A 57671-nucleotide genomic window follows, 5' to 3' on the forward strand; every position below is an offset into this window, starting at 1 on the left:
GTTGATGTTGAAACGGTGAATTTGGGTGGTGGCTTCGGTATCCCCTACTTTCCGGGGGAAACAAGGTTAGAACTAGCGCCAATAGGTGATAATCTCGCTGCGCTTTTATCTAAATACCCAAGCCTGGCAAGACTGGAACTGATCATAGAATTAGGCCGCTTTATTGTTGCTGAAGCGGGAATTTACGTGAGTAAAATCACTGATAAAAAGGTCTCACGGGGCCACACCTACCTGATGACCAATGGTGGCCTCCATCATCATCTTTCTAATTCAGGTAATTTTGGTCAAGTAATCCGCAAAAACTATCCAGTCGCAATAGGTAACAAAATGAACCTAGGTAAGGGCACAGAGGCCGTTACCGCCGTTGGCCCTTTGTGTACACCACTGGACACTTTAGCCGATAAAATGATGTTAACGGATCCACAAATAGGTGATTGGTTGGTAGTGTTTCAATCTGGCGCTTATGGACCAACAGCAAGCCCTCAAGACTTCCTTGGACACCCCCATGTAGTCGAAATATTACTTTAAAAGCCAATGAATATACATAAACGGTTTATTAAAAAATTACTCATAGCTACAGTTTCATTGTTATTAATTGGAACTGTAACCGCTGTTTTATTCCTGCAAACCAACTACGGGAAAGAACTTACCCTCAAAGGGCGTCAGTATGTGCATATTAATTTGCATAAAAATTGGGGGGTGAGACTAAAGATTTTACAAAGTGTAGACTTCCTACTAAATCTCATTCCAAAGCCATCGCTTATTCCATACGACAGAGCAGCGTCAGGGGTCGGATTCGACAAAAATAAAACAATAGACCAGCACAGTATTAAAGCAATGTCACTATTAGCTTCTCATTTTTATTCCGTTCAGAGTGCTGAAGAGTTGCGTACAGCAATGCTGAAAGCACAAAAAGGTGATGTTATTCTGTTGGCCCCAGGCCAATATTCTATTCTAAAACGCTTAGAGGTTAGACATCATGGAACTCGCCAACAGCCAATCCGTTTGCTAAGCAGTGTACCAGGTAGCAGTGTATTGAAAATTCAAAATACAGAAGGGATCTACTTAAACAAAAATAATTGGCGTATTGAGAATATTGTGTTTAAAGGGGACTGCGGTGAACAAAGGTATTGTGAACACGCTATTCATATGTATGGCAATGCTGACCACACACAATTAATTAACAATCAATTTATCAATTTTAATGCTGCTTTGAAAGCCAATGGAAATTATCGAAATACACCGGCAACATTTGCCGATAACGTGCTTGTTCAATATAATGATTTTTACAATCAAAGCTATAGAAAAACCCGCTCTCCTGCTACGCCCATAGATGTCGTAGGAGGAAACAGCTGGCGTGTTGACAACAACTTTATTGCAGACTTTGCGCGTAAATCCACTGGAAAAATATCAGTAACCTATGGGGGCTTTATGAAAGGTGGAGGCTCTGGCGGCGTGTTTAGTAACAATGTAGTAAATTGTGCTTGGCATTTACCCTATCAATCTAACTTAGATGTTCGAGTAGGTTTATCATTTGGAAATGGAGGAACACAAAAGCAATTTTGTCAAAATAATGATTGTCATTATGAGCATTCTGGAGGGAAGATAGTAAATAATTTAGTGCTTAACTGTATCAATGATGTGAGTATTTATTTGAATAAAGCTGCTGCAACTGACATTACTGGAAACACACTATTGAATTCTATGGGGATAGACGCAAGATTCAAACAAACATCAGCCAAAATTAATAACAATAAAATACAGGGAAGAATCAAGGCAAGAGATGAAGCCTTTTTAAGTGAGCGTAACAACGTTATAATCACAGAATAATTGATTTCACAGTTATGGGAAATTTTGAATATGAATCAATTAGAAAATAGCCGCCCAAATTGGCGGCCTGCAATTAGAAGTAGAACTCCATACTGAGCTGCACAAAATCGTCACGTCGATATTGATAGATAGGCTCTTCAGGCGAGTTACTAGAGAAAAACCAAGCATCAAGTCGCCATTTCCAGCTGTCACTGATACGACTAGATGCTTCGATAAAACCTGAACGACTATTGCTTTCATCTAAGTCTTGTATAATACCAAACAAAATTTCAGTACCATCAATATCATTGTAAACAACACGCGTTCCTAACATTAAATCGTTTTGGGAAGGAGTAAGCAGGGTATTGTCTCGACCGTCATACTGGTATTCCATCAGCCAGCCCAAATCAAATTGGCTATCAAATACACCCACGGTAGTATATTCAAAGCCCCCGACTAAGGCACTGTAATCTTCAGCCGTTGTATTGCGACTTATCCCTTCAAACTTAATTAACCAAGATCCCATCACTGCGAGCAAATCAATACCAGCTTGCTGCATTTGCGGGTAATAAGGTCTAAGCAATGCCGACTCTTCATCTAACTCAGGGACGAGAATAGGTTCCCGAGATGTACCGTCAAAATAGGAAAGGCCTATTTCCCAAATGCCAATTGAATGCTGCCACCGAGCTGCCCAATCGACATTTTTTTCTTCATCACTTGATTCGAATATGGGGTTATCAGTATCAACATTTAAAGCAAACCTAGGTCGCCCATCTAAACCGGCAAAAGTGCGTTCTCGAAAGTAAGGCAGAACGAAAATGGAGGTGGTTCCCCAGTCTTTAATCAACGAAAAGTTAACCATGGGTTGGCCGAGTTTATCTTCTCCATCAATCGCTTCAATTGAATCTGTTTGATTTATAACGTCAACCAAATGTAACGATTCAGTCTGCCCCCAAAATACTTTACCAATGCCCGTACGCATTTCCCAACTGTCACCCACGTGTAACCAGATTAGCTCACGAATATCTCCATGAGTACGTTCATCGTCATTTTGATCAATCCGATAGAAAGGCTTGAAAGAGATGCTGTCGTCACCATCATTGAATGCCTTATAAATCTCGGCCTCACCGTAAACAGAAAAGTTTGCGCGGTCCTGTTCATCGTAGAGTGCATCTTGCAAAAAATAACGCTGTTCAATCACTGCCGAACCACGAATTTCAATATCACTGGCAGCAGAGCTTGAGCCGGCGTATAACAATGCCAGCAACACAAAAGCTGCAGAATTACCTTGCCCGTTTGAGACTATTCTTGTCAAAATCACTGTCCTCTAAGCCCGTTTTAAACTCGATTTGATGAGTAATGAGCTCTGTACTTTTGCCATTTTGCTCATTAAACATCTCAGAGCGCATAGCGCGCCAATATTTATCCAAATATAACTCATACTCACTTAATTCAAGGGTCTTTAATATGCTGTTTTTCTTATCATAATATTCAATTTTGTATGGGATATAACGCTCTTGATCTATCCATACTATTTGTCTTGTATAACCAGAGAATTCATCCACTGGTATTTGCTCTACGATAAACATTTTACGTCCTTGGTAAGATTCATCGCCAACATAGTTAAAGGTATACTTTTCAACTTCAAAAGCCGTCATATCTTCGTAAGCAAATTCACTCCCCATAAAAGGGCCCGATTTATTACGTGAAGAAATACGTTTCACTCGTTTCAAAGCAGGCAGATATATCCACTGATCATCTGGCTCTCGTGCATGGGAAAAGTTTAGAAATGCAGTTCCTTTGACGTCTTTGGGTTCATCAAAAATAGTTAGTGACTTATCACCTCCGTTTAAATTCTCTAGTCCATGCAAACGCATCGCTCGCTCGGTTTCCTGGCCTTGTGAATTGCGCAGAACCATAGTCAGTTCAGCCACTGAATCTTCCCAGCCACGGTCGCGGAGTTTGCGCTCTTTGGCGATTTCTAAGCCTTTTTCCTGTGGCGTTTGTGCTAAGCCTTCTTTGCCGATTGTGCACAAAAATAATAGCGTTAAATAAATACTTAGAGATCTAATGTGCATTTGATTAATTTTCATTGCTGGCTTCCTCAGACAAATTTTGTTTGTCAAACATCAGTAGAAACGCGGGTAAAAACAGGAAATCGATGATTAAAGCTACGACTATAATAATACCTGTTAACAGCCCCATATCAGAGTTTAGTGCAAAGCTAGATAAAGTGAGCACTGCAAACCCTAAAGTTAACACCACAGTTGTAACCCAAAGTGCTTTTCCAACACTTCCGAAGGCATATCTTACTGCATTTTCGGCGCTTTCATTCTGTTGCCGAGCGTGCTGATATTTACTCAAGAAATGAACTGTGTCATCCACTATTATACCTAAAGCCATACTTAATACGACTGACAAGCCCATATTAATTTCGCCAGAATATACGCCCCAAATACCAAAACCAATTGCCGCAGGTAACAGATTGGGGATCAAACTTATGGCTCCCATTTTCCATGATTTCAGCGCATATATTAAAATCACACTTATCAACACTAAAGCCAATAAAGTTCCTCTGAGTAAGCTATTCATATTAGCTTCACCAATATGAGCAAACATCAAATTTTGGCTTCCGGCAGTTAATCTCAAATCAGGCGCATTTTCCTCAATCCACCCATAAGCTTGCTGTTCAAAAGCAGTAATTTCTTTACTGCCTAAGGTTTGCATGGTGACAAAAATTCGGGTTCCCGATTTATCAATATTTAACTGGTTGTTTAGGTCTAAATTAAAAGGTAAGGACATTTCATACAATAGTAAAAACTGAGCTGCTAATTCTTGATTTTCCGGTAAACGATAGTATTCCGGTTTATCTCCGTGCATATTTTTGTTTAACCGTAAATATACGTCACTAATACTTGAAACATTGTCAACTTCTGGTCTTGCTTTTAACCACTGACTAAATTCATAAATTTGTTTTAGTTTTACAGGGTCGTTAATTCCTGATTCTTGATTGGTAAACAAAGCGAAATCGATAGTAGTTATACCGCTTAGCGTTTGTTGTTGATAATCAGCTGCTTTTTTGAACGTTAAATTATCGTCAAAATACTCGATAGGAGTATCGTTTATTTCGTTTAAAAAAGAGGCAAAAATGGAGATTGTTAGAATAATTAAAGTCGTCGGCAGTATACCTCTATGGTGTTTAATTACCCATTCACCTATATTAACAAAATGATTATTTTTATGTTTTATCTCTTTGATTGTTTTTAACGGCATTACCCTTAACAATGAAGGTAAGAAAGTAACCGACAAAATAAACGCAATCATTACACCTATTGCTGTTAATGTTCCTAAATTAGCCAAAGCAGGAACATTTGAAAAATTCAGTGTCAAAAAACCAATTGCCGTTGTTGCGCTGGTGATGAAGATGGGTTTAACGTTCAATTGCATGCTCGTTTGTATTGCTTCTACTTTTCCCCTGCCCTGACGTAACTCGTACAACAAGGAAGCAATAACATGAACACAATCAGCAACGGCTAATGTCATCACTAAAGTAGGCACATTCACTGTAGCGGTAGTTAATTCGACCCCAATCCAACCTCCGATACCTAATGTTGACAAAATTGAGAACAACACAACAAATAAAGTAACAATGGTACCTATTAAAGATCTTAACAATATCCCCAAAACAACAAGAATAACTAAAAACATTAAAGGTACCAGCGTTGCTGCATCATCCTGCGCAACCGTCTTGAATGCATCATTCATAAAAACAATGCCAGTGTGGTAAAACTCATGATTTGGATATAAAGTTTTGTATTTTTCAGTTAATTGAATAACCGAGTTTGCAATCTCTGTAGTCTCTTTGGTTTTGTCTCCATCAGGTAAGTTGACCGTTATAGAAACAAGAGTAACTTTCCCCTTAGTATCGACTAAACGATTGACTAAATTCGGCTCGGTTAGCACGACGCTTTTAACTTTCTGGATCAATTTATCATCGATAGACTCGGGATTTAAAATGAGTTTTTCGACAATCATGTCATCATATTCAGCCCAAGTATGCTGGAAGTTCGCGATAGAATCGACCCGACTGGAAAAGGGAATTTGCCAAGCATCCTCAGTAATCTCAGCAACTAACCTTAATGAATTTTGATTAAATATAGAGCCTTGCTTGGGTGCGATTAGAATATTAGCAGTTTCATTTTTGCTAAATATGGCCTGCATTTCTTCAAAGGCAATTCGTTGGGGATTATCTTTTTCAAAGAAAACAATATAGTCTCCGTTAAACTTGAGTTTTGATACACCCGAGCCACACACAGCTATGAACAAAAGACTTAAGAAAATTGTTAACCAAGGTCTATTTAAAACGATATTCAACCACAAACTGCGCATTTATCATCCTCTAAAGGGGGGTAAGTTGGTCGCTTTGCAAACATACAATATTGGTTGCTAACAATACATCAATATAACGACAAATTCTTGATTCGGTAGATGTATAAGATAATAGTTTACTCCTTCATCAAACACCTAATTTGGCCACCTCAAACGGCATCAATTGCTCGAAAGGGCATTTATTGGTAGTTCCAGTCACGCCAAAAACTCAACTTAAGATATTGTTTATTATAAACTTTACGTCCCCCCTCCCTTTCAAAGACAGTTATTTCAATGATTTTTATCACAGTTTGTTTTGATCTTTTGTTAAAAACATGTAGTATTAATCTCAACTGGTCAGATGAGCGGATGTGTTAACAATGAGTATAAGAACAAGTTTAAAGAAAGTTTTACCCCCAATTTCAGTTACCGAGCAAGAAGCCTTGGATGCTGGTGATGTTTGGATTGAATCGTCAATTTATCAGGGGAAGCCTGACATGCAGGCCTTGAGAGATATTCCGGCGGCAAAGCTAACTAAAGACGAGCAAGCCTTTTTAGATGGGCCGGTTACCGAATTATTGGCAATGGTTGACGATTTTGAATTACAAAATAGCAAACATATTCCAGATGAAATTCTCACTTTCTTAAAAGTGAATAAATTTTTCGCTTTGATTATTCCTAAGAAGTTTGGAGGATTAGAATTTAGTCCTTATGCAAACTCAACGATTGTAGCCACTATTGCTGCGACAAGCGGTGCCATTGCGGTAACCGTTATGGTTCCTAATTCCTTAGGCCCTGGTGAGCTATTAATGCACTATGGTACTGAAGACCAACAAAATCAGTGGTTACCAAAGTTAAGTGTTGGCGAAGATATCCCTTGCTTTGCATTGACTGGCCCTGAAGCGGGTTCCGATGCCGGTGCAATTCCAGATGCGGCATACGTCACTAAAGGCACATGGGAAGGCGAAGAAGTTATTGGCCTAAGTGTTAGTTGGGATAAGCGTTACATTACCTTAGCTCCGATTGCCACAGTACTTGGCCTTGCTTTCAAAGTATTTGATCCAGACCATTTAATTGGTGATTCCCTAGAACTTGGTATCACCTGCGCGCTGATTCCTAAAAGCCATCCAGGTGTGGAGTTAGGTAATCGTCATGATCCAATGGGTGTGCGTTTTTATAATGGTACCACTCGGGGTGAAAACGTATTTATTCCAATGGACTTTATCATTGGTGGCCAAAAGAATATTGGTCGTGGATGGCAAATGTTAGTGGCCTGTTTAGGTGCCGGCCGCGGTATCTCATTGCCTGCTATGGGCGTTGCGACTGCACAAACTGCATTTAAATCTACTGCGGAATATTCGTTCGTACGTGAACAATTTGGTGTACCTATTGGTCGCTTCGAAGGTATTCAAGAAAAACTAGCTGACATTGCTGGAAAAACCTTTGTGTTAGAAGCGATGCGAGTTTTAACAACTGAAGGCCTTGGCTTAGGGCTTAAACCATCGGTTGTCACAGCTATTGCCAAATACCACATGACAGAATTAGGTCGCGATGTACTCAATTCAGCCATGGATGTGCAAGCAGGTAAAGCGATTCAACGTGGTCCTCAAAACACCTTGGCAAATGGATATTCGGCACTACCAATTGCGATAACGGTTGAAGGCGCGAATATTTTAACGCGTAACCTGATGATTTTTGGACAAGGTGCGATGCGTTGCCACCCTTACCTAAAAGAAATGGTTGATTTAATTCACAGTGAAGATAATTCGGCTGATAGCGAATTCAATAAAGTGTTAGGCAAGACGGTTAAATTCAGCGTGGCGAACTCGTTCCGTTCAATGTTGAATAGCTATATACCTTTTGCACGTTCAGCGAAAAGTGCGATGCCTGAAGTGAAAAAGTACGAAAAACGGCTAAATGCACTGTCGGCAAAACTTGCTCCACTGGCTGACCTTTCATTGTTAGTATTAGGCGGTGATCTGAAAAAAGCAGAGCTTTTATCTGCACGTCTAGGTGACATCATGAGCTACACCTATGCTGCCATGGCTGTTGTACGCTTTTATGAGCAAAAAGTGTCTAATCGAGCTGAAGCGTTACCCTACTTCGAGTACGCAATTCAGTGGTGTTTACAGCAAGGTGAACAAGCGCTGGTTAATTTTGTTAACAACTTCCCGAATACTGCTACCCGCGGTTTGATGAGAGTACTAACAAACACTTATAGCTCTTCGGTAAAAGGAATTTCTGATGATTTGGTTCGTCAGCTATCTGCGGCAACTATGCAGCAATCGAGCATTAAGAGCGAATTAACGCATCTAGTGAAATCTAATGTAGGTGATGGAAATTACATTAACGAACAAGCGTTCGATGCAAAACATGCGGCCATGCCTGTTCTGAAGAAGATTCAAAAGCAATTACGTCAAACTCCTGTAGTGCCGGCTTTAACCTTCGAACATATCGTGAATACCTTTGCTGACAAAGGTCTGTTAAGCACTGCTGAAGTTGCTTTAGTTATGGATTACAACGACAAACGTAAATTGGCCGTAAGAGTAGATGAATATACATTTGATTTAGAACTAGTGGATATACATAAAGCGCCCGATTCCCAGCAAGCTGACGCAGCTTAGGCGAATAACCGTTCAAAAAGCAGATAATAATATCTGCTTTTTTTTGCCTAACTTTTACTTAATTTACCCCTCTGATGCAGGATAATTGCTGCATTGATAGCATCGGCCACAAAAAAACGCTACCATCACGGATATCCGTAAAGAATATTGTTTAATCAATATTTAGACACGATCCCCATCACAAACTCAAGATTATATAAGGTTGGATTATACGTAATGGCAAACGAGCGATTAGATAACGATCTTCCTAACATCGTTCTAGATAAAGAAGATAGAGAAGCTTTTCAACGCACAAGAGCGAAAGAAAAAACCAAATCCAAAAAATCAGGCGACTCCAATAAGGAAGATAAAAGTGGTGTTTCGGGTGCTTGGTTATTTTTAGTATTGCTGATTGCATTGGCAGCTTGTGGCGCAAGTTATTGGCTTTACCAACAAAAAATGCAAAGCGATGCTGAATTAGCTAACGCGATTAGTCGTGTAGCAGAATTAGAAAGACGCCTGTCTGCCACAGGTGAAGAAATGGACCAATCGGCTGGTGCACTTAGAGTAACTGTCTCTGAACTAACGGAAAAAACAGATGAGTTATGGGCTCAAATGGACAAGCTTTGGGCCTCAGCTTGGCGCAGAAATCAAACTGACATCAATCAACTTGCTGAAAATGTAAAACAACAAAATAGTCAAACTCAGAAGAAGTTAGGTGTCATGGAAGGTGACTTTTCAACTGTCTCAACTAACTTAGCGATATTACAAGAGCAACTGTCACAACAAGCAAATGAGTTATCGCAACTTAGTACTTTGTTAGCGGAAGTGAAATCTAGCAGTAACAATAGCGCCAGAGAAGTAGGTGATATTCAAGCGAAGCTCGTCGCTCTAGATCAAGTTAATGGCGCATTGACTCGCCGTGTCGCTGAATTAGAAAAATGGCGCAGAGATGCCCAAATCACCACCACGGTTCCCTAATCAATTTGAAATAACTGTGTAGTTAAAAACAAAAGGCTCAATATTTGTAATATTGAGCCTTTTGCTTATAAGTACTGACATTTAAAACTAACAACCCCAACAATATTCACTGGATGATAAAGAGCTACTATTGTCTTTATCCCAGGCTTTTCTTCCGTCACTGTAGAAATAAATATTGCCATCACCGGCTTGAGAAGTGCCAGACACAGGTGTTGCGGTTATCATATAACTGTTTCCCGACGTCGAAACGCTTTCAATAGTTAGGTTATACTTTTTGTTGGCTGCTGGTTCAGATGATGGAGAATAATCATGAAATATAGCTGGTTTCCCCGTATCCGCAGCAGATTCAGCAGCTCCTTTATAACTATAGGTCGACGCTTTATGGCGCTCCATAGCTGCGGCTAAAGCCATTAAATCAGACTGGGCAGCACCTCTGTTGCTGGTTTTTAAAAAACCTTGATAACTTGGATAAGCAATACTGGTGATAATGCCAATTATGGCAACTACTATCATCAACTCAATTAACGTAAAACCCTGATTTAAATTACGTTGCATCATCATTCCTCTTGTCACTCTCTTTCAACTTCAGTTTTCCAACTGTTTTTCAACACTCGTTCGAAACGTCCATAAATATTTTCAGCTAAACACTCAAATGCGGTACCACATGCTATTGGGTCTCCATCCTCATCAACGTCAATCACTGCTGAAGTACATTCAGTACCTAAACACACCACAGGTGTCGTAATATCTTCTATTAGAATTTTAGTCTCAGGCGCGATACCCGTTTGTTGCAGTTGTGCATATCTGTCTTCATTGGACAAGTCGTCATCATAATTCAAATCAGTTACTGCGTTAGCATTGACTAGATTAACTAGATAAGCACGACTGTTCCCTGTGGGAGGTGCACAGGCGCTATCACTTGCTGACGCGGGTAAGTAGGTGGTGAAAAACAACTTATAATCAATAATTAGTGGCGAGGCTAATACCTTTTCACCACCAGCTCCTAGGGTTAAATACCAACCGTGTTTACTGGCGAACTCTGATGTTGCAATTTCCTTAACGGTATCATCGCTAGAGGTCAATGTATGAGCAGTGGCATCAAATAAATCTGAAATCAGATAGGGTGTTGCTGGTAAGGTATAATTACCATCTTCATCAAGATTAAAAACACCTTCGTCTTTAATCATGTAAAAGTGATCCTGAATTACACTATTTAGCGGTTTAGCTCGAAAGCCTGAACCAACAGCCACAGCGTAAAAGTGATCATTACCGAGGTTGATTTCTGACACATCAGGACCATAAAAGAAGCGTCTATTATCAGCCGCTGCATCGCCACCAAATTTGGCCATTACAGCTCCAGTTACAAGCTCGCTTACACCACTACCATTATGTATATCTAGTCTGAACAGTTGACCGCCCATATCAGCAACATACATATGATCTGCAACACCATCCCCTTCCCTGTCAATCACAGATACTCGAGCAGGAATACTGTACTGCATATCAGTAAGCACTAGATCTGCATCAGCATTACTCGCACTCCAAATCAAACTGCCAGTATCAGCGTCTACCATATAGACCGCGTTACCAACAGAATCAGCACTGCGAATTTCTTTATCGTCTTGCGACTCATCATAGCCACCAGCAAAAATTAAAACATCTTTAGTGGTAGAACCTATTTTCACTTTAGTAACAGTAGGCCTTGACCAACTTTGTCCTAACTTTTCAAAGCCAGTGCTACCACCACTAATTTCAAATTTCAGTGCAGGTTGGGTTTTATTGGTAATATCGAATGCATAATAATTGCGACCACCTCTGCGCATTCCTACATAAAGATAAATACTGTCGTCAACATTGCGTAAGACCATATCGCCATCTAAACCATAAATATGATTATAAGATGAGCCGTCTTTATATAAATCATACTGATTAGTTAACAGCTCTTTGGGCATAACCGCAAAGTTTTCACTGCCCGAACTTGGATCAAATGAATGCAATAAACCGTGGTTAGTAGCGACTAAAATTGCACTATCTGTGGATGAATAATTAACGATAATAGGCTGAGAATGAATCGGGTCTCCCATAGCCAAGCGAATATCAGTGTAGTCGCCGTCCCCATCTTCATCTCTAACATCTACGCCGCGTACCCATTTAAGAATATCCGTACGCAGTTCATCCGCATCAGGTAAGGCTGAAATAGCTAAGTCATCTTTACTAATATTAGAATTACTTTCATGTATTTGATTCGCATCAACGGCTATAGAACCGGTACCTTCAAACGCATATATATTGCGCGTCAGATTCATTCTGCTTGCCGCACCACCTTCTCTAACGTCATTACCATCGGCTAATACAGACCAGTAGCTATGCGCATTTTCAGAAAAGAAACCAGTACCTTCATCTACTGCCTCTATACCATTTTGATCTAAAACTTGATCACCGTCGATGCGATAACGTTTCAAGTTTCCAGGCCATATAGCGCCTTCTGAAGGTTTAAATAAAGCAAAATAAAGCTCATCATTGTGGGTCAAGCGATTTAGCTGGTTAACCGCAACACCAGGAGACACGAAGGTCGTATTAACATCTTTAACCGTTTTTAAAATTGATGAGAAAGCGGTAACTAAATCAGCGGAATTATCGGCTTCATAGAAACCTCCGCCACCATTGATAGCGAGTTGGTTTAAAAAAGCACTGGCACTGCTGCTGGTGGCAAACCCAATGGTGTGTGTGATAATTCGAGTATCGATGACAGAGTCACCCAAATCACCGATATTTTTGACCAAATCTACACCGCATTTCTCACCACCACTTCCGGAGCAATTTTTCCCTAGCAAAGCCTCAATTTTTGACTCGCTGTGATTGTAGTTTGCTTCACCATCAGAGAGTAAAACAATATGGTTATTGGTCTGACATTGCTGATCTTGAATCGGCGTATCGTATACCGCACCTGAAGGTATGTACTCACCAACACAATAGCTAGAACTTAAATTATCTTCAGTACATCCATATGGAAGCACTGAATTATCGCCGATATAAGACAACCGGTGACTGACACGAGTGCTTCTGCGCACAGAAGATGACACTGAACTAGGACCACGTTGTAAGCCATAATCTACCGCTCGACCACCGTAATAATTTGTAGCCTCTAATAATGTATCAACTATGGGGGTATAACCATTTGCGGTTAATTCATCCACTTTACCAATCAAGTGCTCTCTTACCGTTGAGGTACTTCCTGGTGTAGATAACCCTTCATATTCAACCACTAAAACGGGAGCTGCAGAGGGTTTACCATTATATGAGTAGGCACCTCTAACACCGGTGATATCAGACACCACAAAGGACATATCATTCCCCGACTCCCAATCCCCTCGATTAACTAACTCCTGCACAATAGAAGACAAGTCTGGGGTTTCATAAGTGTAGTTCTTGTACCAACTTGGAATGCTTCCCCAGGTCACAGACGCCGAAGTTTTAGGGTCGTTTCGCAAGCGATACCTTGAATAATATTTAAAGTTACCAGGGTCGGCTTGATTAATACCTTTAATAACAAAAGAGGCACCACTGCCTGTGCGGTTTTGATATGCTGTAAAACGAATATAAGCGTTAGTGATTATTGCATTTTGTGGTAGTGCTAAGCTTCTAAATCGCATACCTACATAAGCGTTATAAGACGGATTGAAAGTTAACTCTGTCCCCGTAGATTCATAACCATTAGTGCGTTCTTCAGCATTATCATCGTTAGAAGCAACTTGATAAGTACTCGAGCCTCTCACGCAGCCGGGTGATGAAGAACTGTCATAGGCGACCACCAGTTGCACGCCCGAGCCCGAACCATCTTCAAAGGATTCGATTTTTCGGTTACTTGAACTATCCACACTTGAGCCTTCAATAATGACATTTAAGTCGTTTTGACCACACCACGTAGTTTGATCAATCACTTCTTGTATTACGTTGGTTATATCTGGTGAAGATATGGTTTGGCCGGCCAATGGCCAACTATTGTCGCTACTCCAATCGACCTCATTTGAAGTTAAAGTACGGGTGGAAATATCGAAACTATTACTATTAAAAGCAGTAGCATCAGGGACCCTTTCCGCGCGTATTTTAAAAGTAGTAGCTGAAGTATTTAGCTGTGCTGAGGTAAAACGCAAATAAGCGTTGGTAATAGTCGCGCCTTGAGGAATATTGAGCTCTTGAAAACGAAAACCACTGCTAACCACCTCAGTTCCATATGAAAGCCGGATTTCAGAACTAGTCCGGTTTACACTACCCAGTATTTCATAGGCGTCATCATTGCCCTCAATTATCGTTTTGGTTAGCACCGGTAAAACACTGGAGTCTATTTGGCTCACTGGATAGAGTACGGGGCCACCGTAATCGGAAAAGCGCATTAAACCTGCATTAATATTGGTTACCGAGCCTAAGGTCTCTTTTAACGCATTTTGAACCCGCAACATCCGCGTTTCATCTGTACCATCCTTTGAGTCCATACTGCCTGAGGTATCCATAATGAACAGTACGTTGGGATAATATTCAACAGCAGCATCAGAACTGCCTAAATAAATTTCTAAATCATCAGCAAATGCTGAAAACATAATCATGCTCGACAATATGCAAGCTAAACCAGAATGCAGCGCTTTTTTAATAGACATAAATACAACCTCGCTATTGTGACGCTGGCGCAAAAACGGATGCACTTAACGTATTAGCCACAGCAAACTTGGATCCTTCCATCCTTCCGCAACCTTTAATGATAAAAACATGACAATTAATGTTACTGCCACCAATAACATTGCTCGATCCTAAACACGCACGTTCTGCAATAAAGGCTGTTCTAGACCAACTGGAAATGGCCGGATTATCATCGTATAGACCTTCAGCAACATGAACAGTATTAGTAGTCAGCCCATTGGCGGCGGTGACTGCGCGGTTTGTCCAATCGTCGTCATTGAAACAACTCATGTCATCATTAACCAAATCCACAGCGTCTCCCATTCTGGCTTGAGATAAGGGATCAAGTTTATCAGGATCAGAAAGTAACACTTCATCTTCAGATTCGAACACCACCCCAGCAATTGCAGATTCTGCTGCATCAAAAGCTAAAGATTGTTTCTCCATTGATACCGCCATTTTGTTTTGCATTAAACTACTGGATACTGAAGCCACACCAAGAACGGTTAAGCTCATTAACACCAATAGTGCAAATACCATAACTAAACCATGTTGTTTCATACTTTTATACTTCGCATTAGGTTCTTTGCATTTCGTAACGTAATTGTGGTTTCAAACAATTTAAACAGACGATTCTCGCTAGGAGAAATGGCTGTCTCATTTAATAATTTGAAACTCGGCACTGAATTTAAAAACACTTCAGCGTCACCTTTAATCAATACAGCAATTCGAATAGCCACAACTTGACCATTATCAGCTAAAATTGCAGGCAGTTGGTCGGCAGTAACGTAACTTACTGGCCGCGCAGAGTTGTCGCCAGTTAACAAATTATTGGTGTAACCGTATTGAACTTGAAAGCTTTCGACTTCATCCAGTAGGATCACTGGGGAATGTCCATCGTGTCCTACGGCCACTTTTTGTCCCCGTAACACACGTCCATCAAATCCCCTGCACTTTAGGGTTTTACCATCAACAAAATATTCGTTAACAACGAAAAACTCTTCATCATCGGCATATCCTAATTTATAACCACGACAATCCGTCTTCCCTTGCATTGCTACAGCTACTTTGTCACTCGCTCCTGACGCCCCTTGGGCAGAACCAACATCATCAAAAGCAGCAAAATCCCCAGGCAGAATAACGGGGTGGTTTCTAACAAATGCACTTTCTAAGACAATATCTTGATCGGTATTTAATGCGGGGTCTAAGATGTCGTATAAACCCGACATTAGAAGTTCGTTACGCAAACGGGTAATAATAAAGCGTCCACTTTCTTGGGTAGACGACAAAGAACGGTTCAAACGTTCAGTCAAACTGTTGCTGACTAAAACTTGAATAATGGCGCCGGTAATCAGTAGTCCAAGCGCCAAGGTGATCATAATTTCGACTAAACTAAAACCACCTTGAGAACGATTAAATGCCCTCATAACAGCACATCCAACTTAACGCAATCACGAGCTTCATCATCTTCCGATTCACACTCGTCATTTAAGGTTCGATCAATATTTTTCCAATTTTCCACCGGCCAAGATAAAAGAATGCTCACTCTTGAACCTGTGCTGCACGCCTCGCCATCAAGAGCATTGTTATCTTGACAACTAACTGCCAAGGTTACCGATGGATTCGATGACACCGCCGAACAAGATGCTTCGTAACCATCATAAACAGCAAATTGAGCCGCAGAACATTGTCCACCCGCACAATCAGGTATCGCCGCCGGTTTAGTTAAACAGAAACAGTTATAATCCGAAGCTGTACTAGCACATGAAAGGTTATTAAAATTATACACATCGCTATCAAAGTAGTTTTCATCAACCACCAAACCATCACCAATTAGAGACATTCTAGCACTGGCTCTGAGCCTCTCACTTAGTTGCTGAGCAACCATTACCGATTGTGAACGGTTTAACGCGTCAGAATTAGAAAAAGAACTGATAAACTGCAAAGAAGCCACACCCAGTATGCCAATTGACAATATAAATAGCGTCACTAACACTTCAATCATACCTACGCCATGTTGACGCAAATAAATCTGTTGATTAGTTTTGCTATTGATCACACCCATTCCTCAATTCTCGTTTATCTTGCCGAATTTAAGTTATCTGCAGCACCTAGTATAGCCAGTAACCTTGCTTCCTAAGGAAAGACTTGCTTGATGGTAGTAAATTTAGCCTATTTGACACAAGTTTTGGTTATCGTAAGTACGGCTTAGGTATGAAAATGAGGTAGTAAAGTATAATTTTGAGAGCGTTATAAAGCGGAGGTATTCAACAAAGACAGCCATATTAAGAAAAATTAAGGCTGCCTTCGTTATGCTTTTCAATACCTTAATAAAAAGGAAAAATTAAAATAGTTGCCCAACCGAAAAGCAAATTGGCGCTTAAAACAGAAATTATATTTGACGTACTCTGAGCTCTTTAGGTACAGCAAACTCTATATTTTCTTCACGACCAGGACGTTCGTGTGCTTGTTTAGCGCCCCAACTAAGAAGTTTATCGATAACTTCCTTAACTAAAACTTCAGGCGCGGAAGCACCTGCGGTTACGCCGATATTTTTAGCGCCATCGAGCCATTCTTTTTGAATGCATTCAGCACTGTCGATTAAATGTGCTTGTGCGCCGATTTTTTCAGCAAGTTCACGAAGGCGGTTTGAATTAGAACTATTTTGCGCACCAACAACAAGCAATACATCACAGTCTGCCGATAGCTCTCTGACCGCATCTTGTCGATTTTGAGTGGCATAACAAATATCGTCTTTGCGCGGGCCTTCGATGGCAGGAAACTTTTCCCGAAGGGCATCAATCACATCCGCTGTATCATCAACTGAAAGTGTTGTTTGACTGCAGTAATACAACTTTTGAGGGTTCTTCACTGGCACATTGGCAACGTCATCCACCGACTCCACCAGATAAATTCCACCAGCATCGTTATTGTACTGCCCCATAGTCCCCTCAACTTCAGGGTGTCCTTGGTGACCTATTAGGATACATTCAGTGCCTTTTTTACTAGCGCGCATGACTTCCATGTGTACTTTGGTAACCAGTGGACAAGTTGCGTCAAACACTTTTAAACCGCGTTTATCCGCTTCATTGCGCACCGCTTGAGATACACCATGAGCAGAGAAAATAACGATACTATCATCGGGAACTTCATTTAATTCATCAACAAACTTGGCACCACGTTGTTTCAATCCATCGACCACAAATTTATTATGGACGACCTCATGGCGTACATATATTGGCGGCGCAAAGATTTCTAACGCTCTTTCAACGATAGTGATCGCGCGGTCAACACCGGCACAGAAACCTCTTGGATTGGCTAAATGAATCTGCATAAGTTACACACTTAGCTTACGCTAAGAATCTCCACATCAAAAATTACCGTTTGACCGGCCAATGGGTGATTAAAATCGACAGTTACTGAGTCTCCAGCGACATCGCGAATAATTCCCGGAATTTCACTGCCATCTGGCTGACTAAAAGCAATGATAGCGCCCACTTCAATAGGAGTCTCAGCAGAAAAACGAGATTTATCCATATGGTGAATATTATCAGGATTAGGCATGCCAAAGGCTTCATCCGCTTGTAAGGTAAATGCCTTTTTATCACCTTCTTTCAAACCCAATAAGCAGGATTCAAAATTAGCAGTCAAACTGCCATCACCCATTTGCAGCTTAGCAGGTTTATTATTCACCCGAGTGCTATCTGCAGCTGAGCCATCAGACAATTTAAGATCAAAATGCATTAGCACCTCACTGGATTGATTAATTTCCAGCATTATCTGTTTCTCCATCTTTTTCTTTATTCTTAAACATATCAACAATTAGTAAAAATGCGCCCAAACAAATCGCGCTATCAGCGACATTAAATACCGGCCACTCATACTGTTGATAATAAACATGTAAAAAGTCGACTACGTAACCATACATAATACGATCGTAAACATTGCCAAGTGCACCACCTAGAATTAAACAAAATGCAACGGGCAACATAATTTGATGTTTTTTGGCACCTTTTAACCAACGCAAAATTACCACACTTACGGCTATCGCTATGCCAGTGAACATCCATCTTTGCCAGCCACTTGCATCATTGAGAAAACTAAATGCTGCGCCATAATTACGTGTATGAGTTAGATTGAAAAAAGGAGTAATTTGAATGGATTGATACAACTCCATTGCAGCTAGCACTGCATGCTTACTCCACTGATCTAGCACTAAGGTTAAAACAGTAAGCCATAAAAAACGTAATCCGGTTTGAGAGAATAAATTAAGCATATTGTCTCGACTCACCAGCACCTTCTACATTGTCTACGCAACGATGACACAACTCAGGATGAGTTTGGTCAGTACCTACATCTGCTCGATGGTGCCAACAGCGAACACACTTGGCATCCTCTGATTTTACAATCTCCAACCATAAATCGGCGATTTCAGTGCCAATTGCGTTGTCAGGCTTAGTTGAAGCTTCGACTACTTTCGCTGTGGAGGTAATCAACACAAAACGCAATTCATCTTGCAATTGTAAAAGCTTAGCGGCTAATTCTTTGCCTGCATACAGGGTCACTTGAGCTTCAAGTGAAGCACCTAATTTACCCTCTTTTCGCTGTTGCTCTAAAGCTCTATTTACCTGCTCTTTGACTGCAAGTACCTGTAACCAAAAAGCATTATCGAAGCTACCAGCGCTAGATTGTTTCGGTAAACCATCGTACCAAGTACCAGTAAACACGAATTCGTCACGTTTACCTGGCATTTCCTGCCACAGCTCTTGTGCAGTAAAGCTAGTAATGGGTGCCATCCAGCGTACTAATGCTTCAACAATGTGGTACAACGCGGTTTGACAAGAACGTCTAGCATGTCCATCTGCCTTAGCAGTGTACTGACGGTCTTTAATGATATCTAAGTAGAAACTACCTAATTCAATCGAACAAAACTGCATCATTTTTTGGCTTACAACCAATAAATCATACTTTTCGTAAGCTTGAATAATGTCATTTTGAATTTCTGCAGCACGTCCAACCGCCCATTTATCCAGTTCAACCAACTCATCAAAAGGCACTAAATCTGTTTCCGGATTAAAGCCATTCAAGTTAGCTAGAAGGAATCTCGCGGTATTACGTATACGGCGATAGGAATCCGCTGAACGTTTTAAAATTTCATCCGATACTGCAATTTCACTGCGATAATCGGTAGAGGCAACCCACAAGCGCAAAATGTCCGCGCCTAATTTATTAATCACTTCCTGTGGAGCGACGGTGTTACCGATAGACTTTGACATCTTCTTACCTTCACCATCAACGGTAAAGCCATGAGTTAACACTTGCTTGTATGGAGCATGTCCTTTTTCAGCCACACTGGTCATCAATGATGACATAAACCATCCGCGGTGTTGGTCTGAGCCTTCAAGATATAAATCAGCTGAAGCAGGAATATCATCTCTACTGTCCACCACAAAGTGATGAGTGACACCTGAATCGAACCATACATCTAAGGTATCTGGAACTTTTACAAACTCTGTTGCGTCGTCACCCAAAAACGCCTGAGTGTCGATGTCCCACCAAGCTTGGATCCCACTTTTTTCAACTAACTTCGCTACTTTTTCCAATAGTTCATCGGTATTTGGATGCAGTTCACCGGTATCTTTATGAACAAATAAAGCGATTGGCACGCCCCACGTACGTTGGCGTGAGATACACCAATCAGGACGTCCTTCGACCATACTCTCTATTCGGCTTTGCCCCCATTCTGGTATCCATTGGGTTTTCGCGATTTCGGCCAAAGATTGTTGACGTAACCCATTTTTGTCCATGCTGATAAACCATTGGGGAGTTGCACGGAAAATAATTGGCGTTTTGTGACGCCAGCAATGAGGGTAACTATGCGTATAAGCATGATGGTGAACCAAAGCTTTGCGCTCCACTAACACATCAACAATATGAGAGTTAGCTTTTAGTACGTGCTCGCCTTCAAACAATTCAGTGCCAGGCAAATATACACCGTTTGCACCCACTGGATTAGCGACTTCTAAACCGTACTTTGCACCAACGTTAAAATCGTCGACACCATGACCAGGCGCTGTATGTACACAACCAGTACCGGACTCAGTGGTAACATGGTCACCTAAAATAATAGGTACCGTAAAGTCGTAAAATGGATGCCATATATGTTGATTTTCTAATGCATCACCATGGCAATAACCTAACGCGTGATAATGTTCAATGCCAAAACGGTCCATACAAGAACTAACCAAATCGGACGCTATCACCAATCTTTCAGGCTTATCACCCTCAACTTGCACTAAGGTATACTCAAGTTGCGGACTCACACAAACAGCTCTGTTGGCAGGTAACGTCCATGGTGTTGTCGTCCAGATAACCACTGAAACGGGACCTTCTCCCACGTGATTTTCTGGATGTTTAAAGGCTTCTGCTATGGCGTCTTGATCTTGCGCACTAAAACGCACATCAATCGAAGGTGACTGTTTGTCTTGATATTCAACTTCCGCTTCAGCTAGAGCCGAACCACAGTCAGTACACCAATGAACAGGTTTAAAGCCTTTTTCCATATGACCTGAACGCACTATACCGCCAAGTGCCCGAATGATGTCGGCCTCTGAGGTAAAGTCCATTGTTTTATAGGGTCTGTCCCATTCGCCTAAAACACCAAGGCGAATAAAATCACTTTTTTGTCCGGCTATTTGACGTTCAGCATACTCGCGACATTTTTGTCTGAATTCAGCTGCAGTGACCTTCTTACCTGGTTTGCCTACCTTTTTTTCAACTTGTAGTTCAATAGGCAGACCATGACAGTCCCACCCAGGCACATAAGGCGCATCAAAGTCAGATAGAGTCTTAGATTTAACAATAACGTCTTTAAGAATTTTATTTACCGCATGACCGATGTGAATATCACCATTCGCATATGGAGGGCCGTCATGCAAAATAAAAGGTGTTTTGCCTTTTTTAGCATCGCGAATAGCATGGTAAAGTTTTTTCTGAGTCCATTGCTTCAGCATTTGCGGTTCCCGATTAGCCAAATTTCCGCGCATTGGGAAGTCTGTTTCGGGTAAATTTAACGTATGTTTATAATCGCTCATTGAGGCTAAAATCCAATTCTTAAATCTATTTTAATCAGCACACAAAAGCTCACGAGCTATTTGTGCATCGAACTCTATTTGTTTTTTCAATAGTTCGAATGACTCGAACTTAATTTCGTCTCTTAACTTCTTAATAAATTCCACTTGAATCAACTGCCCATATATTTGTTTATTAAAATCAAACATATGAACTTCAAGCTGAGAACGTTGACCATTTACTGTAGGACGGATCCCCACATTAGCAACGCCATTTAAGTAAGCACCATCTAATCTTACTTTTACGGCAAACACGCCTTGAATTGGTGTTTGACATCGTTTCAACAAAACATTTGCCGTAGGGAAACCTATTGTTCTCCCACGTTTTTCACCATGAACCACTTTACCGGCAATCGCAAAAGGCCTGCCTAACATCGCTTCTGCTTCTGAGATATCCCCATTTGCCAAAGCGGTGCGTATTTCAGTAGAACTAATACGGCAATCTTTACGTAAAAAACTCCGAGTACTAACGACTTTGTATCCGTACTTGTCGGCATTTTGCTCTAGTAATGTAAAATCACCTTGTCGCCCTTTGCCAAAGCGGAAATCATCGCCTACCACTAAAAACTCGATACCCAACTTTTCAACAAGCAGGTGTTTAATGAAATAATTAGCGGTTTGGCTTGCAAACTCTCGGTCAAACTTAATACATAACAGGCGATCAACGCCAACCAATCTAAGTTGTTCGAATTTATCCCGCAATCGACTTAATCGCGCTGGCGCATCTTCAGGCGTAAAAACTTCTTCAGGTTGAGGTTCAAATACCATAACGGTGGAAGGCAACCCAAGATTTTTAGCCTGTAGAACCAAATTTCGCAAAACGGCTTGATGACCTAAATGTACACCATCAAATTTGCCAATTGTTAACACGCATCCTTTGTGGTCCTCGCGGATGTTGTGTAAACCTCGGATCAATTCCACTGCTTTCCTCAATTCAATAACTAAATTATTTCACTTCGATCAAAGGCGGGAATTATAACGAACTGTGCAAGTAAAGAAAGTCAATCGGTGTTATATACTAGCAAAAGTAGGTATTAGTGGACAAAACTCACAAAAACCAAGGAATTTATCGGTTTAATATCTAGGTTTATTCGCTGATTGATTGTTTTACTGAACTTTATGGGTACCGACGAAACTGCTTGTTCGAACCCCAACTAGCAGTAAGGTGACTACAAAGGATAAAAATCCAAACACTATTAGCTTGGCTAATTCGTATGCTTTTGAAAGCGTGTCCATGTTCTGCCAAATCGTCACATCAGCATTAAAAAATTGTATGACTGACACCATCACCACACAACCGGCTAGTATTTTAAGCAAAAACACACAAGTATTAGCCGTAATTTGAAACACCCCTAAACGATGTAACTGCACGTACAAAAGTGTTGCATTCATGGTTGCCGACATAGCCGTTGCGATAGCAAGACCGACATAACCATAAGGAATGGCTAATGCGATGTTAAAAAATATGTTAGCCACCATGCAATAAATACCGTAACGCACAGGGGTTTTGAGATCTTGTCGAGAGTAGAAGCCAGGTGCCAGTACCTTCACTAACATAAAGCTCAATAAACCAGTGGAATAGGCCATTAAACTATAAGACGCCATAGTGGCATCTTGCGCGGTGAAAGCACCGCCATAAAATATGGTTAATAACATAGGTTCAGCCAGCACAAATAAACCAGCCGCTGCCGGCGCCCCAAGCAAACACACAACCTTTATTCCCCAGTCCATACTGTTGCTAAAGGATTGTCTATCTTGACTCACATACTGTTTTGAAAGGGTTGGTAGAATAACAGTAGCAATAGCAATACCGAAAAGCCCTAACGGAAACTCCAATAACCTATCGGAATAGTAAAGCCAACTAACCGAACCTGTCATTAATGTGGTGGCAATCATAGTATCGATAAGTAGATTGATTTGACTCACAGATACACCGAACAGCGCGGGGATCATCAAACGTCTTACTTTACGAACTTTAGGATCGGACCAAGCCCATTTGGGCTTAACTAGCACACCAGCGCGATATAAAAATGGAATTTGAAATAGTAATTGCAACATTCCGCCTGTAAAAACACCCCAGGCCAGCGCGAACTCTGGATTTTCAAAATACGGAGATAAATACAGTGCGCAACTGATAATCGCCACATTTAGCAGCACAGGCGTAAACGCCGCAACCGCAAATTTATTCAGCGTATTTAATATGGCACCAGACAAACCAGTTAGCGAAACAAAAAATAGATACGGAAAGGTAATTTTCAGCATTAAAGCAAAGGGTTCGAATTTATCCCCTTGCGGGCCGTCATTTAAATAATCAACAAACCAACCTGCGCCAAAAAGCGCCGCCACGACTGGCGAACCTATTACCCCTAAAAGAGTGACTATGGTTACAATGACACCTAAGGTACCTGAAACTTTTGCGATAAATAACTTGAGATGCTCTTCATCACCCTCACTTTTCACTTCAGATAAGACCGGAATAAAGGCTTGAGCAAACGCCCCTTCAGCGAATAAACGACGTAAAAAATTGGGAATTTTATTCGCGACTAAAAAAACGTCAGCGGCTGCGCCCGCACCGAGCATGTTGGCGACCACCACATCACGTATTAGGCCAAGTATGCGCGACAAAAACGTCATAAATGAGACAATGACACCGGACTTAAGCAGTTTTTTTGACAAAAATGATTCCTTTACACCGTAGCCGGTAAAAACAGGGGGTTATTATGCGCGATAAAGTAGAACAGAGTCTATACTCTCCCCTGAATCCAAGGTAAATTAGAATACTTGATGTAAATATCGATTATTCCTTTAAAACTGTTTGACAAAGGCCTATCAAATAGGCACAATCTGCGCCCTTGAATTTTGACTAGATTTTTTTCGGGAGTTTCAAATTGGCTAACATTAAGTCTGCTAAGAAACGCGCAATCCAAGCAGAAAAACGCCGCCAGCATAACGCTAGCCGTCGTTCAATGGTACGTACTTACCTTAAGAAAGTAATCGCTGCTATTGCTGCTGGTGATAAAGAAGCTGCTACAGCTGCTTTCACTACAGCTACTCCTTTGCTTGACCGTATGGCAACCAAAGGTTTGATCCACAAAAACAAAGCTGCTCGTCATAAGAGCCGTCTTGCTTCACAGATCAAAGCTCTATAATTACGCGTTTAGTAATACATTAGAAAAAGCGCTTATGGCGCTTTTTTTATGCCTGCAATTTGATATCTCCACGAATCCTGTCAATTTAATGCCAATTTGATTAGCTTTAGGCCTGCCTGCCGTGGCAAACGAATTTTCCTTGGCCTGTCATCATTTATTCAAATAAACGTCACTAATTTGTAAATACCGTCCGTTAACTTGCAAACCCCATAAACAAAACTTAATTACCTTACAGCTTCGGTGAAGAGTAAGGGTTTTATTTGTTCTGCTTTCTACTTCACGTTTATGGTGCGCACATGAAAAAACAATATAGAACGGTTTGGTTGTCTGATATCCATTTAGGTAGCAAAGACTGTAAAGCCGAATATCTACTCGACTTCCTGAGCAACCACCAATTCGAAACCATTTATTTGGTAGGTGACATTATTGATATGTGGGCGATGAGTAAGCAGTTTCGTTGGCCAGATAGCCACAATCAGGTTCTGCATAAAATTTGGCAATTATCCCAAACTGAAACCAAGGTAATTTACTTACCAGGCAATCATGACCAACCATTGCAAAAATATAATGGCATGGAGTTTGGTCATATCAAAGTAGTGCGGGACACCATCCACATCACCCAGGACCATAAAAAACTATTGGTTTTACATGGCGACCAATTTGACCAAGAAGTGTGCTTCGGACCAGTCCATGCGTGGATTGGCGATAAAGCTTACGACTTATTATTGTTTATAAACCGTTGGTTCAATCGTATTCAAACCCTGCGTGGCAAACCTTATTGGTCACTGGCGGGACATATTAAAAAGCATATTAAAGGGGCCAGTTTAGCCATTGAGAGATATAAACAAGCCTGTTGTGAACGAGCAACTAGTCGCGGCTTAGATGGTGTGGTTTGCGGTCATATTCATCACCCAGAAATATGCACAAAACGTGATGCTACTTATTTCAATGATGGAGATTGGATAGAAAACTGTTCAGCGCTGACGGAAAATGCAGAAGGTCAATTACAGCTGGTGTATTGGACTCAATTAGCTGAAAAAGCTCAGGTAATACCGATAAAAACTGACGAGAAATCAAAAAATTCGCAAGCTGCCTAAAAGCATATCAAGACAATGCAACGTCACAAATTTGCAAGAAATGTGGCGTTAAATTGTCATATTTGCAACGTAACATCCGCCAAAATGCAGACACATTAAGGTGTGAATATGTTCACTGTTGAAGAAGTTATAAAAAAACATTACCCACAAGCAGAAAACAACCCTTGGCTTTCGAAACCGCTGCAATTCGCCTTACGACACTTACTTCATGAAAAAGAAATGTTGGAATTTGGACAGACCTATCCAAATATCCAAGGCATTGATTTTATTGAGCAGGTACTGGAATACTTTAATATTAGTTACTCCGTTAGGGATATTGAAAAAGAACGCATCCCAAGCTCAGGACGGGTTGTGGTGATTGCTAACCACCCTATCGGCTCGCTAGACGCCTTAGCGTTATTAAAATTATTATGTGCAATAAGACCCGACGTAAAAGTCGTTGCCAATCAGATGTTGATGACCTTAGAGCCACTACAAGACATGTTACTGCCAGTCAATAACATGCATGGAGGCACCCCTAAAGAGCATCTTCAAAATATTCATCAACATCTTAAGCAAGAAGGGGCTGTGCTGATTTTTCCTGCTGGCGAAGTCTCACGTTTACGTCCTCAAGGCGTTAGAGACACACGCTGGAATTCAGGTTTTTTGAAAATTGCTCGCTCTACAAACTCCCCCATCTTGCCAACTTTTATTGACGCCAAAAATTCACCACTTTTCTACGGCGTTTCCATGTTATACAAACCTTTGGCTACCGCGTTATTGGTCAAAGAAATGTTCAAACAAAAACGCAAACATTTACCCATTCGAATAGGCGAAATAGTGCCGGTAGAGTCATACAACCACAACACCTTATCGCGCACTCAACATGTCAAATTATTCAAAAAGCACCTGTATAAAATCGCGTCAGGTAAACGTGGTGTTTATAAAACCCAAACGGCCATCGCACTACCAGAGAACCGTAAAACATTGTCGAAAGCCATTAAAGCAGAATGTGAGTTATTGGGTGAAACCGGTGATGGCAAGCTTATCTATTTATATCAATATGCTAAATCATCTCCGATTATGCGTGAAATAGGACGACTTAGAGAGGTGGCTTTTCGTGCTGTGGGTGAAGGCAGTAATAGGCGCAGAGATATTGATAAGTTTGACAATCATTACTTACAGCTGATCTTATGGGATAGAGATGATCTGGAAATTGCCGGAGCTTACCGCATTGGTGATGCAAAAAGAATTGTCGAAAAATATGGTATAGATGGACTTTATTCAAGTACTTTGTTTAATTACCAAGACAGCATGACCCCCTACTTTGAACACGGCTTAGAGCTGGGGCGAAGTTTTGTACAACCACGCTATTGGGGTAGACGCAGCTTAGATTATTTGTGGTACGGAATAGGCGCTTTTATCCAGAAAAATCCTCAATACCGCTATTTATTCGGTCCTGTTAGTTTAAGTAACTCTTATCCTAGCGCGGCAAAAAGTATGATTGTGCAGTTTTATCAGTTGTATTTTCCACCGCAGGAACATCTGGCCAGTTCAAAGCTACCCTATGAGATGAGCGAACAACTCACTTCACCATTTACTGGTGAAAATTACAAACAAGACTTCACGACGTTAAAACACTTATTAGCGAATATGGGCATGCTTGTACCAACTTTGTATAAGCAATATTCTGAGACTTACGATGATAATGGTCTGCAATTTTTGGACTTTAATATCGATCCTGACTTTAACGACTGTATTGATGGGCTAGTTTTGGGCGATATTTCCAAAATGAAAGCTAAAAAGCAACAGCGTTATCTGCAGCAGGATATTAAAAAAGCTAGCTAACTTAGAATGCAAGTAAAAGCCTAACCAGTGGATATTCACGATTCACCATTGACTATTGCTGTTGAATCGCATTATCGTTGATAGCATCTGAGCTACTTTAGCCACTTGCCAGCTCTACGCTGATGTTAGGAGGAATACATTGCTGCGCTTTTTATTTTTAATACCCATTGCGCTATTCCTGATTTGGATAGTCTACCTAAAAACCCACGGTTACAGTTTAGATGACGGCAAAAAAGGATTTATTAAAATCCTAGTGATTTCAATCGGTATTGCTGCGACCTATTTGATCTTAATGTGGATACTTTGAACAATTTCATCCTCATTAACCTAGGTGTTTTTACCAGCACTTCTTAGGCTCACGCTGCATGGATTGATTAATGCTTAGGATGCTGCATGTTGAGTCTTTTTTTTGATTATTTTGTGCTTTTGCAAATAGGGTAAAGGTTGCTCCGCCCTTTATTTCTGCGGAGTAGATATAATGTTCGGAATTTTCTAAGCCCAATTCTTCAACACTTGCATAACGCCCATTAGTAATTCGAAATTGCCCTTGCATAAGGGTACTTTCGAGCATCTGATTTTGCGCCTGCTGCCGCCGTGATTTTAAGATATTTCCGCTAAAAACATTACCCGATATGGCCACTAAAATGGCAATGATTGCCAAGGTAATCATTAATTCGATTAAGCTAACTCCTTTGCTCATAAAACTGTACTCCATCTTTTTTAAATTTTCATATACTCAATATCAGTAAAGCACATGGAAAATTTAAAAGGGTATTGAAAGTGCGTTTAAATAAAAAACATCAACTTAGATCTCACCTCAATAGAGGGCTTACCATTTTAGAAATGATGGTGGTACTTACAATTATCGCTCTACTTGCTGCAATTGGCGGCCCATCAATAATTCAAACTTTACGCCATCAGCAATTGAAGGCTTCTTTGCAGACCAGTTACTTTTTACTGCAACAAGCTAAATCCACGGCAATCACACAGAATAAAAACATTACCGTGCAATTTAAAAATGGCGACAACTGGTGTATCGCATTAAGCGATACGGGCCCTTGCAATTGCCAAGTAAAATCGCTGTGTAGTGTGGATAACATAGAGTATCGCGTATCGGCTGAAGATTATCCTCACATCTTATTTTCGAAAATTACCATGGGAAAAGATCAGGCTATTATCTTTGACGGGGTCAGAGGCACTGCAATTGGCAATGCAGGCTCCGGTGTGTTTAGCAATGGCACTGAAGCCGCCAAACTCATTGTGAGCAATTTAGGTCGAGTCAGAATTTGCATGCACAGTGGTCACTTAGGAGCTTTCCAAATATGTTAAGTAGACAACTAAGAGCACTTGGTTTTTCGCTAATTGAATTACTTATTGCCATGGTAATTGGAATGTCGGCATTGGCCAGTTTAGCCGGATTTATTGGTAATGCCGCAGCTTCTAATAGCAAGTTCTTAATGCTAATGCGTTTAAATGAGGAACTTAATACCGTAACAAACTTGATCACTGCAGAAATACAGCGAACAGGTTACAACGCTGAAATAACCGCTGCGATAAATAATCCTGATATTTACCTCAGCCAATTTCATCAACCTATTGTTATTTCCAAGCACCCTAAAGAGAGCAGTGATAGCTGCATACTCTATGCGTACGATAAAGATAAAAATGGCGTTATCAATTTAGAAGGAAGTGATGAAAATTACGGATTTCGACTACATAACGACGCAGTTGAGATGCGTCAAGATGGCGCTGATTGTGCTGCTGGCGGTTGGCAAGATCTGACCGACAGCAGTGTCACTTCTGTTGAGGAGTTACGATTCAGCATCATTTTCACATCCGAATCGACAATAGGTATCCGGATACATATATCAGCCTCAGTAAAACAGCATAGCACCATGAGTAAGCAAATTACTCGAGATGTGTATGCACATAGCCAGCAAAATGTTTAAGCCTAATCGAGCCAAGCAACTGGGTGCAATGATGTTAATCACAGTGACCTTATTGTTGCTGCTGACTTCGACCATCATTGTATATAGCGCTAGGGTTAGCCTAGTAAAGCATCGAGTTAGCCTGAATACACAAAATAAGGTAACCGCTGAGAATATGGCAGCGTTAGGTAACTTCCGATTGCTGTCGCAAATTAGTCAACAGCCGCAACAAGAACTGCCTAAACTAAACATGCTAATAGAAGGACAAGGACAGTATTCTGCTGAAATGAAAAGCTTACAAACTGAGCGATTTAGTCATCAAATGCGCGTCATAAAAATTAGCACTACAGGCACATCAGAAGACCATTTAGCCAACATAGAGGTTTCCCAACATATTATTGCATACCCGCTAATTCGCACATTGCCTAAGGCAGCATTAATAGTTGGTAAATCCATATCTATCGAAAATAAGTTAAAATTAGTTGCTAACCCCAACGGTGCAGGTATAGGTTTGCCTTTGTCCCTGTGGACGTCCGACAAAATCGATATCACTACCTTAGACCTAATTACCTGTCAGCAGTATGAATATATCAATGGCGAATGTGAATCATCCCCCTTGAGTATGGGTCAGCAGAAAAATGGCGATATTGTGGATAATCCGAAGGATTTTCCCAAGGACATATTTACTTACCTGACGAATTTACCGGTTAAATACCGAACACAGCTATTAGATGAGGCTGATAAAGTCATTTCCCACTGTGAAGACCTGAACAATCTAAGTTCAGGATTAATATGGGTGAAAGGCGATTGTAAACTAAGTAAAGAAACCACAGTGGGTACAACAGAACGTCCTGTCATGTTAATAATTGCGAATGGCAATTTGGTTTTTTCTGAAAACTCAGGAGTCCAAGGTATTGTGCTGATGTTGAAGCCATTTGATTCAATTTTGGCAGCCCTCATTGAAGTCAACGGGCCTGCAGTAATTGAAGGTGCGCTCATCGCTAGCGAATCAATTTCATTTAACAACCTACCTTTAACCATAAAATATAATGCTGTTGTGTTAGACAATTTTCGGCAATCTCCAAGTAACTGGCGAATCGCACTTGTACCTAATAGTTGGCGCAACTTCTGATGCCTTTAATAGATGGAGCGCCACAAAAGTTATCACAGGGCTTTTCACTCGTTGAAGTGATGATAGCGTCATTAATATTGCTTGTGGGAATAACGGGGTTTGCAACTATGCAAAACCGCATAATGCAATCAGAAAAATCCTTAGATTTACACGCTAAAGCGGTCCAAATTGCGAAACAAAAAATGGCTGAGCTTAGCTATTTTGAACGTAATCAAACAGACGACGGTAAAACCAGCTACCAATCAATCGCTGACGATAAAGGGGGCGCTTCAGCGGCAGGTGAGATTGAAATAATCGAAAATGCGCATACGGATAATAGCGCTAAATTTAAGCAGCACTGGCAGGTTACAGAGCAATATTATGTTGATTCTGATGATGATGGTAAAGCTGACAAGTGGGTAAATGATGAAGATAAAGATGCACCAGCTCCGCTACCTTCGTTAGCAGACAGAAAAGCCGTAACCGTTAAGGTAAGCTGGCTAGGTAGTGACGGCAAAACCCAACAATATGAGTTAAGTGGTTTTATTGCCCCTATCCCCACAAATAGAAGTTTTCATGTATTTCATAAAACGCCAGAGGGTAACTTAGTAGCCAAAAATCAAATATCAATGACGAGTCAGAAAAATCTCGTTAAACACAAATTAGACGAAGATTTAGTACAGGCAAGTTTACCCATTAAATTCGACGAAAAAACTAAAATCAGCACAGCGAGTACGATTAGGTTGGTGCTCGATGAAGATTCAAAACACGCCACAATACAACAACAAAGAGAATTTGCCTTCGCCCAGTGTCGATGTGCATTGTCCACTGAAACTAAGGCTAAAACGCCAGCACAAGTTGTCATTGATGGAAACCAGTTGGCAATCAAAAAAGGGCTGTGGAAAATCAAAGCCTCAGGTATTGCCGAACCAGGTCAGTCCCCATTGTGTTCTAGTTGCTGTCGTGACCATCACGATACAAAGGATATGCTGACAAATCAAAATTACTATAGAAACGAAAGTGGTAGTGCGCACAAACATTTTAAAGTCGTCAGCGAAGGCAAATATATTAGTGCCAGCAAGATTGGTGATCAATATGATGAAGTATGCCGCTTTGAACGAGTTGATGGCGACTTTGAGTTACTAGCAGATTTACATTCCCTGCAAACCATTTCTTTTCTCAAAAATCAGATGACGGAGGAGTTCAGTAACCAATATCAACAATATGTATCAAACCTGATTAAGAGTCACGTTTTAGAAAAAGCTTTACCTTTATCACCACTTGAAAATACCTTGCTGATGTCGCCATCTGCAGCTCAACTTGAGTTGAGAAGTATCTATGTGGAACGGCTTCAACATGAAGACAACGAAGTCATTAAAAAAATGATCCTCGACGGCGACTCTGATTGGCAAAGCTTGATACCTTTTTTAGATTTTGAGATAACCATGCAAGCTATCTGGAATAGCAGTAATGAACTCGTTGCTAAGGTTAGCAATCAGCCGAAGCAAAGTGTATTTTCTCCCGAAGAGTTACAATATGCATCTTATAGTAAGGGCCGTTTAATTGCCTTAATGGCTGGCAGCAGTGAATTATCAAATGAAATAAACAAAGGTAACGAAGGCCTAATTGGCTCCCCTTCCATTTCAATGTTTAATCAATATCAAACAATATCTAGCAGAGTACTCCAGCTAAAGGTGAAGGGGGGCGATACACCTGGCCTAATCGTGGATATATTTTGTACGAACACTGAGGATGATATTCAACAGCCCTGTAATGAGAAGCAACTTGCACAAATAAGTAAACTTAAAATGGCACCTGAAAAAAGCGAGTTTAGCTGTAATATTGAAATGTTAACAAACCCTAATACTAGTTTCTTTAGCTGCTCAAACGCTCCTAAAGGCTGGCTGGGCAAGATTGTTATTGATACCAGTCTGCTCGAATCGAGTGTCAATTTAGTTTGGAGAGATCCTAGTGAAAAAACCACAATGGGCACTAGCTTTGGATTGATAAAGCCATTAATTGAAACATCCCACTCTGACTATTGGTTGATAGTAGAATTTGATAGCTGAGCTAAATTCAGGTGGTAGTCTCCCCATGCGTTAGCAACCATAAAAGGCAAACTTCAGGCATAAAAAAGGCCAGTGAGACTGGCCTTTTGAGAACTAATTATGAATTACTGAATATACACTTCGATATCTGCTTTTGCTTTCAATGCTTCAATTAGGTTAGTAATTTCAGTTTGAGATTGCATTTGGCCTAGTTGACGTTGCATGGCTATCACCTGCTCTGCAGGTAATGCCGCGGAGCTGTTCACATTGTTTAGCTGCACAACACCAATATCACCGTTGGCTAGTTCCACTACCGCTTTATTTTGCTCAGGATTAGCTGATAATTGAAATACTTTATCAACAATCGCCGCTGGAATTTCACTACCGAATCTAGCCACATCAGCTTGTAGTTCCCAACCAAGGTTTTTTTCAGCAAGTTTATCGGATATATCAGTACCGTCTTGTAAATCAGCCAATAAAGACTGCGCCCAAGCTTTAGCTGCTTCTTGCGCTTTTTGAGCAGTAAGCTGAATGACGATCTCAGGTTTAACTTCATCTAGTGACTTAGTGCGCTCTGCTTCGTGTTCTTTAACACGAATAATCATCACATTATTCTCACCAATTGAAATCAGTTCACTATTTACACGATCTGCAATTAACTCTTCTGAAAATGCTTGGTTCACTACCAATGGACTTGAAACCTCTGCTGGAGGCGCATTTTGAGTAAACAACTCCGTAGATTTCACTTCAGTATCTAATGCTTCTGCAACTTCGACCAAACCATTTGGCATTTCAAATGCCAACTCAGCAGCGGTGTTCTGAAGAATAAAGAACTCTTCAACTGCTTTTTCCCGTCTTACTTGTTCAGTTAAGGTATCTTTAACTTCGGCAAAAGGCGTTACTTGCTGATCTTTAATCTCAGTAAGCTTAATGATTTGTAATCCGAAATCAGACTCAACAATATCGGTAATGTCACCCACATTTTCAAGATTGAATGCTGCATCTTCAAATTCACTATCCATATCACCGCGAGCAATAAAATCTAAGTCACCACCATTTTCAGCAGAAAACGCGTCATCTGATACTTCAGAAGCAACTTTTGCAAAATCTTCGCCACCACGTACACGCGCTAAAGTAGCTTCAGCTTTCGCCCTGGCAGCTTCTTCGTCATCACCAAATTCGATAAGAATAAGTGAAAGTTTTCTTTGTTCAGCAGTTTGGAAATCATTAGAAGATCTATTGTATAAGTCTTCTACTTCTTGTTCTGTCACTTCAATACCTGACATCAAATCATCAGCATTAAGCTCAATATATTCCAAGCTTACTTTTTCTTGAGTATCGAACTGAGCAAGGTTTTGTTGATAATATACTTCAATATCCTGATCGTTTACTTCTACTGATGAAGCAAAATCAGCCGAGGGCACTGAGAAATATTGAATATCGCGAGTTTGCAATTGCAGGGAAAGAACTTTAGATGCTTCAGACTTTAGACTAAACTCACTGCCTAACATCGCGCTGACGAACTGTTGTCGCGTCATTTCGCTACGTAGGTAGTCTTTGAAGGTACTAGGTTGAAAGCCAACTTGACGTAATGTCGCTTTAAAACGCTCATTATCAAAAGATTGACCAACTTGAAACTCTGGCATATTGACAATACTTTCACGAATTTGCTCGTCGCTAACACGCAAACCAATTTCTTCGGCTGCTTGCTCCATCAACTTATCCGCGATAAGTCTATCCAGAATACTCTTACGAAACTGATTCAAATACGCAGTATCAGCGGCAAGTATGCTGAAGCTTTCTCCGAATTGTGCTTCCATCCGTGCACGCTCATTCTGATACGCACGATCAAATGTAGTTTGGGATATTTCACTTCCATTAACCGATGCAGCTGCATTGCTTGATGAAGATACATAACCGCCAACGCCCGCGAAGACGAAACTTAAAATAACTAAACCTAGGATCACTACAGCCCAAGTGCCTTGCGATCCTTCTCTAATTTTTTCCAACATATGCGTCTTTTCTCTCCGACGGACTAATGAATTCAACCGTGTTAAACGTTTTCTACACGGTAATAAAGCGGCAGGATTATAACGTGAAAAATGGTTTGATCACCAGTGATATACCCAAGTAAAACGAATTCAGCGGTTGTTTCGAATAATTATTTAAAATTTATTCACATTGGAGGCCAACTTAACCCCCTAATAAGCAACCAACTCATTGCGCTTTGCGCTTTTTAGTTTTTTCGTACTAAACATACAAAAAGGGCGATGATCGCTCATCGCCCTTTTTTAAAAGACTAAAATTCTTAGTTACAAGAATCTTTAAGTGCTTTACCAGCTTTGAAAGAAGGCACTTTCGCTGCAGCAATCTGGATAGTTTCGCCAGTTTGCGGGTTACGACCACTGCGAGCTGAACGCTCACGAACTGAGAATGTACCAAAGCCAACTAGCGCTACTTGATCGCCGTCTTTAAGAGCTGCAGTAACTGCATCGGTAAATGAATCAAGAGCACGACCAGCAGCTGCTTTAGAAATATCTGCACCAGCAGCAATACTATCGATTAGTTGAGACTTGTTCACAATAGATCCCCTTCATTTGTTTTTATTTATTGTTCCGCACATTTTTTATTACGGTCACGTTATAGCAAGCTTAATTTTTAATTTCAAGCAATGTTTTACGATTTTTTTACATTTATGAATCGTCTCAATCCCTTTTGTGATAAGGCTTCTGACGAATCTGTGCTAAAGGCTATCATATCTTTTAACTTAGGGAAGCCCTAAAATCCAAAAAATATAAAAAAATAGCCGTTATTGGTTACTTTTTATTCGATTTCACTTTTTCGGGGCTAAAACCCTCAGGGTTTTCCTGTAATGCCAAGTTCAAAACCTCATCAATCCATTGGACTGCGTGAATATCTAGGTCTTGTTTGACGTTATCTGGAATCTCTTCAAGATCACGTTCGTTGTCTTTAGGAATCACTACTGTTTTAATTCCACCACGGTGAGCGGCCAGTAATTTTTCTTTCAACCCACCGATGGCTAACACTTCACCACGAAGTGTAATCTCACCAGTCATAGCCACTTCAGCTTTAACTGGATTACCGGTCAGAGAAGAAACCAAAGCTGTGCACATTGCGATACCCGCACTTGGACCATCTTTTGGCGTCGCTCCTTCAGGAACGTGCACATGGATATCACGTTTTTCATGGAAATCTTCGTTGATACGTAATTTCTCAGCTCGGCTACGTACAACTGTCATTGCCGTTTTAATGGACTCGAGCATTACGTCGCCCAAAGATCCGGTAAAGGTTGTTTTCCCTTTTCCAGGCACTGAGGTTGTTTCAATTGTGAGCAAATCACCGCCAACAGACGTCCAAGCGAGTCCAGTTACCTGACCAATTTGATTGCTGCCTTCGGCTTTTCCATAATCAAAACGTTGAACACCTAAGAAATCTTTTAAATTATCTTGGTTAGCAACAACTTGCTTTATCGATTTATCCAGTAAAATGTTTTTCACTGCTTTGCGACAAATCTTGGAAATCTCTCGTTCCAAGCTACGTACGCCGGCTTCCCGAGTGTAATAACGAATAATGCCAATAATCGCCGAATCTTCAATGACCAATTCACCGGTTTTAAGTCCGTTTCTGGACATCTGCTTTTCAACCAGGTGACGGGTGGCTATGTTCAGCTTCTCGTCCTCTGTGTAACCAGATAAGCGAATAACTTCCATACGGTCTAACAATGGACCGGGGATATTCATACTGTTAGACGTCGCGACGAACATCACGTCTGACAAATCATAATCCACTTCTAGATAATGATCGCTAAAGGTGCCGTTTTGCTCGGGATCTAACACTTCTAACAATGCAGAAGAGGGATCACCACGCATGTCTGAAGACATTTTGTCAATTTCATCTAGTAAAAATAGTGGATTTTTAACCCCTACTTTCGCCATTTTTTGAATCAATTTACCTGGCATCGAGCCAATGTAAGTGCGTCTATGACCACGAATCTCAGCTTCATCACGCACTCCACCAAGGGCCATTCTCACGTATTTACGGCCGGTCGCTTTGGCGATTGACTGTCCCAATGAGGTTTTACCCACTCCAGGAGGACCAACTAAGCATAAAATTGGACCTTTGAGCTTCTTAACTCGCTGTTGAACCGCTAAGTACTCAATGATTCTTTCTTTAACTTTGTCCAAACCGTAGTGGTCTGAGTCAAGAATATCGTCAGCTTTGGCTAAATCTTTCTTAACCACACTGCGTTTATTCCAAGGTACATTTGCTAGCCAATCAATATAACTGCGCACTACAGTCGCTTCCGCAGACATTGGCGACATCATTTTAAGTTTGCGTAGTTCAGCCGTTGCCTTTTCTTTTGCCTCTTCAGGCATTTTAGCTTCTTCAATCTTTTTAGCTAAGGCTTCAAATTCATCTGGAGTTTCATCCAGCTCACCCAATTCTTTTTGGATAGCCTTCATCTGCTCATTCAGATAATACTCACGTTGGCTTTTTTCCATTTGCTTTTTAACCCGAGTACGGATTTTTTTCTCTACTTGAAGCAAATCGATTTCGTTTTCCATGAGTGCCATCAAATACTCTAAACGCTCATTCACGCCTTCCATTTCGAGTACTTTTTGTTTTTCAGACAGTTTCAATGGCATATGTGCCGCCATCGTATCTGCAAGCCTAGCGGCTTCTTCGATACCACTAAGAGAGGTTAACACCTCTGGTGGGATCTTTTTATTCAGTTTAACGTAACCTTCGAACTGAGAAATTGCTGAGCGTATCAACACTTCTTGCTCGTTTTCTGCAACCTCTTGATCTTCTTTACGCACAACTTCTGCAACAAAGAATTCGTCGGTTTGTAAAAATGTTTGAATTTGACCTCGTACGTTACCTTCAACCAACACTTTCACTGTGCCGTCAGGTAATTTAAGAAGCTGTAAAATCGTTGCGATGGTACCAACTTGATACACATCATCTGTCTCTGGCTCATCTACGCCAGCGTCTTTTTGGGCAACCAAAAAAATCTGCTTATCTTTGTCCATTGCTGCTTCTAAACAACGGATAGATTTTTCTCTGCCAACGAACAATGGGATAACCATGTGGGGATACACCACCACATCACGCAATGCCAATACTGGCATTTCAATGCGATCTACTCGCTCATCTGTCATGCTACATCTCGTTTTAGTTAACTGCTAGAAAGGTAATGCTTATGTATATGGGGTTAACACAGTAAAGTTCAATTAAATAACACTACGATACTATGAAATCTTATTCAAATTATATTTTTATCTTTGAAAATCAGAAAGTTAAATAGACTAACAATATGAATTAATTTACCTAAATTAAATTAGGTAGAATTACGCTTAAGCATTAGGGGGACTTAGATAGAGTATCGAGTTAATTAACGCGTAGATAATAATAAAGGCTCCGAAGAGCCTTTAAATTTCTAACTAGTTTATTCTGCGGCGGCTTTTTTATCTGTACCGCTGTCGTAAATAAGGATGGGTTTAGATTCCCCTTTGATGACTGTTTCATCAATAACCACTTTACTTACGCCTGTCATCGAAGGTAAATCATACATTGTTTCCAACAAAACACCTTCAACGATAGATCTCAATCCACGTGCACCAGTTTTTCGCTGCATTGCTTTGTTGGCAATAGCATGCAAAGCATCTTCTCGAAACTCTAACTCAGTATCTTCCATTGCGAACAATGCACCGTATTGCTTAGTTAGCGCATTCTTAGGCTCTTGAAGAATTTGGATTAATGCTTCTTCGTTCAACTCTTCTAAACTAGTAAGAACGGGCAGACGACCTATAAATTCTGGAATCAGTCCATATTTCACCAAGTCTTCTGGTTCTACTTTTTTGAATAGTTCATTAGATGCTTTTTTATCGTCTTTACTTTTAACTGTTGCACCAAAACCAATACCAGAGCCCACCGCTGCGCGCTGCTCTATGACTTTATCCAAGCCAGCAAATGCACCACCACAGATGAATAGGATCTTAGAAGTATCAACTTGCAAAAACTCTTGTTGAGGATGTTTACGGCCACCTTGAGGTGGAACCGAAGCAATAGTACCTTCAATTAGTTTTAATAGTGCTTGCTGAACACCTTCACCTGAAACATCACGGGTAATCGAAGGATTATCAGACTTCCTAGATATTTTGTCTATTTCATCAATGTAAACTATGCCGCGCTGCGCTTTTTCGACGTCATAATCACATTTTTGCAATAATTTTTGAATAATATTTTCAACGTCTTCACCCACATAACCGGCTTCGGTTAATGTAGTTGCATCGGCCATCGTAAATGGCACGTCTAAAAGCCTTGCAAGTGTTTCTGCAAGCAATGTTTTACCACTACCAGTAGGTCCAATAAGTAGAATGTTACTCTTACTTAATTCAATGCCATTATGTACGTCGCCACTTCTAAGTCGTTTATAGTGATTATAAACAGCAACAGACAATACTTTTTTAGCGTGTTCTTGACCAATCACATACTCATCAAGATGGGCATGGATTTCTTTTGGTTTAGGTAAAGCGTCTTGCTTTTTCTTAGGCGAAATCTCTTTAATTTCTTCACGAATAATATCGTTACAAAGTTCGACACATTCGTCGCAAATGAACACTGAAGGTCCAGCGATAAGTTTGCGCACTTCGTGCTGACTCTTACCGCAGAACGAGCAATACAATAGCTTGTTGTCGCCGTCTGTGTTTTGCTTATCACTCATTTATCAATTGCCCCTTCCAATTCGTCATATCGTTTTGTGCTTTATCTCTAAGCCCATATTGACGTTACAGGCTAAACAATATACTACTTAAATTACTATTTGGTTTTTAGTGCATCACTTCGACTAGTTAACACTTGGTCAATTAAACCGTAATCTTTAGCTTCAACTGCACTTAAAAAATTGTCACGATCTGTATCTTGAGAAACTTTATCGTAATCCTGACCGGTATGTTCTGCCATCAAACGGTTTAGCTTCTCTTTAATAGACAGGATTTCTTTAGCATGTATTTCAAAATCAGATGCCTGTCCTTGAAATCCGCCCAAAGGCTGATGAATCATCACTCGAGAGTTTGGCAAACAATAACGCTTACCTTTAGCTCCACCTGACAACAAGAATGCGCCCATACTGGCAGCTTGCCCAACACACACAGTGCTCACGTCAGGTTTAATAAAGTTCATTGTATCATATATGGCCATTCCTGCCGTAACAGAACCACCTGGAGAGTTAATATATAAAAATATATCTTTCTCAGGGTTTTCAGCTTCTAAGAACAACATCTGAGCCACGATTAAGTTAGCCATGTGATCTTCAACTTGACCAACTAAGAAAATTACATTCTCTTTCAATAGTCTAGAATAGATATCGTAAGAGCGCTCACCCTTTGCAGTTTGTTCTACAACCATGGGGACAAGTGCATTGAGTGGATCGATCGGATTATTCAACATAAAATTAATTCTTCAAAAATGAAAATGCTCGGTAATTACCGAGCATTTAATCAGGTGCTGACTATTGAAGTCAATTACCAAAGGCCTAAATTATTGTTGTTTGTTCATGATATCGTCAAAAGCTGTGTCAACTTCTTTAACTTTAGCCTGACTTAGAACCAATTCAACTGCTTGCTCTTCAAGCGCAACATTTTGAATTTGCTGCAATAATTCATTATTTGTTTTGTAGTACTCAATGACTTCAGATGGATCTTCGTAAGCAGAAGCAGTTGTTTCAATTAACTGCTCAACTTTTGCATCATCCACTTTAATTTCATTGATTTTGATGATTTCACCTAAAATTAGACCAATTGAAACGCGACGTTTAGCATTTTCTTCGAACAAGTCAGCTGGTAATTCAGGCATATTTGCACTGTTGCCACCAGATTGTTGTTGGAAACGTTGCTTCGCTTGCTCGCGTAACGCGTCGATCTCTTGATCAAGAAGTGCTTTAGGAACATCAATACTGTTTTGCTCAAGCAATCCAGAGATGACATCTTCTTTCAATTTAGCTTTAAGGGTTTGATCAAGTTCACGTTGCATGTTCTTACGAACTTCAACTTTAAGTGCTTCAATATCGCCATCTTCAATACCGAATAATTTAGCAAATTCTTCGTCTACTTTAGGTAGCTCTAAACCTTCAACCTTAGTGACAGAGATAGTGAACTCAGCTTCTTTACCTTTTAGGTTTTCAGCGTGGTAATCTTCAGGGAAAGTCACTTTAGAAACAACTTCTTCACCTTTCTTCGCGCCAACTAATGGTTTTTCAAAACCAGGAATCATGCGATCTTTACCAAGCTCTAGTGGGAAGTCTTCGGCTTTACCGCCGTCAAACTCTTCACCATCAATAGTACCTACGAAATTAATCGTTACACGATCATCTTTCTTCGCTTTACGCTTAACTTCTTTCCAGTCAGCGTGTTGCTTACGCAAGGTATCCATCATGTTGTCGAGATCTTTGTCGTTTATTTCAACAACAGGCTTTTCAATCTCGATTTTATCAATACCTTGAACTTCTAGTTCAGGATAAATTTCAAAAGATGCAACAAATTCTAAATCTTCGCCATCCACATCTTTTGTCATTTCAAAGCGAGGCATACCCGCTGGATTCAGTTTCTCTTGAACCACAGCTTCGTAGAAATTACGTTGCATGGCTTCACCAGCAACTTCTTGACGAACAGCCTGGCCAAAGCGTTTTTTAATAACAGTGACTGGCACTTTACCTGGACGGAAACCATTAATACGTTGGGTTTTAGCCAACTGCTGTAAACGTGACTTTACCGCTGAATCAATAGAATCAGCAGGAACAGATATGGTTAAACGGCGTTCTAGGCCTTGAGTCGTTTCGACTGACACTTGCATTATTATTCCTCAACTATGCGTCACATAACGCGTAATTCGAACTCGCAGCAACTGATAAATAACGTATTAGATTGATGTATTTATTTAATGTAAAAACAACAGGCTATTTTAGATACCAATACTGCCGCATATTGCGGACCTTGTTGGTCCACCTCGGTTAAAAAAGACGCGACAGTATACAGGCTGAGGGCTGCATAGTCGAGGGTAAAAATTAATTTAAATTAGCCCATCAATATAGAATAAGAATATCAGTCAAAAACCCATAGCAGCAGCGTCGGCTGATATGTTTTTTTCACCGGCTTAGGTTAATTGCATAACTGCTTAATATGTGGAATATTATTTGAAGAAAAAGTGACTATACTCTGAGCCTAATTTGAATCCCAAAGATATACTATTGCATCAGTTGAGATGCATATTGACGATTTCAGGTGCGAAACATATCAGCATGTTTCACCCCCAGCTGGATTGGAAATCTGATCGAATTTCGGCCGGTTCAACTGAACCTATTGGGCAATTATCAAGTGATGAGATTAGCTTTTATACGGGTATAGAAGCAGTTCGAACATCGTTAGATAAGAAGGTTCAATACAAGCCCTTAGACCAAACAACAATGCTGATACAAGTCACGGTTTCCTTCAGCTCAGATGTTAGCAGTTTAAACAATGAAGACTCCAATTTCGACTTAGTACCACCAGAAAAATCTCGCCGCACCCCAGTTCGCCCTTTTAATGCAGAGCAGTCTTACTTTGTAAAAATGACGTTCAACCAAGCTTTGCCTGCATGGTTAACTCAATCAAGCAATAATTCAGAACAATCGAACAATACCTTTTCTGCGTTAGAGCAGTTGATCTTAGCCGCCGGAATGCAAAGTCAATTAGTTAGTGATTTCTTATTTTTATTGTCTGACCCTCTCACGAACCTGTGCCCAAGACCTGTACTGCAAAGTAAAATCGCCAAGCTTAGTCAATCCTATTCGATTGGTTTAGTGATGCTGCACTGTATCGATTTTCACCAGATCAATAAGAAATTTGGACACCAATTTGGCGATACCGTAATACAAGAAATCGCGACTAATCTTAAAGATATCACTCGTGAAGGTGACATCTTATGCCGATTTGGCGGGGCACTTTTTGGCGTCGCATTCCCCGTCAATGAGCAGACGGATGTTGCTAGCCTAGCTAAAAAATTACAACGCTCCTTGCAGCAAAAACAATATCTAGAGGGTGCAATCAACCTATTATTCGATTTAGGTGCTGCAATTGTGGAGCATAATGAACAGTCAAGCAGTGAAAATGAAAGTGCCAATACGCTAATTAATCGAGCTGACCAAGCATTAAAAGTAGCCCAACAAGAAAATCAACCGTCAATCATCACTTGGCATAAAGATGATTTCAATTTGTATCAGCAACAGTTTAATTATCTTGGCGGAATATTTACGGCCGACACAGTAACAGACTATCGTAACATGTTGTTATTGTGGGATATTTCCTCACTAATTGCAGACAAATACGACTTTTCCCAACTCTGTCAAAGTGTGGTGCAGCGTTTAGCTCAAACCTTTGACTTTGTCTGTGCGGGGATCATCAGCACACAAGAAAATGACGAAACCGAATATAAATATTCAATCGATTCAAACGATAACGCGATTTCCTTAAGTAATAAGGACCACGCTTTTTTAGCTGAAATTAAACAAATGCAAAAAGTAGCGATAGAGAGCAGAAAGCCATCCGAACGCTATATGGGAAGTGCGCTTCTATTGGTTTTACCTTTAGAAATCGAAACCCAAGATTGTTTTTTCATTTGCGGCAATGCCGAACGATTTGAAGTCAAACATGACACCAAAGTGTTGTTATCAGGTTTAACTCGTCAACTAGGCAAAGCACTGCGCAGAAGTCGATTGGAAGAAGAATTAAATCGAAAACTTGAAAGTCAAAATGAACAACTTCAAATTGAATTGGCGCAATTAAAAGAAGGTCTGCAAGTAAGCAGTATTATTTATCGTTCACAAGCAATGGAAAACTTGATGCGCCATGCCAAACGCGCAGCATTAACCGATACAACCGTTTTGGTAACGGGTGAAAGTGGCACAGGTAAAGAGCGTTTAATCAATGCTTTACACCAAATGGGCAACCGCAAAGACAAGGCATTTGTAATTGTAGATTGCGGCTCTATTCCTGAAACATTAATAGAATCTGAATTATTTGGTCACGTCAAAGGTGCATTTACTGGAGCGCAAAATACCACCTCAGGAAAAGTGCTGGATGCGAATGGTGGCGTGCTAGTGTTAGATGAAATTGGTGAACTGCCTTTGAATATGCAAACAAAGTTATTACGCTTTGTACAAGAAAAACATTTCACCCCCGTGGGCGGCAATAAAGTCATCAGTGTCGATGTGAAAATTATTGCGGTTACCAATCGAGACTTAGCCGAAGAAGTAGAACAGGGACGTTTTCGTAAAGATTTATATTACCGTTTAAATGTTTTAACTTTACACAATCCACCTTTGCGCGAAAGAGTCGAAGATATCGCACTGTTAGCGACGCATTTTTTAAAGAAATTTGCCGAACAATTCAAAGTCGAAAAACGAACCCTAGCCCCCGCCACTCTAGATAAAATGATGAAGTATTCCTGGCCAGGTAATATTCGTGAGTTAGAAAACCGCTTGATGCAAGCAACTTTACTCAGTGAAGATAGCCTTATCGAATGGGAATTGTTGAATATTCATGACGAGGGGCAACAATATGCAATGCCCAGTGTAGGTCATTCTACCCCTACGACGCTTCAGCAGCGTCCGAATGCAGGTTTGGTTTCACATACCAGCAGCAACTTGCCTAATACCTTATCTGCGCCTGAGACGGCTATGCCAACCCAGACTCCAGTACCTATCCATGCAAATAATGAGGCCCAATCACGACGTTTAAACACAGAGCTCTATTTTGAAGAGCTGTTAGCGGTTTTTAAACATCAACTTGCCACGTCGGGTCAACACCCTCAATTTTTTAATGCGCCATACGGCACTTGGATTGAGGACGAATTAATCATAAAAACCTATATCGCAACCGATCGTAAGATGCGCTTAACCGCCGCGCGGTTGTCGATATCACAAAGTACGGCTCGCCGAAAAGTAGAGAAAATTCTAAAAGAGATTGATGCAGGATCATTAGACCGCCCTTCAGACTGGGAGCAGGTTAGTGCGGCCTTGTTACCTATTGCCACAGGAGACATTCACGTTAACAATTGTGTGGCGAAAATAAAGCTGTTGGTTTTGCAAGCGGTTTTAAACACGCCAGTTTATAGCATGGCCCAAGCTGCTGAAATGTTGGGGGTTAGCGAACCAACCTTTTATAAACTAAAACGTGAATTAGAGAGCTCTGATTAAACAAATCTGACTCAAGCAAACTCATATAGGTATTCTTCAGATTAACAAAAGCGATGGCATTTTAAATTTAAACCGCAAATCACCCTAGTGCAGTATTAAAATATAGGTGAGACCCAGCAAATATTATCTGCGTCTTAATTTAATATCTAAGACTTTGGAATCACTACTGATATTAGCCTGCCTAATTCGGACATAACCTTCATCAATCACGTTATCTATGTTTTGCGTCAATGTATTCATAATCCCCATCGGCGGCATTTCTTTAGACTGCAAGATACCTGTCCACTGGTTGCGCCCCGCCTCTTTGGATTTGTACAAAGCATTATCGGCTAACAGATGCACTTGTTCCCAACTCAAGGAGTCTGGGTAATGATGTGAGAACGGGTACATGCTGTATCCGATGGAGCAAGATAAATGCATCTTTTGTTTAAGATCAATATCAAAGCCGTAGCCGGCAATTTTGCTACGCAAACGCTCTGCGAGAAGCTCAATTTCCTTCACTTCTTCAACTCGTCCCATTATTAAAAACTCATCCCCACCCCAGCGTATCACCGTATCTGACTTACGACATACCGCTTTCAACAAATCACTTACCTGACAAATCACTTTGTCTCCAGCATCATGACCATAGGTATCGTTGATCGGTTTGAACCCGTCTAAATCAAACATCAGGAAAAACAATCTTGGACCATTGTCAGCGGTGAACTTTCCAGCACTAAGTGATTGTTCAAAGTCACGAAAAACACTTGCGCATTGTTGTTCAACAATGCTGTTTAGATAACGTCGATTATGTAACCCAGTTAGTTGATCAGTGACACTGGCGTTAAGCAATTGTTCATTGGCTTCACGCAATTCGACAGTTCGACTTTTCACTTCTAACTCAAGTTCATGGCGATAATTCGCTTCTTTTTCCAACTTGTTAACATACGAACGATAAACCCAATAACCTATTGCAACGGCGATAAGGATATAAATCGTATAGGCCCACCATGAATACCAAGGTGCGGGTAACACGGTTAATGCAACATCAGCGCCCTGTTCATTCCAAATACCATCATTGTTGGACGCCTTAACTCTAAATAAGTAATTTCCAGCCGGCAGGTTAGTATAGGTGGCTTTTCGAATATCTCCGGCTTCTATCCAATTGTTATCAAAACCTTCTAACTTGTACAAATAACGATTATTGTTTGGTGAGGCGAAATCTAAACCGGCAAATTCAAAGGCAATTAAATAGTCTTTATGGGAAATTTGAATGTGATTGCTTCGTTGACCTGATGAGTCTAAAACAAACACTTCATTTAACTTTTGGAATTTGGTCAAAACAACCGGCGGAACATGTTGGTTTGGCGCTATTTTTGATGGATAAAACGAAGTCGCTCCATTGGTTCCACCAAAATAGAGTTTACCACTTTTCGACCGGTAGTAAGCGCCATTGTTAAACTCATTCCCCTGTAATCCGTGGGAACTATCATAGTTTAGGAGCTCAGAGGTCTTTGGATTTAACTTGCTTATACCACGGTTTGTGCTCAACCATAAGAATCCAGCTTCATCTTCAAGAATACCGAAAACACTGCTACTTGGTAGGCCTTCGTAACGAGAAATCCGTTCAAATTCAAATATGCCGAGTTTACGATTCTCAGCAGAAAGTTTCGCCACACCAGCTCCTCTGGTGCCAATCCACATATTTTCTTGGGAATCTTCGTAAATCGTCCAAACTTCTAGGCTGCCCAAAGATTTTGGATCATCAACCTTATTCGGAATTCGCATAGCGGTGCCCGTAGTAGGATTGAAAATATTTAATCCAGCTCCCCAAGTGCCTATCCAAAGTAGGCCATTCTTGGCTTTATGAACGGTCAATAACTTATTGCTACCTAAGGTTTGTAGATCTGTTTCATCCGATAAATAACGCATGAATTTTTGAGTTTTTATGTCAAACAAATTCAAACCACCACCAAAGGTAGTAATCCATAATTTGTTATTGCCAGCAGGTTCAATTGAGGTAACCCCCGGTGCTGATAAAGCGTTAGGATTGTTTTTATCCGCAGGGTAATGAGTGAAGGTCATCGTGCGAGTATCGAGTTTACTCATACCTTGGTCTTGATAGCCAATGTAAAGCTCATCACCATTTTCAGAGTAAAGTGACATCACAGTGTTACTGCGTAACGAATTATCGTCATTTTCATCCGCAACTAAATGTTGAATAATGCCAGTTTCAACATTTAACAAATCCAATCCACCAATCGAGCCTATCCAGATTTGATTTTCTTTGCCGTCAAAAAAAGTATTGATGTAACTACCGCTAAGGCTTTTTGATTTGTCTACCGCTTCCCGAATGTGGTCAAAGTTAGAGGTAGCCGTATTCCACTTGTTCAACCCCTTAATACTTCCTACCCAAAACACATTACCGCGATCTTGGAATAAGTAAGTTAACTTGCTATCTGAAAGGCTATAAGGGTTTTGTTTTTCAGGTTTGATATGTAAAAACGATTCACTATCGCTTTCCAATCGAAAAAGACCGTCAGAGGTAGCTAACCAAATTTTATTATTGCGATCTTGATATATATGGCTGATTTTCTGGTCAACTAGGGGCTCAGGTAACCAAACTCTGTAATCATCATTCGCTTCTTTGGGCAAAGTAATAACAGTTGCACCTTTATCACTGCCTAGCCAAAGCCTGTGTTGACTATCAACCATAATTGTCTTTACTTGATTAGTTTGCCCCCCCGTAACTAGGTCCATTTCCGCAGCGTCCACTAAAACCTGATGGGAATTGGCGTCGAGTTTGATTACGCCTAAACCTAGGGCTGAGACCCACAAATTGCCTTGCTGGTCTTCGCTGATACTTTGCACTGAAATACGCTTTGTTTCGTCAGCGCTAAGGGCTACATTAGTGAAATCATCAGTGGCTGGATTATATATATTCAATCCGTTGTCAGTGCCAATCCAAATTTGATTTTGTGATGAGTTAAACAGTACTCGCACAGTGTCTGAATTTATACTACCTTTGTCTGCGGCTTGATATCGGTAATGTTTGAAGGTTTGCGAGCTTTTATCAAACACATTAACGCCATTGCGTGTGCCTATCCATAAGACATTTTTTTGCGGCTCTATAATCGAATAGACCCAATCAGAACTTAACGAGTCTTTATTTCTGGAACTGTAAGTGAATACTTTGAATTGATAACCATCATATCGGTTCAGGCCTTCTTGCGTGCCAAACCACATGTATCCTTCAGAGTCCTGAAAGGCGGTTAATATATTTTCTTGGGACAACCCTTGGTCTAGGGTAATACGTTGAAACTTAATATTTTCATTATCTGCTATCGCGTTAAAAGCGCTAAACAATACAATTAAAATAAGCATTATTTGTAATTTTAGGTTTTTAACTAGCATCAATGACTTCATCTATTTATTTTGTCCTAATCGTTGAAAGCATGAGCATCTTAGTAGCCGATTACCACATGTTCAACCAAAATTGATAACTCTTTTATTCTGAAACAAGCAAGCTGCATTCATGGAATGCAGCTTGCTATTACGCAATGTAGAATTAATTAGTCTATTTCAATTTCCAATAGCTGATTTGATTGTTGTTCATCATTTGCTACAGATTCGTCTAACAATGCTTGGTTAACAGTTTCGATTGATGTATTTCCATCCCATACTGAACCTTCGATTGAAGTTAAGGCATCCCAAATTGATCCTTGGATAGACGATAAACCATCCCAAATCGAACCTTCAAGGGCAGTAGAACCATCCCAGATTGAACCTTCAAGACTAGACAAACCATCCCAAAGTGAACCTTCAAGGGCGGTAGTGCCATCCCAAATTGAACCTTCTAATACTGAGAATCCATCCCAGATTGAACCTTCAAGTATAGTAGAACCATCCCAAATCGAGCCTTGCAGGGCAGTAGTACCATCCCAGATTGAACCTTCAATAGTCGTTGAACCATCCCAAATTGAACCTTGAAGTGCAGTGGTCCCATCCCAAATTGAACCTTCAATTGCAGTAAGTCCATCCCAGATAGAGCCTTCAATCGTTGTCGTACCATCCCAGATTGAACCTTCAGCTACGAATTCACCATTACCTAGTGCTAACAACAGTTGACCTTGTTCAGTCACTCGTGCCGGCCCCTTAAAGTGAGCAACACCGTTCAAATCAGCTGTAAGATCTAAGCCTACATTGGCACAACCTGAAGCAGTGCTTGTAACAGCCGCATAGGCATTGATTAGACCTGCACCTTGTGTGAAAGGACCATAAGCTTCACCTGTAGATGGATCTGTCATAGCTGACGCTGAATCAATCAAACGACACTTTACATCATCAGGGCTTAAGTAAGGATTGTGCTGCAACATTAAGGCAACCGTACCTGTAACCACTGCAGCTGCCTGAGAAGTACCAGATATCATGTGGTAATCTTCACCGGTCTCAGATTCTACGAAGTTTTTGTTTTTCAGTAAATTTTTGTTCATTTTAGAGCTGATATGCCCACCAAATGCTACGATTTCAGGTTTAACAAAGCCCTCTACTGAAGGTCCCTTAGACGAGAACGTTGTCATACGATCATCGCTTGCATCGCTGGGAGTATAACTGTCTGTCGCTGCACCAACGGTAATAATATACGGATTGTTACCTGGAACTGACACTGTGGCATAATCTGAGCCAGTGTTACCTACTGAAGTCACCACTACAATACCAGCATCCCATAAACGCATCACAGCTTGGTTAATTGGATCGCTCCAATAGTTAGATTGCACACTAGCCCCTAACGACAAATTTAGCACACGTATACGATAGCGATTACGGTTTTGATAGATATAGTTTAAGCCGTCTAACACATCCGTATAGCTGCCATTGCCTGAAGCATCAAAGGCTTTAACAGATAACAAATATACGTCTGGCGCCATGCCGTTAAACTTACCATCTTCACTTTTTAAACTGCTGGCAATTATCCCGGTCACGTGACTACCGTGGCCGTTTTGGTCATCATTCAAAGTGCGCGTCTTTTTACTTTTGATCGCGTTATACTTATAAAAAGCACGTGAAGTCTCGTACTGGTTTTGTAGCAAATATTTACCTTGGCTTCCGCCCATCAATGTACCGCTGTCTAAAACAGCTACTGTCACACCTCGTCCAGTAATCCCCTTTTCATGCAACAAATCTGCCTGAGTTTGAGTGGCGATATTGTTATCGATGGCGAATTTTTTAAGTTGGCCTGGAGCACTTTCCGACTTCCCATTATCACTTCCCATGGTCATTACGTTTCTATCTGCGGTAACGTGCAAACCAGATATATTGGCTAGTTCATCAGCCTGAGAAACAGACAAATATGCGCTTATGGCGTTGATAATAGGGAATTCACGAGCCACCGCACCACCAACGCGCTCTACTGCAGAAACTAGAGCATCGCGACCTAACCCCTGTAATATATAGGATTGTTCTTTTGCGACGTTCTGTTTAATAACCATTTGCGGGGTACTGCCCGATTCGGTAAAAAAAGGAACACTGCTACTATTGGCTTGAGTTGTCAGCATCACTGCTGAAACACTGCCAATTAGTGATAACGCTCCAACTAACAATGTTTTCTTATCTGTAAAAAAACTCATTTTACCACTCCACTTCGGATAAATTTTAATCTCTACAGATATCAATGCACACACCATGCCAGATTTAAAAATAAGTGTAACCCATTGTTTTAATTGATTTAATATAATTTATCAAAAACAAAACTTAAAATATGAAATACAAACTTAAATACTGAACAAAAATAAGAACCACTTATTCATAATTTAAGTCATAAATGCGAGTCCAATTAAATTACCTTAAAATTTGCGTTACTTGCCTTTAGTATTTGTTAGACAAAGTAACAAAAGCCTTCTTTAAGATGTATTGATAACCGTTATTAGGGTGTCCCCCTGAAATAGGCATTGAGAAGCAAGCTAGTGATGGTTATCCTGCACCTAACATTAATACAAATATACTCCCGAGTTCTCTGCATGAGCAATAGCAATAGCAATAGCAAAATAATTCTAGCCATCCTTTTCATCGCAATAGCAGTATTGTGTTATGTCATGTTTGCACCTCCTGCTCATGAGCCAATTGAGCTGTCAGAGGAAGTCAAAAAAGAGTTACTGAATGAGACCGGCGATATCGGTATGCAACAACAACAGCATCCACAACATTTACAGCCTGAGGAACAAGAAATAGATTTGGAAGGTATACCGCCAAGCCCATTAGATATTTCATTAATAGGCGTGGTAGCCAGTGATATGGATACTGAAGCCTCAGCAACCATTCAATCACGTTTACAAATTCGCACTTACTTTATTGATGACCAAATTGCATACACCAATGCGGTTATTCAAGAAATAAGGAACGATAGGGTTATATTGTTAAATGAAGGTCAACGACAGGTTTTATTGCTTAGAGGAACCGCTTCGAGCGATGAAGACAAGGGGAACACTAATACCAATTCAAACTCATCAAATGGTTATGATCAAAATTCCAATGATGATGACATTGCAAAATCAATTGGCAATCGACCTAAATTATTAGAGCATATTATTCATATTTCACCGTTTGACCAAAATGACTTATCGGCAGGTTTTAACGTGTCTCCAGGCATGAATCCAAAACTGTATAAAAGTGCAAATTTCAAACAAGGTGATATTTTACAAAAAATAAATGGTAACGATATCACCACAGAAGAGGGACTAGAGGCCGTTCAAACATTACTGCCCACCGCTCAAACATTGGTGTTTAGCGTATTACGTGGTGGTCAAGTGATTAGTTTATATTTAGATATTCCTTCAGAAAACCTAAGTATTCAGAAAATTTAGAAAAACGAAAATAGGCAAGGATGCTTATCGTTAAATAGACACAAAGAAAATTAAGAAAAAGGACAGAAGGAAAATAAGGCAGTTTAACGGTTATTATATAACTGAGATATTGAGAAGGGATCTTCTAAATATGGTGCGGAAGGAGAGACTTGAACTCTCACGCCGTGAAGCACTGGAACCTAAATCCAGCGTGTCTACCAATTCCACCACTTCCGCAAGTGGGGTGGACGATGGGGTTTGAACCCACGACCACCGGAATCACAATCCGGGGCTCTACCAACTGAGCTACGTCCACCACTGTGTTACTCTTTTCTACACTAAATCTTTTTTACTTACCAGATAATTATATATCCGTATTCATCTGTCACTCTCATTAAATATACATTATCGAGAAGTAACACTAGATATCAAATTTATATCCAACCGTTCCGCTGGCGCGTCCGGCAGGATTCGAACCTGCGACCACCCGCTTAGAAGGCGGGTGCTCTATCCAGCTGAGCTACGGACGCTCTACGAATCTGAACAAGCAAAAAAATGGTCGGTGAGACAGGATTCGAACCTGCGACCCCTTGGACCCAAACCAAGTGCGCTACCAAGCTGCGCTACTCACCGAACAATCGTTGCGATAAAAACCTCATCGCTTCGAGGGGGCGCATATTACCCACTTGCCCCAATCTCGTCAAATACTTTTTTATAGATTTTTTCTAACTGCTTAATTATGGAGCAAATAGTTTATAAAACAGTCTTTTTTGATGCATATTATTAATAATTCGTACAGGTCAGCATAAAAACCAAAAATTTATTTTAATAACGCATGATCAGCGGGCAATTTATTTTTTATCCAAATAGCCAACCTGTGCTTCATACTCAACAAATCTTCAGAATCTCCACCTAAAGACGCAATAAGTTTATCGTTTACTAATAGACGATAAATAATTTCCACTTTTTCCTTTTGTCCCATGGTTTCACTAAAACCATCATATCCACAGTTTTTTGCATAGGTTTCCCCTACGCTAATTGCCATTTTCAACAATTGTTGTTCATTTTTGATTTTCTTCAAAATAATTCCTTAAGCCAGAAAACGCTACTATACGCTTATTTTGTTTTGTCTACTTCAGCGCTGTGCTTTGATTCAGGATAAAACCATATACCATTCTTCTCTGGGGAAAAACCCAGCTGAACTAAATAGTTTTCATGTTTCAAGCTGTCTGCTTTGGCAAATACATTCCCATAACCAAATTGTTTTTTTAATCGTTGGCCTTGCCCCAACACGAAGTGTCCAATGCGACAATCTCGATAAGCAGGGATTACAAAATCAAAATCAACAATAAAATTATTGTTTTCATCAGGGTATCCAGAAAGCAATCCTGCCACTTCAGTATTTTCCATCATAAAATAAAATCGACGGTCCTTTTGTTGCATTTTTTTGAAAAAACGAGGAAAGTGGAATTCAATATCCTGGCGATGATAATCAAGGAAAAAATCCACATAATTCGAAGGCATACTCACCTCTAATACAGAAAAATGCTGCTCGGCTTGCATTAACATTTTGCGTAAATAAACAACGTTAGTAATAGCAATAAAACCATTTAGAAAAGCCACCGGAGAAGCGCCGATAATAATTCCGTAAATACAAAATGATGAGGCTCCAAATAGATTGTACCAACGGAGTCGTACAATTGAATCTCGCGTTAATGAAAACGCAATTAACGCCGATGCACAGTAGCCAAAAATTTCTACGCCAGAGAGTTGCAAGAGTCTTTTCCTTTATAATGTCGGTTATCTAAACCATTTCAGATAAACATATTGGGATTATACGTCAGTTCAATTGCAATTCCTGCTAATCCGTAGCATCAATTAATTTGCACCTAACATCTAAGCATAATTAATATCAACTCACGATTGCTTGGCTTGCCATGGTTATGGGACAATAAGCGCAACTGAAGATTTAAAAGCTAAACAAATGCCAGCACAACTGATAAACGGAAAATCAATTGCCAAACAGGTAAGAGAAAACGTCGCTTCCCAAGTAGAAGCCATAACGGCCGCAGGAAAAAGACCGCCAGGCCTTGCAGTAATTAAAGTGGGGCACGATCCTGCCTCAGGTGTATATGTGGCAAATAAACGTAAAGCCTGCGATGAAGTTGGCTTTGTCGATAAAGCCCATGATTTACCAGCCAACATTACTCAACAACAGTTGCTAGATTTAGTGGATACACTCAATCAGGACCCTGAAGTTGACGGTATTTTAGTGCAATTGCCTTTGCCTGCAGGATTGAATGCAGAAGAGGTTTTAGAACGCATCCGTCCGGATAAAGACGTTGACGGTTTTCACCCTTACAACATTGGCCGTTTAGTGCAACGTATGCCAGCTCTAAGGCCGTGTACTCCAAAAGGTATAATGACCCTCATTGAATCGACAAAACGTCCAGCAAAAGGGTTAGACGCTGTAATAGTTGGGGCTTCAAATATTGTCGGTCGACCTATGTCTCTTGAACTACTTTTGGCCGGATGTACCGTCACCACTTGTCATAAGTTTACCCAAGATTTAAAAAGTCATGTGAAGCGCGCTGATATTCTTGTAGTCGCCGTCGGCAAAGCTGAATTCATCCCTGGTGATTGGATTAAGCCAGGAGCAATTGTCATTGATGTTGGGATTAATCGCCAAGCAGACGGCTCGCTAGTTGGCGATGTAGAATTTGAAGTAGCTAAAGAACGTGCTGGATGGATCACTCCCGTGCCCGGCGGTGTAGGACCAATGACAGTGGCAAGCTTGATTGAAAACACCTTAGAAGCTTATGTTAAGTATCGTAGCTAGTGTCTAACGAGAGTGAACAACTTGGTAACCAAGCGGTTGAAGAAACCAAAGCTTGGTTAAACCAAGTGGTAATTGAGTTAAACTTTTGTCCATTTGCGAAGCGAGAAATGCAGCGCAATTCGATTCGATACAGGGTTTGCAATTCTAAAAAAGCCAAAGATGTACTCAACCTATTCGCTCAAGAAGTACTGTTTTTAGATCAACACCCAGAAATTGAAACCTCTTTACTTATACTCACTGAGGGCTTTAAACACTTTTTTAGCTATCTAGACATAGTGGATATCAGCCAAAACTGGTTAGATGAAAACGACTATTCAGGGGTTTATCAAATTGCCAGTTTTCACCCTGAATATGTTTTTGACGGGGAACCAGATGATTCTGCGGCAAACTACACTAATCGATCTCCCTACCCCACTTTACACTTGCTCAGAGAAGAAAGCCTAGACAGAGCAATTCGCTCCTACAAACATCCAGAACAGATACCCGAAGACAACATTAACAAAGCGCACAACATGGGAGAGGCCGCGCTGAAGGCATTGTTATTATCTTGTATGAGAAACTAAAGGGTTAAATGACGGGATAGAATAGCCAAGTGAAAATACACTAACGATTGAACAAAAGCCTTACCCTATCGGCACAAGCAGATTACAAAATGAACCTGCGATGATGAGTTACGCACTTGAACGCTTTCGAAGTGGAATAACACCGCAGGTTTGTGAACGTTGTTAAATCTTACCTCACCGTATTAAATAAATGGATTATTGCGGCGACTCACCTTCATCAATTGGATACTCTTGCGGCTGCTGAATCTGACTATTTTTGTTTTCAATGAAGTCCTTGTACTCTTTGTCTATTTGACCTGCAGAAAAGCTGGATAACTGATAATTAACGTCATACCAGTATTTGCCAGAATCACCTTCAAAGCGAGCAAAAATAGCACCTTCGTTTTCCCATAACCACATGCTTAGAATACGACCATCTTGCAGGCCAATTTCGAACACTGCGGTCACTGACTGAGGATTAAATCCACTATCTTCAGTTTCAGCAATTTGTTCAAATTTCAGGTTCACTAGGTTATCCACATAAGCACTTAAAATGCTGTCATATTTGAGTTGTGCGCTGTCTTCCAAACCTGACAATTGAAAGTCATCTTGCTGTTCGAAATCCCGTAAAATTTCAAAACCTAAGTCTCCTTCGCGGCGCACATAGCTTACTTGCTCAGCTAACACGTCAAGAATAGGTTGTTTTAGCCAAGCGTTTTGATCTGATGGCAAACTGATTATACGATCCAACAACCAAGTTTGTTTTTGTCCCAGCAAACGCACATAGGTTCCTTGCCCTAAACTCGCTTGTGAACCTATTAATACCTGATAGTTTTTTGCGCCCACGCGCAATTCCACTAATGTTGCTTGACTGTCAACCACATCAATATCTTGTAATCCCAATCGAGCAAAGTTTTCAGCTTTAGCGGTTTTAGCTTCGAATAAAATGGCTTTTGATAAAGCATCCACTAATTCAGCCAATGCCTTTTGTTGCATTGGATACTCGCGCTTACTTTCTGCTAGCACTGTCACCCATCCAACGTCAGACTGACGAGCACTGAATAACATCCCATTAGAGTTAGAAACTTGAATTTCTTGAATCTTTTGAGCCTGCGCAGCAAGTTCTGGAAACAGCTTAACCTTTTCCCCAGAAACCTGATTAGCACGGATGGTCAAAAAATAAATTGCGGTTGCTAAAGTAACAATAATGACCAGCAATGAAATCAATTGTTTATTCATGTGATAACCCCTCATCACCTTTAGAACGAGTTCTCAGCAAACTAGCAAGTAGCATAAGGATCAGCATTAGCACTATAGGGGCAACAGCGATATTAATAAATTTCAACCAATTCCCCAGCGCCTCAATATCCTTGTCTAACTGATGTCTCACTTCACGCAGGGCTTTTCGAATCTCAGTTCGTTTCTCGATAAATTCGTCAAGTGCTTGTTGTTGTTCTGGCATCATAACCAAACCAGCTCCTTCTACTTGCTGACTTTGCAACTGAGCGAGTTGCTGTTCAGTTTCGTCTAATTGTTGCTGTAGAAGTTGTTCTTGTTCGCGGAACTTACGTTCAGCCTCCACTTTTAAAGCATCGACAGTGTTAAATGGACGGGCAAATGTACCGCGACTACGAATACTGATAAGTGCCTCACTCCCGCTTAGATTCTCTACCGCATTAGTAACAAAATCGCCGTTGTTCGCAAAAGGTGTGTAAACCGTTTCGCCAAAGAAGTTCGCTTGTTGCACCCAAAACCGATCTGCCAGCAAATCCGTATCACCCACCACAATGACATTTAATTGATTGGTAGAAGAAACGTGTGCACTATCAGCTGTAGCATCATCTGGCGCACTTTTGTAAGCGGAAGAAGCTCTGCCATGCAATCTGGCAGCAAGCACATGTTGTTGCTTCTGGTTGGTAAACTCTCTTGCTAATGCGTTAGGGTCTCGTAATGCAGAATAAGTGGTTACATCAATGAAACCTGAATTTGCAGAAGAACGCATCAACGGTGTCCAACGTAAGTTACCACCTGTGGATTTACTAAACGCGCCAAATGACGCGCCATTGATTATTTCGAGACTTGCGGTAGTTACGTCGTCGCGATCAAGTTGTTGAGATTGAATCCCCACAAAACCAAAATGACGAGCGACACCGCCATCTGCAGTGCGAATATCTAGGCCTAGTTCCGCATCAAGCAGTACCTGACTATCATTAAACTCTAGTCCCCAAGCTTTGAATAGAGAGGTTAAGTTAGAACTATTTTCAGTAGATGCGCCCATACCAGCCATCATCGCCATCGGATCTGACTCATTGTTGGGATCAACAAAAGCAATGAGTTTTCCACCTTGCATAACGTATTGATCAACCGCGTATAACAAGGATTCATTTAACGATTGAGGATGCACTAGCATAAGCACGTCAGTATCTTCAGGTAAGGCTTCTGCGCTATTTGGAATCTGTTCCACTTGATACAATTGCTGTAATTGAGTGTAAAA

General features: G+C 40.6%; 42 protein-coding genes and 4 tRNA genes (2 of these 46 running past the window's edge). 15 read left to right on the forward strand and 31 right to left on the reverse strand.

From position 1 onward, the window contains the following. Together Q4567_RS04630 and Q4567_RS04635 are read left to right on the forward strand one after the other, a co-directional pair. On the forward strand, positions 1-528 hold the 3' portion of the coding sequence (locus Q4567_RS04630) for a pyridoxal-dependent decarboxylase, exosortase A system-associated (protein ID WP_303499546.1). 708 nt of this gene lie to the left of the window's left edge; 528 of the gene's 1236 nt are visible here — the last part of the coding sequence; the start codon falls outside the window, past its left edge; it ends in the stop codon at positions 526-528. Between the two features lie 6 nt (positions 529-534). After that, on the forward strand, positions 535-1830 hold the full coding sequence (locus Q4567_RS04635) for a hypothetical protein (protein WP_303499548.1): 1296 nt from the start codon (positions 535-537) through the stop codon (positions 1828-1830). A gap of 73 nt (positions 1831-1903) precedes the next feature. Here Q4567_RS04635 and Q4567_RS04640 read toward each other — a convergent pair whose 3' ends face one another. From Q4567_RS04640 to Q4567_RS04650, 3 genes are read right to left on the reverse strand one after another with little or no spacing between them, the layout of a single operon-like run. Further along, entirely contained in the window at positions 1904-3124 is a 1221-nt protein-coding gene (locus Q4567_RS04640) for a hypothetical protein (RefSeq protein ID WP_303499549.1), read from the reverse strand. Next, positions 3093-3902, reverse strand: a complete 810-nt coding sequence (locus tag Q4567_RS04645; RefSeq protein ID WP_303499551.1) for an outer membrane lipoprotein-sorting protein — start codon at positions 3900-3902, stop codon at positions 3093-3095. Before Q4567_RS04645 ends, Q4567_RS04640 begins: the two co-directional genes overlap by 32 nt. Further along, complete coding sequence (locus tag Q4567_RS04650) at positions 3892-6198, reverse strand: RND family transporter (protein ID WP_303499552.1); 2307 nt, start codon at positions 6196-6198, stop codon at positions 3892-3894. The genes Q4567_RS04645 and Q4567_RS04650 overlap by 11 nt, the downstream gene beginning before the upstream one ends. Positions 6199-6557: 359 nt before the next feature. Between Q4567_RS04650 and Q4567_RS04655 the strand changes: the two genes are divergently transcribed. Together Q4567_RS04655 and Q4567_RS04660 are read left to right on the forward strand one after the other, a co-directional pair. After that, a complete protein-coding gene (locus tag Q4567_RS04655; RefSeq protein ID WP_303499553.1) occupies positions 6558-8801 on the forward strand; it encodes an acyl-CoA dehydrogenase in 2244 nt (747 codons plus the stop codon). Between the two features lie 216 nt (positions 8802-9017). Further along, complete coding sequence (locus Q4567_RS04660; RefSeq protein WP_216049981.1) at positions 9018-9761, forward strand: hypothetical protein; 744 nt, start codon at positions 9018-9020, stop codon at positions 9759-9761. An 87-nt stretch (positions 9762-9848) separates the two neighbouring features. Here Q4567_RS04660 and Q4567_RS04665 read toward each other — a convergent pair whose 3' ends face one another. The 11 genes from Q4567_RS04665 to murJ form a co-directional block, all read right to left on the reverse strand. Then, a complete protein-coding gene (locus tag Q4567_RS04665; protein ID WP_216049980.1) occupies positions 9849-10316 on the reverse strand; it encodes a type IV pilin protein in 468 nt (155 codons plus the stop codon). A 14-nt stretch (positions 10317-10330) separates the two neighbouring features. Further along, positions 10331-14416 (reverse strand): PilC/PilY family type IV pilus protein, encoded by a 4086-nt coding sequence (locus Q4567_RS04670; RefSeq protein ID WP_303499554.1) that lies wholly within the window; start codon positions 14414-14416, stop codon positions 10331-10333. Positions 14417-14429: 13 nt separating this feature from the next. Next, a complete protein-coding gene (locus tag Q4567_RS04675; RefSeq protein WP_216049978.1) occupies positions 14430-14996 on the reverse strand; it encodes a PilX N-terminal domain-containing pilus assembly protein in 567 nt (188 codons plus the stop codon). Further along, entirely contained in the window at positions 14993-15862 is an 870-nt protein-coding gene (locus Q4567_RS04680) for a PilW family protein (protein WP_216049977.1), read from the reverse strand. The genes Q4567_RS04675 and Q4567_RS04680 overlap by 4 nt, the downstream gene beginning before the upstream one ends. Continuing rightward, positions 15859-16494 carry a type IV pilus modification protein PilV gene (gene pilV / locus Q4567_RS04685; protein WP_303499556.1) on the reverse strand — a complete coding sequence of 212 codons (636 nt, stop codon included), beginning with the start codon at positions 16492-16494 and terminating at the stop codon, positions 15859-15861. Before pilV ends, Q4567_RS04680 begins: the two co-directional genes overlap by 4 nt. A 333-nt stretch (positions 16495-16827) precedes the next feature. Then, positions 16828-17769 (reverse strand): 4-hydroxy-3-methylbut-2-enyl diphosphate reductase, encoded by a 942-nt coding sequence (ispH, locus tag Q4567_RS04690; RefSeq protein WP_216049975.1) that lies wholly within the window; start codon positions 17767-17769, stop codon positions 16828-16830. An 11-nt stretch (positions 17770-17780) separates the two neighbouring features. After that, complete coding sequence (gene fkpB, locus Q4567_RS04695; RefSeq protein ID WP_216049974.1) at positions 17781-18212, reverse strand: FKBP-type peptidyl-prolyl cis-trans isomerase; 432 nt, start codon at positions 18210-18212, stop codon at positions 17781-17783. Next, entirely contained in the window at positions 18199-18711 is a 513-nt protein-coding gene (lspA, locus tag Q4567_RS04700) for a signal peptidase II (protein WP_216049973.1), read from the reverse strand. The genes fkpB and lspA overlap by 14 nt, the downstream gene beginning before the upstream one ends. Then, the gene (ileS, locus tag Q4567_RS04705; protein ID WP_216049972.1) at positions 18704-21529 is read right to left on the reverse strand and encodes an isoleucine--tRNA ligase; all 2826 of its coding nucleotides are present in this window, start codon (positions 21527-21529) and stop codon (positions 18704-18706) included. The genes lspA and ileS overlap by 8 nt, the downstream gene beginning before the upstream one ends. A gap of 30 nt (positions 21530-21559) precedes the next feature. Next, positions 21560-22486, reverse strand: a complete 927-nt coding sequence (gene ribF / locus Q4567_RS04710) for a bifunctional riboflavin kinase/FAD synthetase (protein ID WP_216049971.1) — start codon at positions 22484-22486, stop codon at positions 21560-21562. A gap of 186 nt (positions 22487-22672) precedes the next feature. Continuing rightward, a complete protein-coding gene (gene murJ / locus Q4567_RS04715) occupies positions 22673-24241 on the reverse strand; it encodes a murein biosynthesis integral membrane protein MurJ (protein ID WP_216049970.1) in 1569 nt (522 codons plus the stop codon). A 212-nt stretch (positions 24242-24453) separates the two neighbouring features. On the opposite strand from murJ, the gene rpsT reads away from it, so the two are divergent. The 3 genes from rpsT to Q4567_RS04730 all read left to right on the forward strand — a co-directional run bounded on the left by rpsT (position 24454) and on the right by Q4567_RS04730 (position 27638). Further along, positions 24454-24714, forward strand: coding sequence for a 30S ribosomal protein S20 (gene rpsT, locus Q4567_RS04720; RefSeq protein WP_216049969.1), 261 nt, complete (start codon positions 24454-24456; stop codon positions 24712-24714). A 296-nt stretch (positions 24715-25010) separates the two neighbouring features. Further along, positions 25011-25811: a UDP-2,3-diacylglucosamine diphosphatase gene (locus Q4567_RS04725; protein ID WP_216049968.1), complete on the forward strand. Its 801-nt coding sequence runs from the start codon at positions 25011-25013 to the stop codon at positions 25809-25811. Between the two features lie 108 nt (positions 25812-25919). Then, positions 25920-27638, forward strand: coding sequence for a lysophospholipid acyltransferase family protein (locus tag Q4567_RS04730; protein ID WP_216049967.1), 1719 nt, complete (start codon positions 25920-25922; stop codon positions 27636-27638). Between the two features lie 337 nt (positions 27639-27975). Here the strand turns inward: Q4567_RS04730 and Q4567_RS04735 are convergent, their stop codons facing one another. After that, the gene (locus tag Q4567_RS04735; RefSeq protein WP_216049966.1) at positions 27976-28338 is read right to left on the reverse strand and encodes a type IV pilin protein; all 363 of its coding nucleotides are present in this window, start codon (positions 28336-28338) and stop codon (positions 27976-27978) included. A gap of 80 nt (positions 28339-28418) precedes the next feature. On the opposite strand from Q4567_RS04735, the gene Q4567_RS04740 reads away from it, so the two are divergent. Genes Q4567_RS04740 through Q4567_RS04755 form a run of 4 tightly spaced genes read left to right on the forward strand, consistent with a single transcriptional unit; the run spans position 28419 to position 32746 of the window. Then, a complete protein-coding gene (locus Q4567_RS04740; protein ID WP_303499558.1) occupies positions 28419-28967 on the forward strand; it encodes a GspH/FimT family pseudopilin in 549 nt (182 codons plus the stop codon). Further along, a complete protein-coding gene (locus tag Q4567_RS04745; RefSeq protein WP_216049965.1) occupies positions 28961-29587 on the forward strand; it encodes a prepilin-type N-terminal cleavage/methylation domain-containing protein in 627 nt (208 codons plus the stop codon). Before Q4567_RS04740 ends, Q4567_RS04745 begins: the two co-directional genes overlap by 7 nt. Then, positions 29580-30698, forward strand: a complete 1119-nt coding sequence (locus tag Q4567_RS04750; RefSeq protein ID WP_216049964.1) for a hypothetical protein — start codon at positions 29580-29582, stop codon at positions 30696-30698. Before Q4567_RS04745 ends, Q4567_RS04750 begins: the two co-directional genes overlap by 8 nt. Next, positions 30698-32746 carry a prepilin-type N-terminal cleavage/methylation domain-containing protein gene (locus Q4567_RS04755; protein ID WP_303499559.1) on the forward strand — a complete coding sequence of 683 codons (2049 nt, stop codon included), beginning with the start codon at positions 30698-30700 and terminating at the stop codon, positions 32744-32746. The genes Q4567_RS04750 and Q4567_RS04755 overlap by 1 nt, the downstream gene beginning before the upstream one ends. Positions 32747-32850: 104 nt before the next feature. On the opposite strand, the gene Q4567_RS04760 is transcribed toward Q4567_RS04755, so the two are convergent. The 6 genes from Q4567_RS04760 to tig form a co-directional block, all read right to left on the reverse strand. After that, positions 32851-34737: a SurA N-terminal domain-containing protein gene (locus Q4567_RS04760; protein ID WP_216049962.1), complete on the reverse strand. Its 1887-nt coding sequence runs from the start codon at positions 34735-34737 to the stop codon at positions 32851-32853. Positions 34738-35033: 296 nt separating this feature from the next. Beyond that, positions 35034-35306 carry a nucleoid-associated protein HU-beta gene (gene hupB / locus Q4567_RS04765; protein ID WP_008844220.1) on the reverse strand — a complete coding sequence of 91 codons (273 nt, stop codon included), beginning with the start codon at positions 35304-35306 and terminating at the stop codon, positions 35034-35036. A gap of 235 nt (positions 35307-35541) precedes the next feature. Beyond that, positions 35542-37908 carry an endopeptidase La gene (gene lon, locus Q4567_RS04770; RefSeq protein WP_216049961.1) on the reverse strand — a complete coding sequence of 789 codons (2367 nt, stop codon included), beginning with the start codon at positions 37906-37908 and terminating at the stop codon, positions 35542-35544. Between the two features lie 287 nt (positions 37909-38195). Continuing rightward, on the reverse strand, positions 38196-39473 hold the full coding sequence (clpX, locus tag Q4567_RS04775) for an ATP-dependent protease ATP-binding subunit ClpX (RefSeq protein WP_216049960.1): 1278 nt from the start codon (positions 39471-39473) through the stop codon (positions 38196-38198). Between the two features lie 95 nt (positions 39474-39568). After that, positions 39569-40198, reverse strand: a complete 630-nt coding sequence (clpP, locus tag Q4567_RS04780; RefSeq protein WP_303499560.1) for an ATP-dependent Clp endopeptidase proteolytic subunit ClpP — start codon at positions 40196-40198, stop codon at positions 39569-39571. A gap of 90 nt (positions 40199-40288) precedes the next feature. Continuing rightward, positions 40289-41599, reverse strand: a complete 1311-nt coding sequence (tig, locus tag Q4567_RS04785) for a trigger factor (protein WP_216049958.1) — start codon at positions 41597-41599, stop codon at positions 40289-40291. Between the two features lie 445 nt (positions 41600-42044). Between tig and Q4567_RS04790 the strand changes: the two genes are divergently transcribed. Beyond that, the gene (locus Q4567_RS04790) at positions 42045-44978 is read left to right on the forward strand and encodes a sigma 54-interacting transcriptional regulator (protein ID WP_216049957.1); all 2934 of its coding nucleotides are present in this window, start codon (positions 42045-42047) and stop codon (positions 44976-44978) included. A gap of 123 nt (positions 44979-45101) precedes the next feature. On the opposite strand, the gene Q4567_RS04795 is transcribed toward Q4567_RS04790, so the two are convergent. Together Q4567_RS04795 and Q4567_RS04800 are read right to left on the reverse strand one after the other, a co-directional pair. Further along, complete coding sequence (locus Q4567_RS04795; protein WP_303499562.1) at positions 45102-48383, reverse strand: ligand-binding sensor domain-containing diguanylate cyclase; 3282 nt, start codon at positions 48381-48383, stop codon at positions 45102-45104. Positions 48384-48529: 146 nt separating this feature from the next. Then, positions 48530-50584 carry a S8 family peptidase gene (locus tag Q4567_RS04800; RefSeq protein ID WP_216049955.1) on the reverse strand — a complete coding sequence of 685 codons (2055 nt, stop codon included), beginning with the start codon at positions 50582-50584 and terminating at the stop codon, positions 48530-48532. Positions 50585-50974: 390 nt separating this feature from the next. Between Q4567_RS04800 and Q4567_RS04805 the strand changes: the two genes are divergently transcribed. Further along, positions 50975-51817, forward strand: coding sequence for a type II secretion system protein N (locus tag Q4567_RS04805; RefSeq protein ID WP_303499564.1), 843 nt, complete (start codon positions 50975-50977; stop codon positions 51815-51817). Between the two features lie 131 nt (positions 51818-51948). On the opposite strand, the gene Q4567_RS04810 is transcribed toward Q4567_RS04805, so the two are convergent. The 6 genes from Q4567_RS04810 to Q4567_RS04835 all read right to left on the reverse strand — a co-directional run bounded on the left by Q4567_RS04810 (position 51949) and on the right by Q4567_RS04835 (position 53572). Further along, positions 51949-52033 (reverse strand) — tRNA-Leu (locus tag Q4567_RS04810). Positions 52034-52036: 3 nt separating this feature from the next. After that, positions 52037-52112: transfer RNA gene (locus Q4567_RS04815), tRNA-His, on the reverse strand. 137 nt (positions 52113-52249) lie between these two features. Beyond that, positions 52250-52326: transfer RNA gene (locus Q4567_RS04820), tRNA-Arg, on the reverse strand. A gap of 26 nt (positions 52327-52352) precedes the next feature. Next, positions 52353-52429, reverse strand: a tRNA-Pro gene (locus Q4567_RS04825). 187 nt (positions 52430-52616) lie between these two features. Beyond that, positions 52617-52877: a DUF5062 family protein gene (locus Q4567_RS04830; protein ID WP_303499565.1), complete on the reverse strand. Its 261-nt coding sequence runs from the start codon at positions 52875-52877 to the stop codon at positions 52617-52619. Between the two features lie 35 nt (positions 52878-52912). Continuing rightward, positions 52913-53572 carry a hypothetical protein gene (locus Q4567_RS04835; RefSeq protein ID WP_216049952.1) on the reverse strand — a complete coding sequence of 220 codons (660 nt, stop codon included), beginning with the start codon at positions 53570-53572 and terminating at the stop codon, positions 52913-52915. Positions 53573-53780: 208 nt separating this feature from the next. Here Q4567_RS04835 and folD point away from each other — a divergent pair, with 208 nt between their 5' ends. Both folD and Q4567_RS04845 read left to right on the forward strand, forming a co-directional pair. Beyond that, positions 53781-54635, forward strand: coding sequence for a bifunctional methylenetetrahydrofolate dehydrogenase/methenyltetrahydrofolate cyclohydrolase FolD (gene folD / locus Q4567_RS04840; protein WP_216049951.1), 855 nt, complete (start codon positions 53781-53783; stop codon positions 54633-54635). Then, positions 54635-55198: a DUF1415 domain-containing protein gene (locus tag Q4567_RS04845; protein WP_303499567.1), complete on the forward strand. Its 564-nt coding sequence runs from the start codon at positions 54635-54637 to the stop codon at positions 55196-55198. The genes folD and Q4567_RS04845 overlap by 1 nt, the downstream gene beginning before the upstream one ends. A gap of 195 nt (positions 55199-55393) precedes the next feature. On the opposite strand, the gene Q4567_RS04850 is transcribed toward Q4567_RS04845, so the two are convergent. Both Q4567_RS04850 and Q4567_RS04855 read right to left on the reverse strand, forming a co-directional pair. Next, entirely contained in the window at positions 55394-56416 is a 1023-nt protein-coding gene (locus Q4567_RS04850; RefSeq protein ID WP_216049949.1) for a DUF4340 domain-containing protein, read from the reverse strand. Further along, a protein-coding gene (locus tag Q4567_RS04855; protein ID WP_303499570.1) for a Gldg family protein crosses the window boundary here: on the reverse strand, positions 56409-57671 show its 3' portion. The gene runs 603 nt beyond the window's last position; the window shows 1263 of its 1866 coding nt (coding positions 604-1866); its start codon lies off the right edge, out of view; it ends in the stop codon at positions 56409-56411. Before Q4567_RS04855 ends, Q4567_RS04850 begins: the two co-directional genes overlap by 8 nt.

The organism is Aliiglaciecola sp. 2_MG-2023, assembly GCF_030548145.1.
GTDB lineage: Bacteria > Pseudomonadota > Gammaproteobacteria > Enterobacterales > Alteromonadaceae > Aliiglaciecola > Aliiglaciecola lipolytica_A.

Coding starts and splice junctions, on each gene's coding strand:
- Q4567_RS04645 (WP_303499551.1), bottom strand. CDS start 3,902: ATGAAAATTAATCAAATGCACATTAGATCTCTAAGTATTTATTTAACG.
- Q4567_RS04805 (WP_303499564.1), top strand. CDS start 50,975: ATGAGCAATAGCAATAGCAATAGCAAAATAATTCTAGCCATCCTTTTC.
- Q4567_RS04745 (WP_216049965.1), top strand. CDS start 28,961: ATGTTAAGTAGACAACTAAGAGCACTTGGTTTTTCGCTAATTGAATTA.
- Q4567_RS04680 (WP_216049977.1), bottom strand. CDS start 15,862: ATGAGGGCATTTAATCGTTCTCAAGGTGGTTTTAGTTTAGTCGAAATT.
- Q4567_RS04790 (WP_216049957.1), top strand. CDS start 42,045: ATGTTTCACCCCCAGCTGGATTGGAAATCTGATCGAATTTCGGCCGGT.
- Q4567_RS04665 (WP_216049980.1), bottom strand. CDS start 10,316: ATGCAACGTAATTTAAATCAGGGTTTTACGTTAATTGAGTTGATGATA.
- folD (WP_216049951.1), top strand. CDS start 53,781: ATGCCAGCACAACTGATAAACGGAAAATCAATTGCCAAACAGGTAAGA.
- Q4567_RS04795 (WP_303499562.1), bottom strand. CDS start 48,383: ATGAAGTCATTGATGCTAGTTAAAAACCTAAAATTACAAATAATGCTT.
- Q4567_RS04650 (WP_303499552.1), bottom strand. CDS start 6,198: ATGCGCAGTTTGTGGTTGAATATCGTTTTAAATAGACCTTGGTTAACA.
- ispH (WP_216049975.1), bottom strand. CDS start 17,769: ATGCAGATTCATTTAGCCAATCCAAGAGGTTTCTGTGCCGGTGTTGAC.
- Q4567_RS04655 (WP_303499553.1), top strand. CDS start 6,558: ATGAGTATAAGAACAAGTTTAAAGAAAGTTTTACCCCCAATTTCAGTT.
- Q4567_RS04660 (WP_216049981.1), top strand. CDS start 9,018: ATGGCAAACGAGCGATTAGATAACGATCTTCCTAACATCGTTCTAGAT.
- Q4567_RS04725 (WP_216049968.1), top strand. CDS start 25,011: ATGAAAAAACAATATAGAACGGTTTGGTTGTCTGATATCCATTTAGGT.
- lspA (WP_216049973.1), bottom strand. CDS start 18,711: ATGCTTAATTTATTCTCTCAAACCGGATTACGTTTTTTATGGCTTACT.
- Q4567_RS04850 (WP_216049949.1), bottom strand. CDS start 56,416: ATGAATAAACAATTGATTTCATTGCTGGTCATTATTGTTACTTTAGCA.
- Q4567_RS04730 (WP_216049967.1), top strand. CDS start 25,920: ATGTTCACTGTTGAAGAAGTTATAAAAAAACATTACCCACAAGCAGAA.
- Q4567_RS04755 (WP_303499559.1), top strand. CDS start 30,698: ATGCCTTTAATAGATGGAGCGCCACAAAAGTTATCACAGGGCTTTTCA.
- Q4567_RS04635 (WP_303499548.1), top strand. CDS start 535: ATGAATATACATAAACGGTTTATTAAAAAATTACTCATAGCTACAGTT.
- Q4567_RS04800 (WP_216049955.1), bottom strand. CDS start 50,584: ATGAGTTTTTTTACAGATAAGAAAACATTGTTAGTTGGAGCGTTATCA.
- clpX (WP_216049960.1), bottom strand. CDS start 39,473: ATGAGTGATAAGCAAAACACAGACGGCGACAACAAGCTATTGTATTGC.
- Q4567_RS04735 (WP_216049966.1), bottom strand. CDS start 28,338: ATGAGCAAAGGAGTTAGCTTAATCGAATTAATGATTACCTTGGCAATC.
- clpP (WP_303499560.1), bottom strand. CDS start 40,198: ATGTTGAATAATCCGATCGATCCACTCAATGCACTTGTCCCCATGGTT.
- lon (WP_216049961.1), bottom strand. CDS start 37,908: ATGACAGATGAGCGAGTAGATCGCATTGAAATGCCAGTATTGGCATTG.
- Q4567_RS04750 (WP_216049964.1), top strand. CDS start 29,580: ATGTTTAAGCCTAATCGAGCCAAGCAACTGGGTGCAATGATGTTAATC.
- ileS (WP_216049972.1), bottom strand. CDS start 21,529: ATGAGCGATTATAAACATACGTTAAATTTACCCGAAACAGACTTCCCA.
- Q4567_RS04760 (WP_216049962.1), bottom strand. CDS start 34,737: ATGTTGGAAAAAATTAGAGAAGGATCGCAAGGCACTTGGGCTGTAGTG.
- tig (WP_216049958.1), bottom strand. CDS start 41,599: ATGCAAGTGTCAGTCGAAACGACTCAAGGCCTAGAACGCCGTTTAACC.
- fkpB (WP_216049974.1), bottom strand. CDS start 18,212: ATGCTGGAAATTAATCAATCCAGTGAGGTGCTAATGCATTTTGATCTT.
- Q4567_RS04670 (WP_303499554.1), bottom strand. CDS start 14,416: ATGTCTATTAAAAAAGCGCTGCATTCTGGTTTAGCTTGCATATTGTCG.
- Q4567_RS04675 (WP_216049978.1), bottom strand. CDS start 14,996: ATGAAACAACATGGTTTAGTTATGGTATTTGCACTATTGGTGTTAATG.